A 55262-nucleotide genomic window follows, 5' to 3' on the forward strand; every position below is an offset into this window, starting at 1 on the left:
GTAGCGCTGCATGTTCATCACCGCCCACGAGGTCGAAAACGTGGGCACGTTGCCGGCGGCGTGCCATGTCGACCCGGCGGTCAGCTCGTTTTTTTCCAGCAGGACGCAATCGCGCCACCCGGCCTTGGCCAGATGATAGAGACAAGAGGCCCCGACAGCGCCCCCTCCGATGATGACCACGCGAGCGGTGGATGGAAATTTGGCCATGATGCCCTCCGTCAATGGTTGTGTCGCGGTGTGGTCGGAGTGCCGTGGTCGGTCATCCGCCATGGGCTGAAGATGGTTTGTCTGGGGGTGTTCAGGCCGGTGCAGGCCGACGCCGATAACTGGCCGCGCATGTGTCAGGCCTTTCCTGTCGGGGTGGCGGTTGTGCCAAGGATCAAACCGTAGACGATAAAACAGGCGGCCATGGCGCGGCGCAGCCAAATGTTGAACACAGCGCCAAGTGCTGCGCGCCCCAGCCCTGCGCCAAGGGCGGTAAACCCTGTGTAGCTGAGCGCGGTAATCGTCAGCGCGGTTGGAAAGATAACCCACATCTGGGTCCAGATCGGCACGTCGGGTTGAACGAATTGGCTGAAGGCCGCCAGATAGCCTGCGACGCTTTTGGGGTTGATCGTGGCAATTGCAAAAGCGCGCCAATAGATCGAGCCGGGCAGGCCGGGCTTGTCGGCCCGAACGGGCCGCCGCGCCATGATCCATCCGCGCAGGCCCAGCCAGATCAGAACGCCCGCCCCGATCAGTTTTGCAGCAGTAAATGCCATCGGCGAGGCTGCGATCAGTGCGGTAATCCCCGCCGCGGATAAGGTCAGGAACAAGGTGGCTTGGGTCAGGATCGCCGCAACGCCCCATAGTCCACTCCGGAATCCGTGGGTCATGCCGGTGCGGATGCAGTTGAGATGATTTGGCCCCGGTGTGGTGACGAACACCACCCAGAACAGTGCGAATATGATCCATGCGTCCCAGCTCATGGTGCTTTCCTTAATACACTGGCGGGGCGATCACCCAGATCGCCACGGCGGGCTGATCATAGGGGTTGATCCATTCGAAGGGTTCGGACCGGATGCGGAAACTGTCGCCGGGATGCAGGGTGAACGTGTGGCCATCAATGATCAGGTCAAGCTTGCCCGCGATAAGATAGCCCACTTCCTGCGTCGGGCGGGTGACGACCTCACCGATCCGACTGTGGGCTTCAAACGTGCAATGGACCATTTCAAAGTCATCGGTCAGATCGGGCGACAGGAGCTCTTCAATCAGGCCCGCCGCGCCCGAGCCGATCTTTCGCCGTGCGCCGTGCCGCACGACACGCCCGACTTCGGTGGCCGGGCCACTGGCTTGGCCGAACAAAAGCGAGACATGCACGTCCAGCACGGCGGCCATATGGCGCAAATCGGTGATTGACGGCTCAGACAGATCACGCTCGACCTGACTGAGCCAACCGACAGACCGATCAAGCTGCGCGGCCATGTCATGCAGGGTCAGCCCGCGTGACTTGCGCAAGGCGCGCAGGTCGGCCCCAAGCGTGTGCGGGCGGGCGATGTCCGACTGTTGCATGACATGGGTTCCGTGAAATTTGGATCAATAATTTCATGCTGGGGCGATTCCGTGAAAAAATCAAACAAAATTTCAGCCGTCTGTGCCGCGGCTCGCCTGCAGCGTTCAGAGTTGGCCAAACACCGAGCGCAGGATCAGGGCCAGCTGCTCTGCATCATGGCTGTCAAATGCGGCGGGCTGATCGCTGTCTATATCCAGCACACCGATCAAATTGCCGGAACCGTCCCAGATCGGCAGCACGACCTCGGAGCGGGTTGAACTTGAACAGGCGATATGGCCTGCGAATGCCTCGACATCATCCACGATCTGCACTTGACCGCTACGTGCCGCAGCGCCGCAAACACCGCGATCAAACGGGATAACAAGACAGCCATGCCCACCCTGATAGGGGCCGATTTTCAAAAGGCCGGGTGCCGTGACCCGATAACACCCGGTCCAGTCGAACCGATCATCGGCGTGGTGCAATTCGCAAACTACCGTGGCCATCAGGGCGATGGGATCGGTTTCGCCTTCGGTCAGGGCGGCGATGGTTTTGGCGGTGGTGTCATACTCAATGCGCATGGCCTGTGTTTGCCACAGAGCGACACCGCCGACCAGCCCAGTGGCGCGCCGCGCCCGCATGGTGTAGAGCGCCGCGCATGGATAGCGTTTACACCCCGCCGCAAGACCCTTTGGAGGTTCTGCACGAAGATCACGAGATTATCGTGGTGAACAAACCTGCCGGATTGCTGAGTGTGCCGGGCAAGGGCGCGCATCTGGCCGATTGCCTTTTGCGCCGGGTGCAGGAGGCATTTCCCACGGCGCTTTTGGTGCATCGTCTGGATCGCGATACGTCGGGCGTGATGATCTTTGCGCAGACCCCGCATGCGCAGCGCCATCTGGGCTTGCAATTTGAAAAGCGCCAGACCAAGAAGACCTATGTGGCGCGGGTCTGGGGCCGGTTGGAGCCGAAGACAGGCACGGTGGATTTGCCGCTGATCGTGGATTGGCCGAACCGCCCGCGGCAAATGGTGTGCCACGACACCGGTAAACAAGCTGTCACCGATTGGCGGGTGTTGCGGTATGGTGACACTGAAACCCGCGTACGGCTGAGCCCCAAAACCGGCCGCAGCCATCAGTTGCGGGTGCATATGCTGGCGTTGGGGCATCCCATTCTGGGGGATCCATTTTATGCCGAGGGTGCGGCGGCGGCCTATCCTCGGTTGATGTTGCATTCGGAAGAATTGCGCCTGCGTCACCCCGATGGCGGCGCGGGTCAGCGGTTTCGCGCCAAGGTGCCGTTTTAATCCTTTGGTGGCGATCCCGCGCGGGCCCGCCCAAAAGGATGCGCCTGCGCGGGTGCGGTACTGTGCCGTCGCGTGGACGGTGATGTGGCGCCGTTGAGTATTTTTGGAACAATGAAAAGCAGGGCTGTTCAGGCCCGCAGAACCCGGTCTGTGAGGTTGAGGCGATTGGCGATGATCGGCGCCAGCGCCGTGGCCAGATCGGGGTTGTCGGCTTGTAATTGGTTCAGTTCATCCAGCCGGTTGGTGGCGACCAGTTGCAGCGCATCCAGACGCGGGGCACCATCGGGGCCGCGGGGCAGGGCGGTGACGGGTTGGATCAGATCCGGGCCGTTGTCAGGTGTCAGTGTGGCGAGATCGGCAGCGGACAGATCTGTTTGCACAAAAGCGTATAACCCAACCCCCTTGGCGGGCCGGGCATAGGTGCATAATGCAATATCGCTGACCTGAGGGTGTCCAAGCAGCGCGGCGCGCAGGGCGGGGCCATCGCGTTCGATCCGGTCTTCGGTGCCTTCGCCATCGGACCAATTCATCAGGCGGCGGGTGATGAAATTGTAAAGACGTTTGCCGGTGGCCATCCAGATGCGGGCTGGCAGGGCCTTGTGGGTCAGCATCCGGTGTTCGGACGGTGTAAGCAGGTGCGGGGCATAGGCGCGTTTCTGTTTCAGCAGGTGGCGCAGGTCTTCGCGGGCCATGATGCGGAACAGTTTGCCTTGGCGGCGGTGCACGCTGGCCAGTTGGAAATCAATCACGGCGGCGCGGCCCTCGGGGGTCATCAGCCAGTTTTGCGGTTTGGCGATGTCGTTATGGGTGACACCGGCGCGGCGCATGTCGCGCAGAAGGCGCTTGGCATCGCGATACCATACAGGATCTGTGGGTTTGGCCAATTGCAACGGTGTGCCCTTGGTCCAGCTGCGCAGCAGACCGGTTTTGTCGACACGCACCAGCACCGGGCAGCCTTCGATGCCTTGCACGGCGCGCAGAGCCTTGATTTCGCGGCGAGCGAGTGCCCATGCGATGGGCTTGGCATATGTCGGCACCGTATCGAGTTTGCGCAGCACCACCGGGAAATCCGCCACGCCCGCAAGCTGCCCTGAAATGGTTTCAGAGAAGATATCGCGCTTGTGCACGGTTTCGGGCTGAAATTCAGCCCTTGAGAGATCGGCCGGTGTTTGCATCGCGCCACGTCTTAGTGGCTTTCGCCTGACGTGGAAAGAGGCGTGCTTAGCGGATCAGCCCGCCGGATGCGGGGGCTGTGCTGTTTTGCGAAAGGCGTGCCACGGCGCGCAGGTATTTGCGTTGCGCAAGGTCATAGCGAACGCGGGGCCACGCGCCGGATGGTTGGGGGATAGGGGAGCTATCTGGGCCATTGCCAAGGCCAGACGGGCAGATCGAGGCACAGCGCAGCCCGGTGTGCCAGTGGCTGTGCAGAAAGGTTTCCATGGGCCGGTCGATCCGATCGGAGAGGGCCAGCAGGTGGCGGGCGGCCTCCTGCGTGATCAGCAGGGCGGGCGCGCGCCCTTGGGTTTGTTGCGGGATCGTCAGCGTGGCCGCGCCAAGCGTGTCGATCAAGACCGCAGGGCCGGGGGCGGGATCGCTGCGCAATTCGATCAGGGTGAGGGCGGGCAGGTGTTCCAGCGCAAGGTCAAGGGCGTCGTCGAACGGGTCTGGCGCGATCGGTCCGGGGCAGTCGAGGATCAGTGCGGCGTTAAACCCACCGCGTTGCAGTTCGGCCCAGATTTGCCTGTGGGTCAGGAAATGGGCGATTTCGCCGGTGGACAGCGACAAGGGATAGGCCGGGTCAAAGAGCTGTGCACCGACCGTGTCGGCCAGATCGGAGGAAGAGAGGGCCGCGCCTTCGACCAATGGCCACAATTCGCCCTCGACCCCGCAGGCATCAAGGGCAGTGCGCGCTCGCGCCCGTGCCGCCCCGTTACGTTCGGGGTGCAGGGCGAAGGCGCGCAACTGCATCGTCTTAGGCGCCTTCGGTCCAGCCTGATACGGCTTTGACTTCAAGGAAATCCTCGATGCCCCATTTGCCGCCTTCGCGCCCGTTGCCGGACTGTTTCATGCCGCCAAAGGGTGAGCCCATGCCACGGCTTTGGCCGTTCATTTCCACCATGCCCGAGCGCAGTTCCAAAGCGCAGCGGTTGGCGCGGGCACCATCTTGGGTCTGGACATAATTGGTCAAGCCGTAGGGCGTATCGTTAGCGATCTTCAGCCCCTCCTCTTCGCTATCGAAAGGAATGATCGACAGGACCGGGCCAAAGATTTCCTCGCGCGCAATGGTCATGTCGTTGTTCACGTCGGCAAAGACCGTGGGTTTGACGAAAAAGCCCCGATTCAGCCCGTCGGGCCGCCCGGTACCACCCGCGACCAGCCGCGCGCCTTCGTCGATGCCCTGCTGGATCAGGTCTTGAATCTTGTTGAACTGCACCTCGTTCACGACGGGGCCGATGTGCTTGCCTTCCTCGCTGGCCGGGCCAACCTTGATCGAATTGGCCACCTCGGCGGCGGTTTCGACGGCGCTGTCATAGACCTCGCGCTGCACCAGCATCCGGGTGGGGGCATTGCAGGACTGGCCGGTGTTGTTCATGCAGTGCAAAACCCCGCGCTTGACCGCGTTGTCATCGGCATCGGCAAAGATCAGGTTTGCGCCTTTCCCGCCCAATTCAAGGCTGACCCGTTTCAGGGTATCTGCAGCGGTCTTGGAAATGAGTTTGCCCGCCCGCGAAGAGCCGGTGAAGCTGACCATGTCGACATCGGGATGCCCCGAAAGCTGGGTGCCTACCCCCGCGCCATCGCCGTTCACAAGGTTGAATACACCTTTTGGGAAACCCGCCTCGTCCATCATTTCGGCGAAGATCAGCGCAGAGAGCGGCGATTCCTCGGAGGGCTTCAGGACCATGGTGCAGCCCGCCACCAACCCGGCGATGACCTTGAGTGTGACCTGATTCATCGGCCAGTTCCAAGGCGTGATCATCGCCACGACGCCGATAGGATCATGAATGATACGGTCATTGGGGGCGTGATCGCCCAGTGGTTCGATGAATTGGAAATCGCGGGCGACCGTCAAGAAGGCTTTGATATGGCTCAGGCCCGCGCCGGTCTGGCTTTGACGGGACATGTCGATGGGCGCGCCCATCTCAAGGCTGATCGCCTGCGCCATGTCCTCGGCGCGCGATTTATATACGTCATAAAGTTTTTCGATCAGCGCCAGCCGGTCTTCCTTGGATGTCCGTTTCCATGCCGGAAAAGCGGCTTTGGCCGCGGCAACGGCGGCATCTGTATCGGTCTGCCCACCCAACGAGATGATGGCGCAGGGTTCTTCGGTGGACGGGTCGATCACGTTGTGATCTTGTCCGGCAGTAGGATTGACCCACGCGCCATTGATGTAAAATTGGCGTTTCTCGATCATGCTTGACCTCCGTGAATTTGCTGGCACCTTGGCAGGCGTAGAAACAGCCTGCAAGGCTGGGGATTCTCTGCGTTTCTGGGATTTGATCAAATTCCGGATCGGAGCAGACTTCAAGTTAAAAAGGACAATGACATGGCACTGCGCATTAATGATACGATCCCTGATCTGACGGTGGACACCGACACAGGCAGCTTTGGCCTGCACGAGTGGATCGGAGACAATTGGGCGATCATCTTTTCTCATCCCAAGGATTTCACACCCGTCTGCACAACCGAGTTCGGCGCGGTGGCGCAATTGGCCGAGGAATGGGACACGCGCGGATGCAAGGTTCTGGGCGTCTCGGTGGATGGTGTTGAGGACCACAAAAAGTGGAAAGGCGACATCGAAGGCATCAGCGGTGCCAAGGCCGGATTTCCGATCGTGGCCGATGCGGGGCTGGAGATGTCCAAGGCGTTCGACATGCTGCCCGCCGAGGCCTATTTGCCCGATGGCCGCACGCCGGCCGATAGTGCGACGGTGCGGTCGGTTTTCATTATCGGGCCGGACAAGAAACTGAAGCTGAGCATGACATATCCGATGAATGTGGGCCGCAACTTTGCCGAGGTGCTGCGCGCACTGGACGGCTTGCAAACCGCCGCGCGCGAGAACGTGGCCACGCCTGCCAACTGGACTGTCGGTGACGATGTGGTCATCCCAAGCGCCGTCAGCGACGAAGACGCCAAGGCCAAATACGGTGCATTCGAAACCAAACTGCCGTATCTGCGCATGACCAAACTGCCGGGGTGAACTCGGTGAATGCAAGGCCCCGCTGCTTGGCGGGGCCTATGTCGAAATGAATTTTAAATTTTGGCTATATTATGCGAGCATTCTCTTTAGAGCATTTTTTGCCCGGCGGCGACGACATCTCCAAGTTTTAAGGTATGAACTTATATAGCGTTCAAATATTGGGTCATATTTGCGTGCTTTATCAATAGACGGCATGTCATTCCGCTTGATAGAACGGTCAACAAAAAGCTCGATCCAGCTTTCGCATGTTGTTGGCAAAGGACGATCTGGAAAATACCTATTTTTCCAGTCGACCACTGTTTTAATCTGGTTCCAAGTGTTTTGGTGAAGATTGGTGTCATGCTTCCTGTAAGCCATTCCCGGCTGGTGTAAAAACGCAACTTCCATTTCAGGTCTCGTAAGCATGTGCTTAAATAATTTTGTGCGCAGAATAAGGTCGTCTCCGGATATATCCTCGTCCATCCCACCGACGGCACGAACCAAATCAGCGCTAACCAATGTTGCTTGCAGATAGACCGTTCCCAGGTTTTCATACTCAATTTCGAGTAAATCTGATGCGGAAGAAATGTTCTTATCGTAAAGGGGGGATTGGAAAGATTTTTTTAAAAAATTTCCGTCAACATCTATCTCATGATTGCAAGTGTTCGCAACAAACACAAGATTACTGTTTTGACGCACAAGTTCCATTTTGGATGAGATCGCGTGCGGCAAGAGAACATCATCTAGTGATAGGAAGGAAATGTAATCACCGCTGGCTGAAGCGACCCCTCTGTTAACATTCTTGGCTATGTTCGCGGTATTTTTCTGAGTAATCAGAGTGTGTGGGTACGGCGAACGCTTAAGCACATTTTTAATGACCTCTACATTGCCATCAGTTGAGCCATCATCCACAATCACGATCTCAATATTTTGATAGTCTTGGTCAAACACAGACTGTAGGGCTGCTTCTGCAAAACGAGAATGATTGTACGTGGTGCACGTTATAGTGCATTTCGGAAGAAGTTGGTCTGATTTCATAACTGATCCTGAAGCGATCTCTTTATCCAAGACTCGTAACGGTCGAGGGCTTGCTTTTCATAAGCTCTGAATCTGACTCGCGTGCTTGAGAAATATTAAGAGAACTATTCAAATTCCCACCTGAAGTGAGGGAATATTATACTGCGACCGCCAAACATTTCTTTCTGCCGCAATAATCCAGTATTCAATTCATTTCCTCTGTGCGTAGTCGATATTCCAAAGCTCAACCAATTATAGTCTGCAAATTCTTTTTCCAATAATTGGTCTATTATAATATCTAATGCACCTACTTGGCGGCCAGTTTCAGAAGTTGCTATATACTGCAGATGAGCTTTATCACACATGTCAAAGATCAAGGTTCCCGCTAGCATTCTCCCCTCTTGAAACGAGGCGAATAGACGGACTTGGTTTGGAAAGAGTTCTCTCAGTAACAAAATCTCTTCAAGTGAGTGGGTTGGTCGTACATTGTGTCGCTCTCCAAGACTTTCCGATAGTATGCCCCAGAACGAAGTGTAGTCTTGGGTTTCTTTTGTTATCAACCCGTTCTTTTTTGCTTTATTCACAGACCTCTTACGAAGTTTGTTGAATGGAATTCTACTTTGCACGGCAATTACCGACGCCAGATCGCAAAACTCAAGCTTCGCGCCTAACTTGGTAAGGGCAAAAATATCACTTTCTGCGGGTTGCTTGTGGAATATGTGAGGCGTCGGCTTGTAGACCAAAGCTGTTATCCCACTTTTCTTAAGGTGTGTTCTCAAAGCATCAAACGCAGAGAGAACTGCGGACGCTGATGTTTTTTCGTCTATAATAAGGCCCCCATAAGTGAGACCTTGGTGCGAATACAATGTAGTATCGGCACGATTGGCGGGCAGAAGCCCAAGTATTTTGTCTCCGTCCTCGATAATTAATGAGTGATCAACAAAGCGATCACTGTGGTATTCCATAAATGCTCTTTGATGTATGAATGTTCCGTTACAGGAATTTTGAATCCTTGTATCCCATGCTTTTCTGTCGCCAGGAGTATAGCGGCGAACTTCTATTTCTTTGGTCAATTGTCTATCCATTTTGCATATCCAAAACCAGTTTTGCCGCATCCGTTGCCATTAAAAAATAAGAATTCATCGCTGCCTACGGTCAAAGTGTGCGCATAGCTAGTGTTCTCATTTGCCCATCCAGCCTCACTTATTCCAACTATTTCAAGTTCATTTTTTTCGCGTTCCCAATTTAGACCGTCATTGGAAGTGGCTCTCGCAATGTAATATCCGCGTGAGTAAGTTCTTACTGACAGAAACATTTCATATCCGTCATTTGTCCTTCGAACAAAAGGCCGTCCAAAGCCGTGTTCATCATCCGATTCGAAAGTAATGCAAGGTTGCCCGACTTCGGGCTGCCACGTAATTCCGTCGGTGGAAGTGACATGGCGTACAGTATAAAGAGGAACTTTCTTTTGACCTTTTAGCGTCCAGCCTTCAGCAATTGATCCGACGTACCACATGCGCCAGAGATTTTTTTCCCGGATCACATGACAACCACATCGCGCAAAAAGTTCTTCATCGTTGCGTTCTAAGATTGGAACTTGTGTTACTCTGACGAAAGACTCGCCGTCGTCGGTACTTATGGCTAGGCCGCAAAACATGTAATACGGGACTCTGACGCCAAGTTGGAAACCGATGTAATATAAGTGCAGTTTATTATCTTGGTTGATAATCGAGATAGGCACCACTCCATTATCGTCAAACGTTCCGGGGCGCCCTATGTCAAGCAAAGGTCGGGTACTAATATCTTTGATCTTACTCGGATTAGATGGATCAACATCCACATACCCGACACGTCCGATCATATTTTTATCACAAAAACCTAAGAAAATGCGGACCTCGCCTTTGCTTCTGACGTAGGGCGTGGGCAGCATGGCAAATTGATGCCGCCAATTGCCATCGAGTAAAGGTGCCATAATCTGCGCTTGATAAACCCAACTCATACGTCTTGCTCCACCCTGTAATAACGGTAAGAAGAAACTCGAGCGGGTTCTGCCGGGTTGCCGTTAAGGATTAGCCCTGCTTTTTCGTGGGATTTGGTGACAACGGCGGCCATCCCAACCAATGCGTCTGCACCAACCGAAACATTATCCGCAAAAGACGCATTGACGCCGATAAAACTGCCAGCGCCAATCTTGCAGTAACCTGAGATTACGACATGAGACGCAAGAAAACAATAATCGTCTATCCGGGTCTGGTGCCCAACGTGGTTACCTGACCACAAAACGCAACCGTCACCAATCTCTACTTTATGCTGAACTACATTGTTCTCGAAGATGAAAACGTTGTCTCCAACCTTCGCTGTGCGCCACACCATAGCTTTCGGGCTGATAAAGTTGGCGAGCTTGTATCCTTTTTCCCGCGCGACCGATATCAACCGTTTTCTAACTCGATTCAGCTTGGTAGAAGTCACGGCGACATGTGCCTCAACCTCATGCGTGGGAAAAATTTCTTGGGCTTGCTCAAGCGCAACAACTGGGAGACCGAATTTTTCCTGCTCCTTCAAAAAACCTTGTTCAACGGCGAACCCTATGACGGTATAGGGACTGTCGACCGTAAAGTATTCGTATGCGATATCCGCAAATTCACCGTCTCCAATAATCAATAGTTTTTTGGTCATGATCAGCCTTAATGTTTGTTGGCTAAGAGTGTGTTGGACGTAAGATGATTGCTAGTATAAACAAAGCGAAGATTCAAAGTGGGATTTTAGAAAGTGGCTTTACAAGATTGTCATGTATTGGACCTGCCCAAGATCGAGGATGCGCGGGGCAACCTGACCTTTGTGGAAGGTGACAATCACATTCCGTTCGATATCAAGCGGGTTTATTACCTGTATGACGTGCCCGGCGGCTCGCATCGAGGCGCGCATGCGCATCGCAATCTGCATCAGTTCATGATCGCCATGTCCGGCAGTTTTGACGTGACCTTGACAGATGGGCACGAGGCAAAGACGTTTCACCTCAACCGGTCGTATTTCGGGCTTTATATCTGCCCGATGATGTGGCGCTATCTGGATAACTTTTCGTCGGGGGCGGTCTGTATGGTGATGGCCTCGGCCCGCTATGACGAGGCCGATTACATCCGCGATTACGATACGTTCCTGAAAGAGGTCGGTGTCTGAAATGCCGGTGCCGTTTCTGGATCTCAAGGCCGCGTATGACGAACTGGCCGATCGGGCCGAGCCTGAGATGCTGAAGTCTCTGCGGTCGGGCTGGTATATCCTTGGCCCCGATGTCGCGCGGTTCGAAGAGGCGTTTGCCACCTATTGCGAGGCCCGTTTTGCCATCGGGGTGGCCAACGGCCTTGATGCGCTGCGATTGGCCCTGATGGCGGTGGATGTCGGGCCGGGCGACAAGGTTCTGGTGCCGTCGAACACCTATATCGCGACATGGCTGGCTGTGTCGCAATGCGGCGCAACCCCTGTTCCGGTCGAGCCTGACGCCGCCACCCACAATATCACCGCCGACGGTATCCGCGCGGCCATGCAGCCGGGCGTCAAGGCGGTGATCCCGGTGCATCTTTACGGACAGCCCGCAGACATGGGCGCTATCATGCCCACAGCGCGGGCGTTGGGCCTGAAGGTGATCGAAGATGCCGCGCAGGCCCACGGATCAAGCTGGGACGGGCGGCGCATTGGTGGGCATGGCGATGCCGTCTGCTGGAGCTTTTACCCCGGTAAAAACCTTGGTGCGCTTGGCGATGGCGGTGCCTTGACGACGGATTGCCCAAAGATGGCCGACAAGCTGCGCATGCTGCGCAACTATGGCTCTCGCGAGAAATACAAGAACGAGATACCCGGGCTCAACAGCCGTCTGGACCCGGTGCAGGCGGCTTTTCTTTCGGTCAAGCTGGCAGTGCTGGATGACTGGAACGCGCGTCGTGCTGCAATTGCCTCGCGCTATCTGGAGGCGTTTCAATGGACTGATCTGATTTTACCGAAGGTCGCGGCGCAGGCTGATCCGGTTTGGCATCTGTTCGTTGTGCGCCACCCCGACCGCGACGGGTTTGCCGCACGTCTGGCCGAGCGCGGGGTTGCAACGCTGGTGCATTACCCGATCGCACCGCATGCGCAGGCCGCTTACGCCGATATGGGGCTGACCGATGCCGATCTTCCCGTGGCCGCGCAATTGGCGCAACAAGTGATCAGCCTGCCCATCGGCCCGCATCTCAGCGCCGATCAGTGCGAACAGGTGGTCGAAAGCGTGCTGGTGTCCGTTTAAGCATCGTTGCGCAGGGCAAATATGTTTTGGGCTTCTTCATAGGCGCGCCGCCCTTTTGGCCCGTCAAGCTGCGATAATATTTCAAGCTTAATCTCGGCCCCGCGGCGCGACAGGCGCAGCGGTGATTTTTTGACGAATTGGAAATTCCGGTGGGCCAAGGTGAAATAGGGCATGGCGTAGCCCATGGCCTGCCTTGCAACCGCTGTCAGGATAATCTGAATGCGATCCTTGCGGCCTTGTTCAGTGGCCGGATCGCTTTGCAGTGCGATGGCGTGCTGCTCGGTCAGGCGCGTATCTTCGGGGATGATAAGGTGGCGCGCCAGATCATCCAGTGCGGCGTTGTCCATGGCTTCGATGTCTTGATCCAGGTTGACGACATCGCAGGTGGCGCAATGGCTGTAGCTGTGGGTCAGAACCCATTTGGTTAGCCCGATTTCCCCACGCCGCACAGTGCGCTTTTTGTTATTGGACAGCCGAAAATCATGCCAATACTCCATGAAGCGCGGATCGCGCAGGATATTTGGGCCGACGGCAAGGGCGTAAGACGCGTAATGAAAATTCGCGTGATCCGGTGTGTAGTGCCACTCAAGACTGCGAAAATCCTCGGCATCCACGCGCGCAATGCCAAAATTCGACGTCGCCCCGACAAAATCGCAGCCGGTTGCCCGCACCTGTTGAAACCAACTTTGCGGGGCCTCAACCATCCAGACGGAATCGTTGAGAATGTAAAGCCTGTCCAACTTCGGCAGGTTCGGTGCCAGTTTCAGGACGGCATCGCGATAGCCGCCGAAATCATAGCCGACATTGGGCCGTTCAATGACCATTGCGGTTTGCGCCAACAAGACATCGCGGTCCTGTTGCGACAAGGGCAGGTTTGATACAACCACGGGCGTGATCCCGTCCGCGGCCAATTGCGCCAGCATGTCGTGATGCGAGCCCAGTAACCCTTCGGGTGCATAGACCAGATAAATCGCCATCTCGCCGGCAATCGGCTTGGCCCCGTCATGCACAACCTTCTGTCGCGAGAGTTTGCGATCATAGAGCGGGCGCAGAAACAGATATTCCCACGTCAGACCGGGCAAACCAATGATTTGCCGCGCTGCGCGTTTGGCCTCACGTTTCAGTTTCCACAGGGGCAGTTTTTTCATGACGCGGGCCTTTGTCTGAGTGTGGTCAGGACACCACGCAGGAATGCCATGTGCTTGGCGCGTTTGCGCTTGGACAGCAAGGTGAGCGGCGACGCCAATTGCAACAGCGCCGACAGCAGGGCCTTGCGGCCCGCGCCGGGCAGGTGATGCTTGCGCGTGGCGTAAACCCGTGACCGGCCCATATGAAATGCTTTGAACGCTGCGGACTTTGGCGACCGCACCGTGGAGTTGCCCGCGTCATGGATCACCCGCGCGCCACGCACGAACATCAGCGGCCCAGAGTCTGCGCGCAGGCGCAACGCCAGATCGTCATCCTCGTGATATAGGAAAATCTCTGGATCAAAGCCGCCTGTGGCCTCGAACGCCGTTCTGCGCACGAAAAAGGCGGCGCCCGTCAGCACCGGCACTTCGCGGTCGCGCTCGGGCCAGCCGGGGGGCAGTTTTTGTGCTTTGGGTAGCAAAACGCTGCCGCGCTTGAAATAGGGTTTTCCGTTGGCTTCGGAAATGGCGGGGTTGAACGCCACCGCAGCCGGATTTGCATCCGCGCAGGCCACAAGCGCCCCAATTGCCCCGTCTTGCAGCCGGGTGTCGGGGTTCAAGAACAATAGAAATTCGGTTTGTGCCTGTGCCGCGCCTATATTGCAGGCCGTGCCAAACCCGCGATTGTCGTCATTGCGGATCAGGTGCGCGCCGTGCGCGGCGGCCAGTTCGGCCAAGGCGGCGTGATCGTCGGACGCATTGTCAACGATGATGCAGGCCACCTCGTCGGGCACCGAGGCCAACATGCCCGGCAGCACCGCCAGACTGTTATATGCCACAGTCACGATGGTCACGCGGTGCTCTGGTGTGGGGGTGATTGACATCTTGACCTGAATTCAGCCTTTTGGCGCAGAACCTAAACCTGTGAAGATCCATAGCAATTGCCCCGCCCAAGGGGAAGCCCGACCAGATCGGACCGCAACAGAAGGACAGGACATGGCCAAGCGCAAACCGTTCGAGATTGCCGGCGTCACGGTGCCACCGGGCACCCGGCGGACAGTGGATGTGCCAGTCAGCTACCTGTCGGATCACACGCCGGTGCATTTGTCGGTGCATGTGGTGCATGGGCGCAAGCCGGGGCCGGTCATGTTTGTGTCGGCCGCCGTGCATGGGGACGAGGTGATTGGCGTCGAAATCGTGCGCCGTTTGCTGAATGCCCGGGCGCTGACGCCGATGGCGGGCACGTTGTTGGCGGTGCCGATTGTCAACACGTTCGGGTTTCTCAATCACTCGCGCTATTTGCCGGATCGGCGCGATTTGAACCGCTGCTTTCCCGGTCATGCGACCGGGTCAATGGCGTCGCAGCTGGCGCATATTTTCATGACCGAGATCGTCAACCGGTCTGATTTGGGGATTGATCTGCATTCGGCGGCGATCCGGCGCAACAACCTGCCGCAATTGCGCCTGACGGCAGGCAATGATCGTCTGCACGATCTGGCCGATGTGTTCGGCGCGCCGGTTGTCATGAATTCCAACCTGCGTGACGGGTCGCTGCGCATGGCCGCCGAAGACGCGGGTGTTGACGTTCTGTTGTATGAAGGGGGCGAAGGCCTGCGGTTTGACGAATTGCCTGCACAAGCCGGGGTTTCGGGCATCTTACGGGTGATGAACCATCTGGGGATGATCGGTAAGAAAGGGGTGCCGAAAAAACGCGCCGAGCCTTTGTATTGCAGCGATTCCACTTGGTATCGCGCCCCGGCAGGGGGGTTGTTTCGCGGCTATACGGGCATTGGTGAAATGGTTGAACCGGGCACCGTTCTGGGCGCGATTTCTGACCCCTTTGGCGAATTCGAGGCCGAAGTCACATCGGATCAGGCCGGGATTGTCATTGGACGCACCAATATGCCGGTGGTCTACGAGGGGGACGCGCTGTTTCACATTGCCGAGCCGGTGGCCACCAAGAAAGCCATGCCTGACATCGGATTGCATATGGAAACCGCGCCGATGTTCGACGAAGACGAGATCATTTAGCCTGTTTTGTCTGACCGTCGGCTGGCAGGGCGGAACCGATGGGCGTTACCGGGTGCCAAAAAGATCGACATGGTGATCAGGCTAAATATGAACTCATACGCCTCCCATTTGCGGGGGACATAGACCAGCCCACCGATGATCACACTGGCGGCAACTGCCGCCACAGCATGGCGCGTGCTGGGCAGGGGCAACATGATGGTGTCGATGATCTTGGCGATGATCTGAACGCGTTTGTAAAGCGGCGGCAGAACAACAAGGTAAATCAGAATCGCAATCGTCAGAAAACGGCCGAACAGGGTTTTCGCCAGTTGCTCTTCGCCAAAGGCCAGATTGTGCAGGTTCGTTTCCATTTGACGGTTATGTTCAAGGAAGAAGCCGGTAGTTTGCCAATCAAAGATCCGCTGTCCCCATGAAATTTCCTCGCCCGCGCCGAATAGAAAGGCCGCTGCGTAAAGCGTCAACCATGCGCCTGCGCCGATGCGCTTTTGACGGGCCATGCGAACAGCCTGCCACGCCAAAATCAGGCAGGACAGGAACAAGCCGATCGCGGTGCCGTATTCAATCGGGCCATCCTCGACCCCGAAGCCGAATTCGTACTGTTCACGGAAACCAAGGATGCTGTAGGCCAGCGTGAACAGAAGCGTTGCATTGATGAGACCAAAGAGAATTTGATCAGATGGGCTGAGCCGGAGCATGAGAGGCCTGTCAAAAAAGTGTTACTTGAGCGCGCCGGTTACCCCGCTGGCGCGACGGAGGCAAGACACAGAGATGTGAATGCGGTGATACGGCGCATAACCGCCCCCCTGAAATGACAAACCCCCGAAGCGGCTGCCCGGGGGTCGTCGTATTCAGCGTGTTGCGCCAAGCTGCGCGGCGGTCTTATAAAAGACCTTCGCGTTGGGCTTTTTTGCGCGCCAGTTTACGGGCGCGGCGAATCGCCTCGGCCTGTTGGCGTGCTTTCTTTTCGGACGGTTTTTCGAAATGCTGCCGAAGCTTCATTTCACGAAAAACGCCTTCGCGTTGCAGCTTTTTCTTCAGGGCGCGAAGCGCCTGATCGACATTGTTGTCGCGAACACTAACCTGCATGTGGTGTCACCACCTTTCCAAGTTGAAGTTGCATGAGATTGCAGGAACCCGGCGTATAGCAAAGCAGCTTTGTTTTGTCTAGGGTAAGGCCAAACAAACGGAGGCGAGCCATGACTGACCCCGATATCAAGATGCAGCTGTTGGATGCGGCTAAAATGCACGTGCCCTTCGATGGCTGGACCGAGGCCGCGTTTCAGGCGGCGATGGCCGATACCGGCGTTGACGAAGGCGTGGCGCGCGCCGTGTGTCCGCGCGGGGCCATCGATCTGGCGTTGGCCTATCACGAAGAAGGTGACCAGCTGATGCTGGAACGTCTGACAGCCACGGATTTGTCTGACATGCGGTTTCGCGACCGGATCGCGGCGGCGGTCCGCTTTCGGCTTGAGGCCGTGGACGACAAGGAATTGGTGCGCCGGGGAATGACATTGTTTGCTTTGCCCAGCCACGCACCTGACGGGGCCAAGGCCGTTTGGGGCACCTGTGATCAGATATGGACCGCCTTGGGGGATACATCGGACGATGTGAATTGGTATACCAAACGCGCGACACTGTCGGGCGTCTATAGTGCGACGTTGCTGTATTGGCTGGGCGATGACACCCCCGATCATCACGCCACTTGGGATTTTCTGGACCGGCGGATCGACGAGGTCATGCAGATCGAAAAATTCAAGGCGCAGGTGCGCGACAACAAGCTTTTGAGCGGCCTGATGGCCGGCCCGTTGAAAATTCTGGACGGCATCAAAGCTCCTGAGCACCGTGGCGCGCGCTCTGATATGCCCGGCCGTTGGACAGGACAGTTTTAAGGAGACAACAATGAGCCAGACAATGAACGCCGTGGAAATCACGCAACCCGGCGGCCCCGAGGTCTTGCGCCTGACAACCCGTCCCATGCCCGCGCCGCGGGCGGGCGAGGTGGTGATCAAAGTGGCCTATGCCGGAGTGAACCGCCCTGATGCCTTGCAACGGGCCGGCATGTACGCGCCGCCCCCCACGGCCAGTGACCTGCCGGGCTTGGAAGCGGCGGGTGAAATTGCCGCCGTGGGCGAGGGCGTCAGCGACTGGTCGGTCGGCGATGAGGTTTGCGCTTTGCTGCCCGGCGGTGGCTATGCCGAATACGTGGCCACACCAGCGGCCCATTGCCTGCCGGTGCCGAAAGGCATGGACCTGCGCGAAGCCGCCTGCCTGCCCGAAACCTTTTTCACGGTCTGGTCCAATGTCTTCCAGCGCGGCGGCCTGCAAGGCGGCGAGCGGTTCTTGGTACATGGCGGATCAAGCGGGATCGGCACCACGGCGATTCAGCTGGCGCATGCGTTCGGCGCGCGGGTGTTCACCACGGCCGGGTCGGACGATAAATGCGCCAAATGTCTTGAATTGGGGGCTGAACGGGCAATCAATTACCGCAACGAGGATTTCGTCGAGGTGGTCCGCGCCGAAGGCGGCGCCGACCTGATCCTTGACATGGTGGGCGGCGATTATCTGCCGCGCAACGTCAAATCCTTGGCGGATGACGGACGCTTGGTGCAGATCGCGTTCCTGCAAGGGCCGAAGGTCGAATTGAACTTCGCCCAAGTTATGATGCGGCGACTGACGATCACCGGCTCAACCCTGCGCCCGCAAAGCGATACGGCCAAGGCCGCGATTGCCGAGGCGTTGCGCGCCCATGTCTGGCCGTTGCTGGACGCGGGCAAGGTCGCCCCGGTGATGGATTCGGAATATGAACTGCCCAATGCCGCACTGGCCCATGCCCATATGGAGAAAAGCGCGCATATCGGGAAAATCGTGCTGAAAGTGGGCTGATCCCTTGGGCGCGGTGCACTTGGGGATTCTGGCACTGACCCTGCTGAGCCTAGGGCTCAGCGGATATGCGATCTGGCGCGACAAGGGGCTGGAGTGGTCCTTTGCCGTGTCAACGCCGCCTGCGCCGCAGGGCGCGCCACGGTTTGAAACGGTGTTCGATTACTCGGTGGATCAAGGCGTGGCGCATGCGCCGGCCATCGCCTTGCGTGAGGGTGGCGCGGATATCGTGTGGTTTCAGGGCTCGTCCGAGGCGCAGCCCGATGTCGAAATTTACCGCGCCCGGTTAACGCGCACACCGGACGGCACATGGCAGGCAGATGCGCCTGCCGCCATTATCAAAAGCCCGGCTTTGGGCGATGTTTTCACGCCGCAGCAATTGGTCGTGACAATGGGCAACACGATCGAGAATGAGGCCAAGCCCGACAGTTTATACGCAACCGTCGTGTCGGTCGGTGGATGGGCCATGGCGTCGGTCGCGGATGTGACGATGCGGGATGGCCACCCTGTTCACGCCCGTAAACTGAACCTGTCGCCGTTTCTGAACCGGTCTTTCTTGGTCAAATCCCCGATGGTGGCCTATGCCGATGGCAGCCACGGCCTGCCGGCCTATTTCGAGATGGGCAGCACCTATGGCGCGCTTGTGCGGTTTGACGAAAAAGGCAGGGTGCGTGATCAACGCCGGATGACGGGCGATGGCGTCAAGCCGATCCAGCCGATGGTTGTGCCTCTGGATGCGGATCGTGGCGTGGCTTTCTTGCGTGATTTCAACGACAGCGGGCGGCTATATGTCAGCCGCACAGCAGATGGCGGCCAAAGCTGGAGCCGCGCCGAGGCCACTGATATCGCGCATCCCAACGCGCCGGTGGCCGCGCTGCCTGTGTCGGGTGGGCGGTTGCTGATGGCGCTGAACGGTGGCGCCCAAAGTGCTGACCTGTTGCATCTGGCGGTGTCCGAGGATGACGGCGCGACATGGCGGGTGATCCAGACATTGGACCGCAAGCCGGGGGATGCGCGGTATCCGATGCTGCGCCGGTTGGATGATGGCGATATTCTGCTGGTCTATTCGCATGGCACGAAAACCGGCCTGCGGGCCGTGGTGATGAACGAAGCATGGGTGGCGGCACAATGAGCGGTGTTTTGGCGGCGGGTGGTCTGGCGGTGGTGCTGGCCTGGGTTGTCTTTGCCTTGACCGGCTGGGTCGTGGCGGCGCCTGTCTCGGTCTGGCTGGGGGGGCTTGTCGGTGCATTGGCGGTGCTGTTGCTGCGCGACATGCTGCCGCTGCGCGGGCTTGTGGCCCTGTTGGCCCCGTTCGGCGTGATGCTGCCGGCACTGGCGCTACGCCATATGGCGGCCAAGCTGGGCCTGCCGGTGGTGCCTTTCGGGGCTTTGGAATTGGCGGTGTTTCTGGTGGCGTATCTGGTGTTTCTGGCCGGCGCCATGGGTGCGCTGCCGCTGGAGGTCTACCGTCTGGGCTATGCGCCGTGGCCGGTGGCGGCGATGGTGCTGGCGATTTGTGCCTATGGGTTTGTCACGGGCAACTGGTTTTTGCCACTGATCGCGGTTCTGGGGCAGGCGCTGTGGCTGACCGGATGGGGCAGCAGCAACTGGTTTGATTACGTCACCCACGTCTTGCTGGTGCCTGTGGCTGCCGTGGTGCTGGTGCTGCGTTTGTTTTGAGGTGTAGCAGGTGCTGCGCCATTGAGTATTTTTGGAACAATGAAAGCGGGGGTGTTCCCTAGCGGATCGGGGCAAAGAGCGCATTTTTAAGCGTGCAATCGCGCACCGTATCGCGGCCACAGGGCACTGGGGCAAGGTCTTTGGACAGGCAGAGCCGGGCCTCTTGAATGCGCCCCTCGCGGCAGGTGATGGTCAGCATGTCGGGGGTCCAACCCGGGTTGGCCTTGAGAAAGGCCTGTTCCACAACCGAGGCCGGTAGCGTGATGGGCTTTTGCAGTTTGCGAAACACATCCGGGCGGTTCACGGTGTCATAGGCCTTGCGCGACAGGGTAAAATAGGCCGCAGCCGACAGGCCTGTGCAACTGCCGTGCTTTTTCCATTGATACCACGCGAGCCCGGATGTGCCCATGATATCGGCCATGGCCGCAGTCATGCCGCGCGAGGGCGGACGCTTGGTGGTTTGGCAATGCGATGGCCAGCCGCGATGATATTGCGGCCAAAGCCCGTGCAACACCCAGCCGTGATCCTTGGCCGCGTCGCATTGTGGTGAGTTGCGGGCGTCGCCTTCCAGCGCGCACCATGTAGGCGACCAACTGAGCGCCAAGACATAGTAATCGAAATCGCCCGCGCGCCCGCCTTCGGCTTGGGCCATCCCGGACAACAGAAACAACAGCACCAACACACGCATTCTTTGGTCTTTCAATTTACTGACGGACCCACTATATACGCGCCAAGTTCCCCGACAACGGAAACCTGCACCAATCACGGTGCCGCCGAATTCCGGCGATGGGGAAGATATGCGTGAAGGAGGCCTGAATCACATGGCAAAACCGCTTATGGCAAAAGCCACCGCCGTCTGGCTGGTGGACAATACAACGCTCAGCTTCAAGCAGATTGCCGATTTCTGCGGCTTTCATGAACTGGAAGTGCAGGGCATCGCGGATGGCGATGTGGCCGCTGGTGTCAAAGGGTTTGACCCGGTCGCCAACAGCCAATTGACGCAGGACGAAATCGAGCGGGCCGAAAAAGACCCGCTGCACAAGTTGACCCTGAAATACAATCCGGCAGCGCAAGGCGAGGAAAAACGCCGCGGCCCGCGGTATACGCCGTTGTCGAAACGGCAGGATCGTCCCAACGCCATTTTGTGGCTGGTCAAGTTCCATCCCGAATTGGCCGACAGCCAGATTGCCAAGCTGGTGGGCACCACCAAGCCGACGATCCAGACCATCCGCGAACGGACCCATTGGAACATCGGCAACATGCAGCCCATCGACCCGGTGGCGCTTGGCCTGTGCAAACAGTCTGAACTGGATATGGCCGTGCAAAAGGCCGCCGCCAAGCGGGCCAAGGACGGTGACGCGATGAGCGACGACGAGCGCCGCAAGCTGTTGAGCACCGAACAAAGCCTTGAGGCGGAAACCGAGCCGCGTATTCCAACGGCGATCGAGGGTCTGGAGACCTTCAGCCTTGGTGGGAACGAGCCTGAAAAAGAAACGGAATATGACGCCGAAAGTTTCTTTAACCTGCCCGATAGCGGCGAGGATGACGACGAGAGCGACGATAACCGCTAAAGCGCATCAGACAGATCAAGATTTGAACCCGGTCCCCTGCGCGGTGGCCGGGTTTTTTCATGGCCTGTCCAACGCGGCCTGTGTCAGGGGTCACAGCGTCTTGCGGGCATTCAGAGCGGCGCTGATCGTGCCGTCGTCGAGATAATCCAACTCGCCGCCGATTGGCACACCTTGGGCCAGCGAGGTCAGCGTCACCCGGCCTTCAAGTTGATCGGCGATGTAATGCGCGGTGGTCTGGCCATCGACGGTTGCATTCAGCGCGAGGACGATTTCGGAAATGCCCTCGGCCTCGACCCGATTAACCAGCTGTGGAATGCGCAATTGTTCCGGGCCGATCTGATCCAAGGCACTGAGCGTGCCGCCCAGAACATGGTAGCGGCCCTTGAACGCGCGGCCACGCTCCATCGCCCAAAGGTCGGCCACATCTTCGACCACGCAAAGCTGCCCGTTGGCGCGCTTTTCCGAGGCGCAGATATCACAGATATCCGTGGTGCCGATATTGCCGCAATTGAGGCATTCGCGGGCCGAGGCTGCGACGCGTTGCATGAGATCGGCCAGTGGGATCAACTGCAGCTCGCGCTTGGCGATCAGGTGCAAAACCGCGCGCCGCGCTGATCGTGGCCCGAGACCCGGTAATTTGGCCATCAGCTCGATCAGGGCGTCGATGTCACGATTCGAAGACATGGTGACCTGCCGTTGCAAAGGGTGACTGGGCCGGGGCGAGGGGCCAGCCCCTCGCGCTCCCCGGGATATTTTTAAACAGAAGAAGGGCCGCGGTGATCAGAACGGCAGGTCCATGTCCTTGGGCAGGCCCATGCCTTCGGTCAGTTTGCCCATTTCTTCCTTGGCTTTCTCGCTGGCCTTGGCCTGTGCATCCTTGATCGCGGCAAGGATCAGGTCTTCGACGACTTCTTTGTCGTCCGAGTTGAAGATCGACGGGTCGATATCCAGCCCCTTGAGTTCACCCTTGGCGGTGCAACTTGCCTTGACCAGGCCGGCGCCGGATTCGCCCTCGACGATGATCTGGTGCATTTCTTCCTGCAGGCTGGCCATCTTTTGCTGCATTTCCTGGGCGGCCTTCATCATCTTGGCCATATCGCCCATTTGGCCCAATCCTTTGAACATCTTGGCTATCTCCTTGGGTCACCCGACCTTTGAGGCCGGTTAAATCTTGCTATAATACATATCGGGGTCTGGTGAGCAGAAGGCAAGGCAGCGTCGCCCGTGGCGTCAATCTTCCTCGAACGGATCCCATTCATCTTCGACTTCGGGCAGGGCTTCGGCGCTGGCATTTGCGGCAATGTCGTCTTCGGTTCGGATCGAGGTGATCCGCGCCTTGGGAAAGGCGCTGAGCACGGCCTGAACCATCGGGTGCCCCTGCGCTTCGGCGCGCAGGGCGTTTTCCGCAGCGTCGCGCACATGCGCGATGGTGTCGGCCCCGCCTTCGTTGACAAGGGTGATACCCCAGCGGCTGCCGGTCCAGCGTTGCAAGGCAGCCGCAAGCCGCTGTGATAGATCCTGAGGTGCATCGGGGGTGGGTTGAAATTCGATGCGACCGGGCCGGTAGGAGGCCAGACGCACATGGCTTTCGACCTCGACCAGAAGTTTGACGTCACGCTGCGCGCGGATCAATTCGACCACATGATCGAAGGTCGGGTAATGCGCCAAGGCGTGGTCCTCGGCCACGGCAAGCGCCTGCGCGTTGCCCGAGGCACTGGGGCCTGACGGGCCGCGATGCGTGGGCGCGGGTGTTGTCTGAGAGCTTTGCGCCTGTGTCGTCTGACCTGATCCGTCGGGCGCATGTGCGCCATGTGATGCGCCGCTACTGCCCGGCCCGGGCGGCGTGGGGGCTGGCATGTCGCGCAGTTTGCGTACCAGTTCCTCGGGGCTGGGCAGATCGGCGACATGGGTCAGACGGATGATCGCCATTTCGGCGGCCATCATTGCATTGGGGGCTTCGGCCACCTCATCCAGCGCTTTCAGCAGCATTTGCCACAGGCGTGTCAATACCCGCATTGGCAGGGTGTCGGCCATCTGTTGACCGCGGGCGCGTTCGTCGGGGCCGATGGTGGGATCGTCCGCCGCCTCGGGGGTGATCTTGACCACGGAAATCCAATGCGTGATCTCGGCCAGGTCACGCAGCACCGCCATGGGATCGGCCCCTTCGGCATATTGGCCCGAGAGTTCGGTCAGCGCGCCCGCCGCATCGCCCTTCATAATCAGGTCGAAAAGATCCAGCACCCGGCCGCGATCGGCCAGCCCAAGCATTGCGCGGACCTGATCGGCACCGGTTTCGCCTGCGCCGTGGCTGATGGCCTGATCCAGAAGCGAGGTGGCATCGCGCGCCGAGCCTTCGGCGGCACGGGTGATTAGCGCCAGCGCGTCATCGGTGATCTGCGCGTTTTCGGCGTCGGCGATACGGCGCAAAAGGCCGATCATCACCTCGGGTTCGATGCGGCGCAGGTCAAAACGCTGGCAGCGCGACAGTACCGTCACCGGAACTTTGCGAATTTCCGTGGTGGCGAAGATGAATTTCACATGCTCGGGCGGTTCCTCAAGCGTCTTGAGCAGCGCATTGAACGCGCTGGTCGAGAGCATGTGCACCTCGTCGATGATGTAAATCTTGTAGCGGGCCGAGGCCGCGCGATAGTGGACCGAGTCGATGATTTCACGAATGTCGCCCACGCCGGTGCGGCTGGCGGCGTCCATCTCCATCACATCGACGTGGCGGCCTTCCATGATCGCCGTGCAATGTTCGCACACGCCGCAGGGATCGGTGGTGGGGCCGCCGGTGCCATCGGGGCCGATGCAGTTCATGCCCTTGGCGATGATCCGCGCGGTGGTGGTTTTGCCGGTGCCGCGAATGCCCGTCATGATAAAGGCCTGCGCGATCCGATCCGCCATGAAGGCGTTCTTGAGGGTGCGTACCATGGCGTCTTGGCCCACCAGATCGGCAAAGGTTTCGGGCCGGTATTTCCGGGCGAGAACCTGATAAGGCTTGGCGGGGGTGTCGTTCATTTCGGGCCTTGCTGGATTCGCGGGTCACCCGCCAACCTAAAGCCGAGGGCAGGGGGCGTCTACCTTGCTTTTGTGGGTCGATGGGGCAAGGATCAGCCATGTGCAAATGACCGGCGGGGATGAGTTATGCGGCTTAGGGGGATTCGGCGCGGTAAAAGTATCAAAGGCTGCCGTGGCATGGGGTGGCAGGCGTGGCCTGCAGCCTTTGACGTATAAAGCCTATGTCAGGGTTCATCATACATGCGTTGCCTGTCGCCGGTGGTATCTTGGCGGTCGCGCCGATGCCGGGGCGCGGTGGCCATTACACCGAGGATATGGCGCATCTGCACGATTGGCGCCCGGCTTTGGTGATCACCATGCTGTCATCGCCCGAACTGCGCGCGACCGGGCATCATGATATCGGGGCTCAGTTGCAGGATATGGGCACGCGCTGGATGCATGTGCCGGTTCTTGACATGGATGCACCGGGGCCCGCGGCCGAGGAGGCGTGGCATCAGGCCAGCCATGCAGCACTGTCGGCCTTGCAGGGCAAGGGGCGCGTTTTGATCCATTGCATGGGCGGGTGCGGGCGATCAGGCATGGCGGCGCTGCGGTTGATGGTTGAGGCTGGAGAGGCGCCGGACAAAGCGTTGGAGCGGCTGCGTGCGGTGCGCCCATGCGCAGTGGAGACCCCTGAACAGCTGGACTGGGCAACCAAAGCCTGACGTCTGCGCGTGATCGAAGATATCCCGGCCCTTTCGCATGGCGCTTTGACAAGATGCCATCCCGGCGCAAGGCTAGGTCCATCCATCGGCGTTATGCTGCCGCAGACCTGTCTTTCGCCACCGGAAAAAGGATGAAGGTGAGAGGTTGGACAACGACCCAAGCGGGGCTCGTTACGGCTGCTTCCTTCCGGACCTGACCGGGTTGGCGAGGCGCCTGCCCGCGCCAACCTCTCAATCCGCTATCTAGGGGTCTTGGCGCGGATTCGCAAGGGGGGCGGTGATCGGGCCAGTGTCCAGCGGCAACCGCAGGCGCATGAACCCTTCGGGAGTGTCGCCCAAATCCTCCGCTCCAAGATCGGCAATCGTTTGCGGATAGGCGCGCAGGCCGGGGCCGGTGAAATGAATCGCGCTTGTGCCGGGCCATGCGGTGAAGGTCCAGACCGGGGTGATGTGATCCGAAATCGGCCCATGGTCGCGGATGTAGCTGGCCAGAATATCACGCACCGGCGTCGCGCCTTTGACAACAATATCGTCGTCCGGCAAGGCCATATACGGCCCGCCGCCAAAGGCGCGGTAACTGTTGGTGGCGATCAAAAAACGATCCTCCTCCAACACGGGCCGCGCGTTGTGGCGTAGCTCTTGCACGCGGGTCGCATGGGGATTGGCAAGGCGTCCGTCGCCCGCATAGCGTGGCGGTTGAGACAGGTCGATCTGGTAGGTGATCCCGTCGATCATGTCGAAGGCATGACCGGGCTGGCGTGCGTCCCATAGCGGTTGGTCTTGCTGGCCGGGGACCAAAGTGTGAAAGCAGCTTGCCGCGCGTTCAAGCCAGTCGCGCAGGCGTGCCCCGGTGATGCGTGCGCCCACCAATGTATTGGGAAAGCCGTATAGATCAGCAGCGTTGCGCAGGCGCACCGGACCTTCGGGCATGTCCGTGTAGTGTTGCGGCCCGCCCCGCCCGCCGGTTTTGAACGGCGCGGTTGCGGACAGCAGTGGTAACTGCGCGTCCGGGGTTCCCTGCACCGCCTCGGCCAAGGCGCGTGCTTGTGCCCGGTTGACCAGTTGTAGTGTCGGGTCGGTGCGTATTGTCGCCAGATAACTGTGCAAGGGGGCGGTTGCCCTGTTCAACGGCGTTTCGATCAGCGCCAGCGTATGCTGGTGCGCCTTGTCCAACGCCTCCGTCAGCGCAGGATCGGGCGGCGCGCAGTGGCCGTCTTTGGTCTTGACCGGGCGGGCCTCGGCCCGGTGCGCCGTGACATGCCAGCCACTTGGGCCCTGCGATAACGTCAGATCAAGAACCCCAAGATGCGACCCGGCAAACCCGGCCATAATGGCCGGTGTGTCGTTCAATGTGCCCGCCTTGGCATCGACACCCGGCAAATCCGCATGCATGGGTGAGGGAAAGACCTGATGGCTATGACCCGCCAGCACCGCATCCAACCCCGGCACAGACGCCAGTGCCAATGCCGCGTTTTCCTGTTCGGGGCAGTCGGGACCGGAAGCGATGCCTGTATGGGCCAGCGCGATGACCAGATCGGCCCCGGCGGTGCGGGCCATAGGCACCACACGGCGGGCGGTTTCGGTAATCCCGTGAACGTCCACCAGATCGTGCAGTTGGGTCCGGTCCCATACTGCCACCTGTGGCGGAACAAGACCGATCACCGCGATCCGCAGGTCATGCGCGCATCCGGTTTCGTCTTGCATTTGCCGGGTCAACATTTGAAACGTCGCAAAGATCGGCGCGCCTGTCGTGCAGTCGATCACATTGGCGCAGGTCACTGGAAATTCGGCTTGATCGAGGGCGTCGTTCAGTGCGGGCAAGCCGAAATTGAATTCGTGATTGCCAATTCCGACACAGTCATAGCCGATCTGGTTCATTGCGCGGATCACCGGGTGCGGCCCTGTCCAGCCGTTGGTTTTCTGCATCGTCAGATCCGTCAACGGGGTGCCTTGCAGAAAATCGCCATTGTCGAACAGCAGGCAATTTTTCACTTCGCGTCGGGCCTGCCCGATCAGGGTGGCGACACGGGCCAACCCTGTGGGTTGGTCGCCTTTGTTCGTATAGTAGTTGAACGGCAAAAGATGGCCGTGAATGTCGGTTGTTTCCAGTAGCCGCAGCTTAAGCCGAGGGTATGACGCGGGCTTGCATTGAGGGCTTTTGTCCGGTCGTTCGGCACTGTGTACGGCCACTTTTGAGGGGTCTCCATCACGGTCTTGGCTGTGGCGTGGTTTTAACAAACGGTCGGCTTGCGCCGACGGAACACAATACACTCGAACACGTCGCAGTATGGGGGGTAATGATTCGGCGCGCAATCTCGTTTGGGTGGAAAATCGCGTATTTTTACCAATGCGTTGATCCGGAAATTGCAACGCCCAAGCGCTTCTTGTCGCTGTGATCGTATTGCCCGCTTGCCCGGAGGTGCCCGTCGTGCCACCTGTGATCGCAAAAAGGAGGCTGGTCATGCGGCATGCAGAAACGGTGACATTCGGAGGGTCGGCGCTGGATCGCGCCCATGCGTTGCGCGGCGATGATGCGGCCCTTAGCCAAGCGGTTGCAAACGGGCAGGCCGACACGCTGCTGCTGTGGCGGGGCAAGCCGCTGGTTCGGGCAGAAACACTGGATGGTCTGATTCGCCTGCCGATGGATCATCCGGTGCTGGCGCAGGCCGACGGGCCGCCGATTTTGCTGGGGCAGGACGAAAACAGCCGCTTGATCTTTGCGCATGATATCTCGGGCTGGCGGCCCGAGGGGGTGGACGAGTCTGGACTGAACCAGTTTCTGGATATGTCGGAACAGGCCCATCCCGATCTGCCGCAAGATACTGTTTTCGCCGAGTTGCGGCGGGTGATGACACGGCTTAGCGCGCGTGACGCCGAACTGGCGGCGACGGCGCGTGGCTTGCTGGGATGGCACGCCTCGCACGGGTTTTGCGCCCGCTGCGGGGCGCAAAGCACCATGCAGCGCCACGGATGGCAGCGGCAGTGCGCGTCTTGCGGGGCGGTGCATTTTCCGCGCACCGATCCTGTGGTCATCATGTTGATCACCCGTGGCAACAACGTGCTGATGGGCCGGTCGCCCGGATGGCCCGAGGGGATGTATTCACTGTTGGCGGGCTTTGTGGAACCCGGCGAAACCATCGAGGCCGCCGTGCGCCGCGAGGTGGATGAGGAAACCGGCATCAAGGTGGGCGACGTCAGTTATCTGGCCAGCCAGCCGTGGCCGTTTCCCGCGTCGCTGATGATCGGCTGTCGCGGCGAGGCGCTATCGGACGTGATCACCATCGACCCTGTGGAAATCGAGGATGCCCTTTGGATGACGCGCGAAGATGTCATGCAGGCTTTTGCCGGCGAGCATCCGTTTCTGGCCCCGGCGCGCAAGGGTGCAATTGCGCAGTTTTTACTGCGCAACTGGCTTGCGGACAGCTTGGATTAAGGCGAAACTGCACGAATGGTAGTAACGGGTCGAGTATATGAATTTCAGTAGTCACGAGGATATCGAAGCGCCGATTGATGCGGTATTCGCCGCAGTCACCGATTTTCAGGCGTTCGAACGTCAGGCCTTGCGGCGCGGGGCCGAGGTGCAGCGCAGCGACAGTCTGGCGCAACCGGGGCCCGGCATGACTTGGGACGCTGCGTTCATGCTGCGCGGCAAACGCCGTGAGATCAAGATTGAACTGGCGCGCATGGACCGACCCAACGGTGTGCTGGCCGATGCCCGCTCGCGCAATTTGAAAGCGCAGTTCGAGGTTGATCTGGTGGCGCTGTCCCGCAACCGCACGCGGCTGAGCGTGGCTCTTGTGCTTGAACCCAAAACACTGGCGGCGCGGTTGATGCTGCAATCGATTAAACTGGCACGCAAGAGGCTGACGCGCCGCTTTCGCAAGCGCGTGGCGGAATTTGCAACCGATGTGGAAAACCGCAACAAACCCGCAACCTCGGCCTAAGCCGGGACGGGTAAGGCGCGGGCCGCTGGCGCGAACGTTCAGTGGCGGCGCGGATCGGCGGGATAGACGCCCAGCATGGTGATGTCTGACGTGAAATATTCCAATTCGTCCAGCGCGCGCTGCACAGCCGGATCATCGGGATGCCCTTCAATATCGGCATAGAACTGCGTCGCGGTGAATGATCCGTCGACCATGTAGCTTTCCAGCTTGGTCATGTTCACGCCATTGGTCGCGAAACCGCCCATCGCTTTATACAGCGCGGCAGGAATATTGCGCACTTGAAACACAAAGCTGGTCATCATGCCGTCGTCACCCCGGCGCGACAAATCCGCCTTGGGCGCCATCACCAGAAACCGGGTGGTATTGTTGCCGTGATCCTCGATGTGGCGGGCCAGCACGTTCAGGCCATAGATGTCGCCCGCCAGCTCACTGGCAAGCGCCGCAAGGCCCGGTTCGGCCACTTCGGCCACATGTTTCGCCGACCCGGCGGTATCCGCGCCGGTGATCCGGCGAATTCCGTTTTTGGCCAGAAAGTTGCGGCATTGTCCCAACAGCATGGTGTGGCTCATGGCGCGGTCGACATCCTCTAGCCGCGTGCCGGGCAGCGCCAAAAGGTTGATGTGCACGCGCACAAACGCCTCGGACACGATATGCAGCCCGGATTTTGGCAACAGGTGGTGAATATCGGCCACCCGCCCGAAGGTCGAGTTTTCAACCGGCAGCATGGCCAGTGCGGCTTGTCCTTCGCGCACTGCTTCGATGGCGTCCTCGAAGGTGCGGCAGGGCATCGCCTCCATGTCGGGATAGGTTTCGTGGCAGGCCTGATGCGAATAGGCGCCGGGCTCACCTTGAAAGGCTATGCGCTGTGTCATTTTGGGCTGTTTCCTGTCAAAACTTAAGCGGTCGGGCGTTTGGTCGCGCAAACTACACCTTGCGCCGGACAAGGGGAAGCGGATAGATACCGCGCGACGGATACTAACGGGAAACGGGCTAATGTTCGATACAATGACATTTACGAAGGTCCTGGGCAGCTTCTGTGGCGCCCTGCTGATCTTTCTTTTGGGGCAGTGGGCGGCCGAGCTTCTGTATCACACCGGCGGTGGTTATGGGGATGATTACCAGCAAGGGTACGTGATCGAAACCGGCGCTGATGATGAGGCCGAAGAAGTGGTCGAAGAAGGCCCCAGCTTTGAAGAGCTTTACGCCTCGGCCGATCTGGGCAAAGGCGAACGCGTTTTCAACAAGTGCAAGGCCTGCCACAAGCTGGACGAAGGTGCCAATGGTACCGGGCCTTATTTGCATGGCGTGGTCGGGCGTGACGTTGCCGCCGCAGAGGGGTTTGGCTACTCAGGCAGCCTTGTCGCCGTGGCCGATGTTTGGACCCCCCAGGAATTGAGCGCATTTTTGGAAAACCCTGCGTCCTACGCACCGGGCACCACGATGGGATTTGCCGGCCTTGGCAAAATCGAAGATCGTGTGAATGTGATTGCCTATCTGGACCAGACCGATGGCGACATGACCACGCTTGAGGTGCCCGCCGCCGAGGAAGAGGCCGCAGCCGAGCCTGCCGCCGAGGAAGGTGCGGCGACCGAAATGGCGCAGGCCGATCCAGTGCCGGCGCAGGATGAAGAAACCGCTGCCGAGGAAGTGACCGCAGAAGAACCTGTGACCACCGAGGCTGAGGGCACGCCCGCAGCGGAAGCCGAAGCCGCTGCCGCAACCGACACAGCCGGCGGATCGGACTTTGCGGGACTGGTTGCCGCCGCTGATCCGGCGGATGGTGAAAAACTGTGGCGCGGGTGCCGGGCCTGTCACAAGTTGGACGATGGCGCCAATGGCGTTGGTCCGCATCTGTACGGTATCGTCGACCGTGATATCGCCAGTGTCGATGGCTTCCGCTATTCGAAATCGCTGGAAGAGTTGGAAGGGGCCTGGACCGTGGACGAGCTGAACGCTTGGCTTGAAGATCCCAAGGCCTATGCGCCCGGCAACAAGATGAGCTATCGCGGCATGAAAAAGGAAGATGACCGCGCGGCGTTGATCAAATACATGCAGACCGCCGCGGAATAATTCTGCGCCGTTCCCCGAAAGTCAGGGCCGCCCTTGGTGCATCCCATGGGCGGCCTTACGTTTTTGTGAGCACCGAAATGCGCCGATGCCCGTTTCGGTGCTTGAACATGGGCGCGCCCCTCCATTAGCTTGGCACGCGCAGCAAATGCACCAAATCCCATATTAGGGATGAAGGAGATTGCGATGATCAGACACCGCAACCGGGCCGTTGCCCGAACGAGGCCAGACAACCGTTCACGCCGCACGGTTCTGGCGTTGATGGCTTTGGCGATCGGGGCGATGATCACGCATGTGGCATTGGCGGACGAAAGTCAGGATCAGGTGATCCGCGCGCATGGCTATTCGTTTTACGGCGATCTTAGCTATCCCGCCGATTACACGCATTTCAACTACGTCAATCCGGACGCCCCCAAGGGCGGCGAAATCTCGATTTATGCACCGGGCACGTTTGATTCTATGAACCCTTATGCGCGCAAGGGGCGGGCTGGCACCTTGTCTTGGATGGTTTACGAAAGCCTACTGGGGGATATGCCCGCCGGTGGTGGGCCTGCGCCCGCGGATGCCTATGGCGAATCTTATGGTCTCTTGGCTGAAAGCCTTGAATACGATCCGGGCAAGACGTGGGTGATTTTCCACATGCGCCCCGAGGCGCGGTTTGCCGATGGCACGCCTGTCACAGCGCATGACGTTGTGTTTTCGCACAACCTATTTTTGGAACAGGGCCTGCCATCTTATGCGCAGGCCGTCAGCCGCCGCGTGACCGGGGCCGAGGCACTGGACGATCACACCGTCAAGTTCACCTTTGCCGAGGGTATCTCGCGCCGGTCGTTGATTGATCAGGTGGGCGGCACCCCGGTTTTCCCGCGCAAATGGTATGAAGAGACCGGCGCCCGGCTGGACGAGTCTCGGCTTGAGGCCGCGCCGGGATCGGCCCCGTATCAGGTGGCCAGCTATGACGTGAACCGCCGCATCGTCTATGAACGCAATCCCGATTATTGGGGCTGGGATTTGCCGATCAATCAGGGGCGGCACAATTTTGATACCATCCGGGTTGAATATTTTGCCGATGACAGCGCCGCATTCGAGGCGTTCAAGGCGGGTGAATATACGTTCCGCAACGAAACCAATTCCAAGAAATGGGCGACGGGGTATAATTTTCCGGCGGTCAATGCCGGGCATGTCAAACTTGAAGAACTACCCGACGGCACACCACCCACCCCGAACGGCATCGTGTTCAACCTTGGCCGCGACGCGCTGAAGGACAAACGTGTGCGTCAAGCCATTGCGCTGGCCTATAATTTCGAATGGACCAACGAGTCCCTGCAATACGGGCTGTTCAAGCAGCGCCAGTCATTTGTTCAGGACACGCCGCTGCAAGCCACCGGTGTCCCACAAGGGCCCGAACTTGAGCTGCTGCAAAGCCTTGGCGACGTGGTGCCGCCTGAACTCCTGAGCGACCCGGCGGTTACGGCGCATACGTCGAAACCCGACCGCCTGAACGACCGCCGCAATTTGCGCCGCGCCATGAAACTGCTGGACGATGCAGGCTGGACCGTGGACGACGACGGCAAGCGGCGCAACGCCGATGGACGGCTTTTGAGCATCGACTTTCCAATCCCGTCCTCGGGATCGGCGACGCTGGGTGCCGTGGTGGACAGTTTCGTCAGCAACCTGCAACTGATGGGCATCGACGCGCGGTTCGAAAAGGTCGATCCGTCGCAATACACGCTGCGCGAACGCGACCGCGACTATGATCTGGTGTTTGACAGTTACACCACCTTTCTGGGGGCGGGCACCGGGTTGATGCAGCGTTACGGCTCGACCGAGGCGGAATTTAGCCTGTTCAATCCCGCCGGGCTGGCCAGCCCGCTGGTTGACGCGATCATCGAGGCGGCACTGAACGCGGAAACCCGCGAAGAGGAAGACACAGCCCTAACCGCGCTGGACCGCGCCTTGCGCCATGAATTTTTCATGGTTCCGGTGTGGTATAACGACAGCAACTGGGTGGCCTATTGGGACATGTACGAACATCCCGAAACGCTGCCGCCCTATGCGCTGGGCGTGCTGGATTTCTGGTGGTTCAACGCCGATAAGGCCGAGGCGCTGAAAGCCTCGGGTGCGCTGAGGTAACCCGCCGATGGGCGCCTATATCCTGCGCAGGTTGCTGCTGATCATTCCCACGTTGCTGGGGATCATGGTGATCAATTTCGCCCTTGTGCAATTCGTGCCCGGCGGCCCGGTTGAACAGGTGATCGCCAATATGCAGGGCCAAGGCGACGTGTTTGACAGCTTCTCGGGGTCGGGCAGCGACGCAGGCCAAGATATGACCAGCGGCGGCGGTGGCAACGAGCAGTATCTGGGCGCACGCGGTCTGCCGCCCGAGTTGATCGAAGAGTTGGAGCGCCAATTCGGGCTGGACAAGCCCCCGCTTGAACGCTTCGTGAACATGCTATGGAATTATATGCGCTTTGATTTTGGCGAAAGTTATTTCCGCAAGATCGAGGTCACGGAACTGGTGCTCGAAAAGATGCCGGTCAGTATCAGCCTTGGGCTGTGGTCCACGCTGATCGCCTATATCATTTCGATCCCGCTGGGCATCCGCAAGGCGGTGTATGATGGATCGCGCTTTGATACTTGGACCAGTGGCATCATCATCGTGGCTTATGCAATCCCGGCGTTTCTGTTTGCGATCATGCTGTTGGTGTTGTTCGCGGGGGGCAGTTATTTCCAACTGTTCCCGTTGCGCGGCCTGACCTCGGACAACTGGGAGCAGCTTAGTTTGTTTGGCAAGATTGCCGATTACTTCTGGCACATCACGCTTCCGGTGCTGGCCTCGACCATTTCCGCCTTTGCCACGCTGACGCTGCTGACAAAGAACAGTTTTCTAGACGAGATAAAAAAGCATTACGTGATGACAGCCCGCGCCAAGGGGCTCAGTGAAAGCCGTGTGCTGTATGGGCATATCTTTCGAAACGCCATGCTGATCGTGATTGCAGGGTTTCCGACGGTATTTATCGGGGTGTTCTTTGGTGGCTCGGTCCTGATTGAAACGATCTTTTCGCTGGATGGTCTGGGGCGATTGGGGTTCGAGGCGGCGGTTGGCCGTGATTACCCGGTGATGTTTGGCACGCTGTTTTTGTTCGGATTGATCGGCCTGTTGGTCAATATCCTGTCGGACTTGATGTATGTGCTGGTCGATCCGCGGATCGACTTTGAAAAGCGCGAGGGCTAGGCGATGGCATTGTCCCCTCTCAATCAGCGCCGCTGGCGCAATTTCAAACGCAACAAGCGTGCCTTTTGGTCGTTGCTGATCTTCTCGGTGATCTTCGTGCTGACTTTGTTTGCCGAGTTTGTGGCCAATGACAAACCGATCCTCGTGCAATACCGGGGCGGCTATTACACGCCGATCTTGAATTTTTATCCTGAAACTGAATTTGGCGGCGATTTTCAGACCGAAGCGATTTATCGCGACATTGAGGTGCAATGCCTGATCACCTCGGGCGGGATGGATGCGTGTTTTGACGATCCCGAGGGCGTGATCGAAGATGCTGCCGACGGGGTCATCGACACCCAAGAGATCGCCAAAGGTTGGATGATCTGGCCGCCGATCCCCTATAGCTATGATACCACGGTGGACCGTCCCGGCGCGGCACCGCTGCCGCCCAACGGGCAGAACTGGCTGGGCACGGATGACACCAAGCGCGACGTGCTGGCGCGGGTGATTTATGGGTTCCGCCTGTCGGTAATGTTCACGCTGATCGTTACGGCGCTGTCTTCGCTGATCGGAATTTTTGCCGGTGCGATACAGGGGTTTTTCGGCGGTTGGTTGGATTTGATCTTTCAAAGGATCATCGAAATCTGGGCCTCGACCCCGCAAATATACGTAATCATCATCCTGTTCGCCATCTTGCCGCGCAGTTTCTGGTTGTTGGTGGCCATTACCGTTTTCTTTGGCTGGATGGCGCTGGTTGGGGTGGTCAGGGCCGAATTTCTGCGGGCGCGCAATCTGGAATATGTGCGCGCGGCGCGGGCGTTGGGTGTTGGTAACCTGACGATCATGTTCCGCCATATGCTGCCCAATGCCATGGTGGCCACGCTGACCATGTTACCCTTTGTCATCACCGGCACGATCTCTCTTTTGGCGGGCTTGGATTTTCTGGGCTTTGGCTTGCCGTCGTCCTCCCCCAGCCTTGGCGAACTGACGCTTCAGGCCAAGCAGAACCTTCAGGCGCCGTGGCTGGCCTTCACCGCGTTTTTCGCATTCGCCATCATGCTGTCGCTGCTGGTTTTCATCTTTGAAGGCGTGCGCGACGCGTTTGATCCAAGAAAGACTTTTGAATGAGTTTGCTGACGGTCAAAGACCTGACGGTCGGGTTCAAGCAGGACGGGCAGATTGTGCCTGCCGTGCATGGTGTGTCTTTCAGCGTCGACCAGGGCGAAACCGTGGCGCTGGTGGGCGAAAGCGGCTCGGGCAAATCGGTGACGGCGCTGAGCACCGTATCCTTGCTGGGCGGCTCGGCGCAGGTGGCGGGCAGCGTTACCTATGACGGGCAGGAAATGATCGGCGCGTCTGACAAGCGTTTGCGCAAGGTGCGCGGCAACGACATCAGCTTTATCTTTCAAGAGCCGATGACAAGCCTGAACCCGCTGCATACGCTGGAAAAGCAAATCACCGAGTCGCTGGAACTGCATCAGGGCCTGACCGGCGACGAGGCGCGCGCACGTATCGTCGAACTGCTGGAACGCGTGGGCATCCATGACGCGGCAAGCCGCCTGACGGCCTATCCGCACCAGTTGTCCGGTGGGCAACGTCAGCGGGTGATGATCGCCATGGCGTTGGCCAACAAGCCCGATATCCTGATCGCGGACGAACCGACAACTGCGCTGGATGTGACCATTCAGGCGCAAATTCTGGAATTGCTGAACGAGTTGAAGCGCGACGAGGGCATGGGCCTGTTGTTCATCACCCATGACCTGAACGTGGTGCAGCGCATTGCCGACAAAGTGTGCGTCATGAAGGAGGGCCGCATCGTCGAGGCCGGGCCGACGGCGCAGATTTTCGCTAACCCGCAACACGACTACACCCGCACATTGCTGGCGGCGCGGCCTTCGGGGCAGCCGCGGCCTGTGCCGAACAACCCGCGGGAATTGGTAAAAACCGATGGTCTGCGCGTTTGGTTTCCGATCCAGAAAGGGTTCTTGCGCCGGACGGTTGGCCACGTAAAGGCGGTCAACGATGCCAGCATCGGCGTAAGCGCCGGAGAGACATTGGGCATCGTCGGTGAAAGCGGATCGGGCAAGACCACGCTGGCTCTGGCGATCATGCGGTTGATCCAATCCGAGGGCGGGATCACCTTTGACGGTGAGGATGTGCATGGCTGGTCCACCCGCAAGTTGCGCAAACGGCGGCGGGATATGCAGATCGTGTTTCAGGATCCATTCGGCAGCCTGTCGCCCCGCATGACCTGTGAACAGATCATCGCCGAAGGCTTGGGCGTGCATGGCAACCCAGACGGCCGCAAAGAGCGTGATTTGGTGGCCGAGGTGATGGAAGAGGTCGATCTGAACCCGGCCACGATGGACCGCTACCCGCATGAATTTTCAGGCGGCCAGCGGCAACGGATTGCCATCGCCCGCGCCATGATATTGCGGCCCAAGATGGTGGTTCTGGACGAGCCGACATCGGCGCTGGACATGACGGTGCAGGTGCAAATCGTGGACCTTTTGCGCCGGTTGCAGGTGAAATATGGGCTGGCCTATCTGTTCATCAGTCACGATCTGGCCGTTGTCCGCGCCATGAGCCACCGCGTCGTGGTGATGAAACAGGGCGATATCGTGGAATATGGCAGTGCCGAGGATTTGTTCGAGCGTCCGCAGACCGAGTATGCCAAGACGCTGCTGCAGGCCGCGCTGGACTTGTCGGCTTAATCCGCAGCACGCACTGGCAGGTCAACCACTACGGCTGCATGGTCGCTGGAATGGGGCCGATGGTGCCCGGTTTGCGGCAAATGCGCGCCGCGATGACGGGCGGCCTCAAGCCCCAACCCCTGACGGTGAATGTCTGGCACAGCGTCGGGGCAGGCACGGGCCAAGGCCGGGCTGGCCAGCAGTTTGTCGGGCCGGCCATACTGGCCCGACCACGCATCGTGGTAGGACCAACGCGCACCGCGTGGCAAACGCTCCATCAGGTTGACGGAAAACGGCGGCAGGATGGGGGCCGTGGCCGGGGGCTGTGCGGGATGCCAAGGGTCATTCACATCGCCAAGGATCAACCACATGGCCTGCGCGGGATCGTCAAAGCGACGTTCGATCAGGCGGCGGGTTGCCCGCGCTTCCAGTTCGCGCACGGGAAAGGCCGTGCCGGCCTTGGGGTAGGGGGCTTTGAAATGCACCGCGAACAGGGTTAGGCCCGGCATCTCGATCCGCAGACAATCCCGACGGAATACGGGCGCATCCGGATCTTGGCCCGGCGGTGGGGACAGCCCCAGATCGGCGGGTGTGATGTCAGCATGACTGACCACCTCAAGCGGCGCGATCCGGCTGAGCAGCGCCAGATCCAGCCCGCGCCCGTCATTGCCGTGCAGGCAACTGCGATGCGGATAGGGGGCGGCCCCGGCGGGGATCAGGAACCGATCGTGAAAATGATCCAGCGTGGCGCTGTCAAACACCTCTTGCAGGATCAGCACGTCGGCATCCAGATCGCGGATAACTTGTGCGGTCAGCGCCCGGTCAGTTTGGTCCAGCGTAGGTTCTGACGTGTCAGGCGTGTCATCATCACGCGCACCGCTGAGACGTCCTGCGCGCAACCGCATGTTCTGGACGTTGAAGGTTGCGATGCGCATGGCGTAACGGCCCGCACCGGCCCTATATAGCCGAACTGTGGCCCGCGGTGCTAAGATCGTAGACATCGAAACTGCGGGCGATCATCCGGGTCAGTGCACGGGCCTCTTGCGGCACGAACATGCCGCCATCATCCACTTGCAAAAGCCCGGAAAACTGCGCGGCGCTGTCATCAAGGATGTTGCGAACGGTTTGCGGGCTGACCCCGAAACTTTCGCAAATCTCGGCGGTGTCGACACGGAATTCGCACATCAACTGTTCAATCATGCGCCCGCGCAGGCGGTCTTCGGCTGTAAACGCATGGCCGCGCGTGGTGGAAAACTGCCCTTCGCGAATCGCGGCGGTATGCGCACCGGTCGCGGGCGCATTTTGCGCATAGCCTTGCGGGAATTTCGAGATCGAAGAGGCTCCAACGCCAATCAGAACATCGGCAGTGTCGTCGGTATAGCCTTGGAAATTCCGGCGCAGACGACCCGCCTTTTGCGCGATGGTCAGGCCATCCGTTTGCGTGGCGAAATGGTCGATCCCGATCTCGGCATAATTGTCCCAAACGAACAGCCGGCGTGCGGTCTCGAACAGGTCCAGACGTTCTTCGGGCGTGGGCAACGCATCCGAGGGCAGTAATTGCTGGCGCTTGGCCATCCACGGCACATGCGCATATCCATAAAGCGCCACACGGTCCGGGTTCAGCGATAGCAGCTTTTGCACGCTTTCGGTGATCCGCGCCTTGGATTGGTGCGGCAGGCCAAACAGGATATCGGCATTCAGGCTGGCCACGCCACGGGCGCGAATCTCGTCCGCAGCCCATTTCGTGATGTCATAGCCTTGCAGCCGTCCAATCGAATGTTGAATTTCCTCGTTGAAATCCTGCACCCCGATCGAGGCGCGGTTCATCCCCGCCGCGGCCAGCGCATCCAGACGTGGGCCGTCAATTTCATTGGGGTCAATCTCGACTGAAAACTCGGTGTCCTCGGTAAAGGGCGCGATCTCTTTGATCGCGACTGCCAGTTCTTCCATCATAGCAGGTTGCAACAGTGTCGGCGTGCCGCCGCCCCAATGCAAACGCGACAGGCGCACACCTTCTGGCAGGTGCTGACCGAGCATCTTTAATTCAGCCTTCAGCGTTTCCAGATAGGCCGCCACGGGTGCGTCGCTTTGTGTGCCTTGGGTGCGGCAGGCGCAGAACCAGCACAACCGCCTGCAAAACGGCACATGCACGTACAGCGACACCTTGCCGCCCTGCGGGATCGCTTCGATCCAGTCTGCAAAGGTTTGGCCGCTGATATCGCGCCCGAAATGCGGGGCGGTTGGATAACTGGTGTAACGCGGTACCTTCGCGTCAAACAGACCCAGTGCGGCGAGTTGTGCTTTCGTAACCATGCTGATTGCGGTAAACTGATTTTTGACCGAAATCCTTGATTCAGATCAACACGCCAAAGTGATTAAGATATGCTCAAAGTAGACACGTTCGACATCTCTCGTGAATGCGGTGATTGCCCGATACGCCATCGGGCGGTTTGCGCGCGGTGCGAATCCGATGAGCTGGAGATGCTGGACCAGATCAAGTACTATCGCAACTTTGAGGCGGGCCAGACCGTTATCTGGGCCGGTGACAAGATGGATTTCGTCGGCTCGGTTGTGTCGGGCATCGCCACGTTGACCCAAACCATGGAAGACGGGCGCACCCAGATGGTGGGCCTGTTGCTGCCGAGTGATTTCGTTGGCCGTCCCGGACGCCGCACAGCGGCTTATGATGTGGTCGCAACCACAGATGTGGTGATGTGTTGTTTCCGCAAACAGCCGTTTGAAGACATGATGAACCGCACGCCGCATATCGCGCAGCGTCTGCTGGAAATGACCCTTGATGAATTGGATGCCGCGCGCGAATGGATGTTGGTGCTTGGCCGCAAAACCGCACGCGAGAAGATTGCCAGCCTGTTGTCGATCATCGCCCGGCGCGATGCCGCGTTGAATATGGGCGGGAAAGAGGGGCCTATGGTGTTTGATCTGCCGCTGACGCGCGAGGCGATGGCCGATTATCTGGGTCTGACGCTGGAAACCGTCAGCCGCCAGATTTCCGCCCTGAAAAAGGACGGGGTCATCGTTCTGGAAGGTAAGCGGCATGTGACCGTTCCCGATTTCAACCGCCTGCTGGACGAGGCGGGCGATGACAGCGACGGCGGTCTGCTGGCCTAAGGCCATGTTGGCTGCGTGACGCATGGCGCCGCAGGGCAGCATCGCCGTGGCACAAACCGATCTATGACCCGGCCGGTTAACCAGCCGGGCCGGGACCAGCGTTAATGCGCCATGAACACCGGTAGTTTCGCCTGTTCCAGCATGTAGCGTGTTGCGCCGCCGAACACCGCCTCGCGGAAGCGAGAATGCCCATAGGCCCCCATCACCACCATATCCGCGTCCATATCTGCGGCATGACGCATCATCACATCTGATACGCGTGGCAGGGTTTTCGACAGCACGTCAATCTCGACCCTGACATCGTGCCGCGCCAGATATTGCGACAACTGCCCGCCCGGGTCGGACCGGTTTGGGCCATGCGTGGGCGGGTCAATGACCACCACATGCGCAACATCTGCCTGTTTCAGCATTGGCAAGGCGGCACGGACTGCAATCAGCGCCTCGGGGCTTTCGTTCCAGCCGATCATGATCCGGCCCGGTGCCGGGTTGGGCTTGGCGCCGCCCGGCACGATAAGCGCGGGTATGTGTGCTTCGAACAGGGCTGATTCGGTTACCGGCTCCAATTCGGCACCGCGGCCTTCGCCGTAGGGCTGTGCCAGAATGACCATGTCGGAAAACCGGGCGCGGGCTGCGACATGACGGCCCAGATCGGCCAGTTGCGCCACCCCGGTTTCCGAGGCCCATCGAATCCCCGAGCCGTCCAGCAATTTGGTCGCGCGTTTTTCGATCGCTTCGGATTCATCGTGCGCGCGGGTGATGGTTTCCTGTAACACAACCGCACTTGCCCCGGCATAGTAATATCCCGTCTGGCTACGATCCACGCCCAAGCACAGCACATCCAGATGTGCATCATGGGCGCGGGCCATTTCCAACGCATGGCCCAGAACGTCATCTACCAACGCTTCGTCGGTGATAACGGTAAACAGACTGTTAAAAGTCATCGCAGAGCCCTCTTGTTTGCTTTGTCTGTTATTAGGTTACGCTGATGCGGGGGGCGTGCGCATTGATGTTCATCAAGGAATGCGACAATGGGTCTTGATGCAGATCAAAGCGGTTTTTGCTGTATATCAGCATTAAAGCGATAGTCTAAACGCGCTCGCGCGGTCGTGACGAATCGTGCGGATAAAGACGAAGGGACGCAAAATGACGAACTATTTCAAGCTGATCGTGCTTGGAGTGATCGCGCTTTTGGCGCTGATTGCTGCAAACTACGCGCGCGATCTGGCCTATCTGGTCAACGCGCTGACGGTCGCGCTGGCCGCGATGGGCCTATTTATCTGGACGCTGCGCCAAACGGACGAGCCTGTGCCGAATGTCGATTTGTCCGGCCAATACATGGATGGCGTCGTGCGCGCTGGTGTGATCGCCACCGCGCTGTGGGGCGTCGTGGGGTTCATCGCGGGGACGTTCATCGCGTTCCAGTTGGCCTTTCCGGTGCTTAATTTCGAATGGGCGCAGGGTTACCTGAACTTTGGTCGTCTGCGGCCCCTTCACACCTCGGCGGTGATTTTCGCCTTTGGTGGCAACGCCTTGATCGCCACATCGTTCTACGTCGTGCAGCGCACCAGCGCGGCGCGGCTTTGGGGCGGCAATCTGGCGTGGTTCGTGTTTTGGGGCTATCAGCTTGTGATCGTTCTGGCTGCCACCGGCTATCTGTTGGGTGCGACGCAGTCGAAAGAATACGCGGAACCGGAATGGTATACCGACTGGTGGCTGACCATCGTCTGGGTCGCTTACCTGGCTGTGTTCCTTGGCACCATCGTCAAGCGCAAAGAGCGTCACATTTACGTCGCCAACTGGTTCTATCTGTCCTTTATCATCACCGTTGCGATGCTGCATATCGTCAACAACCTGTCGATCCCGGTGTCGATCTTCGGCTCCAAGTCGGTTCAGGTGTTCTCGGGCGTGCAGGATGCCATGACGCAGTGGTGGTATGGTCATAACGCCGTGGGCTTCTTCCTGACCGCTGGCTTCCTTGGCATGATGTATTACTTCGTGCCCAAGCAGGCCGAACGTCCGGTTTATTCCTACAAGCTGTCGATCATCCACTTCTGGGCGCTGATCTTCATTTATATCTGGGCCGGTCCGCACCACCTGCACTACACGGCGCTGCCTGACTGGGCGTCGACGCTGGGTATGGTGTTCTCGATCGTGCTGTGGATGCCCTCTTGGGGTGGCATGATCAACGGCCTGATGACCCTGTCGGGCGCGTGGGACAAGCTGCGCACCGATCCGATCATTCGTATGATGGTGATCTCGATCGGGTTCTACGGCATGTCGACCTTTGAAGGCCCGATGATGTCGATCCGCGCGGTGAACTCGCTGTCGCACTACACCGACTGGACCATTGGTCACGTGCACTCGGGGGCCCTTGGCTGGAACGGCATGATCACCTTTGGCGCGCTTTACTTCCTTGTGCCGCGTCTTTGGAACCGCGAACGCCTGTATTCGCTCTCGATGGTCAGCTGGCACTTCTGGCTCGCCACTATCGGCATCATCCTCTACGCCGCCTCCATGTGGGTGACCGGCATCATGGAGGGCCTGATGTGGCGCGAAGTGGACGCCAACGGCTTCTTGGTGAACTCGTTCGCCGATACCGTGGACGCAAAGCTGCCGATGTATGTCGTGCGTGCCTTGGGCGGGGTTCTGTATATCACCGGCGCAGTCATCATGTGCTATAATCTTTACATGACCGTCAGACGGAGCCCGGCTGTCAAAGCCAGCAACTCCGTTGTCCCGGCCGAATAAGAAAGGGACTGACCCATGGGAATTCTCGACAAACACAAGATCCTTGAGAAGAACATCACGCTTCTTTCGATCTTTGCCTTCTTGGTCGTGACCATTGGCGGCATCGTTCAGATCGCACCGCTGTTCTGGCTGGAAAACACCATCGAGGATGTAGAGGGCATGCGCCCCTACACCCCGCTGGAACTGGCCGGGCGTGACATCTATGTGCGCGAGGGCTGCTATGTCTGCCACAGCCAGATGATCCGCCCGATGCGCGACGAGGTCGAACGCTATGGCCATTACAGCCTTGCGGCGGAATCGCAGTATGACCACCCGTTCCAGTGGGGCTCCAAGCGGACAGGGCCTGACCTTGCCCGCGTCGGGGGCCGATACTCGGACGAGTGGCATGTGGATCACCTGCGCGACCCGCAAAGCGTGGTGCCGGAATCGGTGATGCCGAAATACGGCTTCCTCGAAGATCGGTTGATCGACGGTGAATATATCGATGATCTGCTCAAGACGCATCGTCTGGTCGGTGTGCCTTACACGGAAGAGATGATCGAAAACGCGCAGGCCGATTTTCAGGTGCAAACCGATCCGTTCGGCGACATTGACGGTCTGTTGGAGCGGTATGGCGAAAACGTCAACGTGCGCAATTTCGACGGTCAGGCCGGTATCTCTGAGGCCGATGCACTGATCGCGTATCTGCAAATGCTGGGCACGCTGGTTGATTTTTCAACCTTCACGCCTGTGGCCAGCCGGTAAAGGAGCAGTCCAATGGAAACCTATTCCTTTCTCCGTGAATTCGCAGATAGCTGGATGCTGTTGTTCCTGTTCTTGTTCTTCATCGGTGTGGTGATCTGGGTCTTCCGGCCCGGATCCACCAAGACCTACGAAGATCCGTCAGGCATCCCCTTCCGGCACGAAGACAAGCCCGCCCGCGAGGGCGAGGCCGACGCCAAGGAGGCGTGAACGACATGGCTAAGAAACCGAACAAGAAACACGAGGTCGAGACGACTGGCCACCAGTGGGACGGCATCGAAGAGTATAACAACCCCTTGCCGCGGTGGTGGCTGTGGGTTTTCTACGCCACGATCGTTTGGGCCATCTGGTATAGCATTGCCTATCCGGCGTGGCCGATGATCTCGGGCGCGACCAAAGGCTACCTTGGCTGGTCAACACGTGAGAACGTGGCACAGGACATCGCCGCCGCAGAAGCCGCCAACGCCGAGATCAACTCACAGCTTGCCTCGGTCGAGCTGGCGTCGATCGCGGATGATCCTGAATTGTCGGGCTACGCCAGTTCGGCAGGCGCCGCCGTCTATAAAACATGGTGCGCTCAGTGCCACGGGTCGGGGGCTGCGGGGGCCAAAGGCTATCCGAACCTGCAGGACGATGCGTGGCTGTGGGGTGGTACGATCGACGATATCCACTACACGATCGCCCACGGCATCCGGAACGAGCAAGACCCGGACGCGCGGTATTCCGAAATGCCCGCCTTCGCCGATCTTCTTGCGGAAGAAGAGGTTGAACAGGTTGTGAACTATGTCATGTCCTTGTCGCCCGCTTACGATCCGCAAGATGCCTCGTTGGTCGAGGCTGGCGCCGAAGTGTTCGATATCAACTGCTCGGCCTGTCACGGCGCTGATGGCAAAGGGGATATTTACCAAGGTGCGCCCAATCTGACCGATGCGATTTGGCTGTATGGCGGTGACTACGAAACCGTCAAGGAAACGGTCATGAACTCGCGCTTTGGTGTCATGCCCCCGATGGGCGGTGCCCAGTTGTCTGAGGCTGAAATCCGCGCCGTTGCCACGTATGTGCACCAGCTGGGTGGCGGCGAATAACCCGCCCCCTTGCATAAAAGAATACCCGCGGGCGGCACGCCGCCTGCGGGTTCGGCACCGGCCCTTCCGTCCTGTTCGCGCGTTTCCTGGAAGGCCGGTGCCACTTTATCCGCGAAATAACGGCCTGCTGTCAACGCCGGCGTGCTTTTTCAAAATTATCCAAGGCAGGGCGGATGTCCTGCGGCGGCAGGCCGCGCTTGTATCTGGCTCTAAATAGATCAGTTTAAGACTCAGAATTTGATGCAGGTCAAGGCTGGACCGGCTGGCACCTGAAACAACACGCTGGAACAACAACGCGCATACCGGAGTGATTCCGTTGTCTGATACCCAACCCGAAGCCCCCAGTCTTTACGCCGCGCGGGAACCTATTTTCCCCAAGAAAGTGTATGGTAATTTCCGCAACCTGAAATGGGTGATCATGATCATCACCCTGGGGATTTATTATGTCACGCCGTGGATTCGCTGGGATCGTGGGCCAAACCTGCCCGATCAGGCCGTGCTTTTGGACTTGGGCAGCCGCCGGTTTTTCTTTTTCTGGATCGAGATTTGGCCGCATGAGTTTTATTTCGTTGCGGGCCTTCTTGTTATGGCCGGGTTGGGGCTGTTTTTGTTCACCTCGGCCCTTGGGCGCGTCTGGTGTGGCTATGCCTGTCCGCAAACCGTTTGGACCGATCTGTTCATTTTGGTCGAACGCTGGATCGAAGGCGACCGCAATGCGCGCCTGCGCCTGCACCGCCAGAAGAAAATGGATTTCCGCAAGGCGCGTCTGCGCCTCACGAAATGGGTGTCGTGGTTGCTGATTGCGGTCGCGACAGGCGGGGCGTGGGTGTTTTACTTTACCGATGCGCCGACCCTGTTGGTTGATCTGTTCACGCTCAATGCGCATCCGATTGCCTACACCACAATTGGCGTTCTGACGGCCACAACCTTTGTGTTTGGTGGCTTCGCGCGCGAACAGATTTGCATCTATGCCTGTCCTTGGCCGCGCATTCAGGCGGCCATGATGGACGAAGACACCCTGACCGTGGGCTACCGCGAATGGCGCGGCGAACCGCGGAAAAACTCGGACGAGGTGAAGGCCGGTGAAGAACAGGGCGATTGCATTGATTGCATGGCCTGCGTCAATGTCTGCCCTGTGGGCATCGACATTCGCGATGGTCAGCAAATGGAATGCATCACCTGTGCGCTGTGCATCGACGCCTGCGATGAGGTCATGGACAAAATTGGCAAACCGCGCGGCCTGATTGATTATATGGCGCTGACCGATGAACAAAATGAACGCGCGGGCCACGCGCCCAAGCCGATCATCAAACATGTCCTGCGCCCGCGCACGGTTCTTTATACTGCGCTATGGTCGCTTGTTGGCGTGTTGCTGGTGTTTGCCCTGTTTATCCGCTCGGATATTGATATGACGGTCGCGCCGGTGCGCAATCCGACCTTTGTTACCCTGTCCGATGGCACGATCCGCAATGTTTACGAGGTGCGTTTGCGCAACAAGCACGGCGATGACCGCCCATTCCGCATGACTGTCAGTGGCGACCCCGCGATCCGTATTCAGCTTGAAGGTACGCCTTACGGCACCGTCACGGTTCCGGCCGACTCGACCTATCTGCAACGGGTTTACCTGATGGCGCCGCCCGGTTCGGACGCGGCACGTGACGAACGCACCGACGTGCGCCTGTGGGTCGAAGACACGTCGAACGGTGAGCGCACCTATGAAGACACGTTCTTTAATGGAAGGGCCAACTGATGGCAGAACGCAAGATCACTGGTAAACATGTCCTGTTCATTTTCGTTGGGGCTTTCGGGATCATCATCTCGGTCAATCTTTTGCTGGCCTATTCCGCTGTGAAAACCTTTCCGGGGCTTGAGGTGCGTAACTCGTATATTGCCAGCCAGACTTTCGATGATCGCAAAGCCGCGCAAGAGGCGTTGGGCTGGACAATCGACGCGCGGCATCAGGATGGCCGTCTGACCCTGTCAATCACCGACGAGGCCGGGCAGCCCGTGGCCGTCAAGATGCTGGATGCCACCGTGGGCCGCGCCACTCATGTGGCGGATGATGTGACCCCCGATTTCCAGTTTGACGGATCGGCCTATGTGGCCGACGTGCCTTTGGGGGATGGGAATTGGAATATCCGGATGACGGCCCTTGCCTTTGACGGGACCGAGTTTCAACAGCGGGTCGTTTTGATCAAGGATTAAGGCCAATGACAGCCAATATGCGCCCTACGCCTTCGGCGTGCCCCGCTTGCGTTGCTGCCCCGGCGGCGGAACAATTGGCCAAGATGCAGCCCCACGATCCGGCGCAGATTGCGCTGTCCTTGCCGACGATCCACTGTTCGGCCTGTATCACCAAGATCGAAAAGGCGCTGGATGCGCATCCTCAGGTCAAATCGGCCCGTGTCAACCTGACCCTGAAACGCGCCAGCATAGAGGCCGAGCCCGAAGTTACCGCTCAGGACATGAAAGAACTGGTCGAGGGCTTGGGGTTTGAGGCGCACGAGCTGGACGCGGGCACCCTGAACGCCACCGCCAATGACCGTGCCGGGCGCGAATTGCTGATGCGGCTGGCCGTGGCGGGCTTTGCCAGCATGAACGTCATGCTTTTGTCGGTGTCGGTCTGGTCCGGCGCGGCGGATGCCACGCGCGATATGTTCCATTGGATTTCCGCGGCCATTGCCCTGCCGACGATCGCCTTTTCCGGTCAGCCTTTCTTTCGCAACGCCTGGGCAGCACTGTCGAACAAACAGCTGAACATGGACGTGCCGATCACGCTGGCGATCCTGCTGGCCATCGTCACCTCGCTTTGGGAAACGTCGCTGTCGGGGGAACATGCCTATTTTGATGCCGCACTTGCGCTGACATTCTTTCTGCTGGCAGGCCGCTACCTTGATCACCGGACCCGTGCAATCGCGCGATCTGCGGCCGAGGAACTGACCGCGCTGGAAGTGCCGCGCGCCACCCGCCTGACCGATACGGGCGACGAGGAAACCGTGAACGTGGCACAACTGGCCTTGGGCGACCTGATTTTGGTGCGCCCCGGTGGGCGGATGCCGGTGGACGGGGAAATCGCCCAAGGCACCTCGGAAATCGACCGCTCGTTGCTGACGGGTGAAACCCTGCCCGTCTTTGCCAGCGAAGGGCAGAGCGTTTCCGCGGGGGAGGTCAACCTGACAGGCCCGCTGACCATCCGCGCCACCGCTGTCGGCTCCGATACATCGTTGCACCAGATGGCGGATCTTGTGGCCATCGCCGAATCCGGGCGGTCGCGCTACACATCGCTGGCTGACAAGGCGGCGAAACTTTACGCGCCGGGGGTGCATATCCTGTCGGCCTTGGCCTTTGTCGGCTGGTATCTTTACACTTTTGATCTGCGCACTGCGCTGAACGTCGCCGCCGCTGTGCTGATCATCACCTGTCCTTGTGCGCTTGGTCTGGCTGTGCCCGCCGTGACCACGGCAGCCAGCGGGCGATTGTTCCGCAAGGGGATGCTGATCAAGCATGAAACCGCGCTGGAACGTCTGGCGCAGGTCGATACCGTTGTGTTCGATAAAACCGGCACGCTGACCGCCGGAACACCCGAATTGACCAACTTTGATCAATTGCCGCGTGGTGATGTCGAACTGGCCTTGGCGTTGGCGCAAGGCTCGTCGCACCCGCTGGCGCAGGCCATCACCCGCGCCGCGCGCGAGGCCGGGATCGCGCCCGCGCAAGTCACTGACGTGACCGAGGTGCCGGGCTACGGCACCAAAGCCCAATTGAACGGCCAAGAGGTCCGTCTTGGCCGCGCCAGTTGGACGGGTGCGCAGGGCCGCGCGGAAACCGCCACCTTCTTGCAAAAAGGCGATACCGCGCCCGTGGCCTTTGTCTTTGCTGACCGTCTGCGCGACGGTGCCGCCGAGGCGGTTCAGGCGCTGAAGGAGGCAGGCAAAACCGTTTACCTGATGTCGGGCGACACCACCCCGGCGGTCGAGGCGCTGGCCAACCGCCTTGGCATTACCCGCTGGCTGGCCGAGGCATTGCCCGCCGACAAATCCAGCCGCATTCAGGCGCTTACCGATGAGGGCGCCAAAGTGCTGATGGTCGGCGATGGCTTGAACGACACCGCCGCATTGGCTGCTGCGCATGTCTCGATTTCGCCGGCGACGGCGCTGGATGCGGCGCGCGTGGCCTCCGATATCGTGCTTTTGGGCGGTGATCTGTCGCCAATCGCATCGGCCTGCGCCACCGCTCGCTCGGCCACCCGGCGTATCCGGGAAAATTTCCGCATCGCCACGGTCTATAACGTGATTGCGGTGCCTTTGGCGGTGGCGGGGCTTTGCTCGCCTTTGATCGCGGCCTTGGCCATGTCGGCCAGTTCGATTACGGTGTCCCTGAATGCACTTCGCCTAAGGTGACCCCATGACCATCCTTGCCTACCTGATTCCCATTTCGCTGTTTTTGGGCGGTGTCGGTCTGGTGTTTTTTGTCTACACGGTGAAATCCAACCAATACGACGATCCCGAAGGCGATGCCCGCCGTATTCTGAGCGACGAATACGACGACCACCCCAAGCCATAAGGCGCGTGTCGCGGGTCATTCAAGTTTGGTGACAACCTCTGCGCTACGCTCTAGCGTGCGATGAACCGGGCATTTATCAGCGATCTCAAGAAGACGGGCGCACTGCTCTTCGTCCAGATCACCCTTGAGCCGGATCACCCTTGTAAAGCGGTCTGCCTTGGCATTTCCCTGCGCCGCGGCGTCTTGGGCATGGACCTTGTCGTGGCTGACATCCACGCTGACATGGGTCAGGGGCCAGCCCTTGCGCCGGGCATACATGCGGATGGTCATCGACGTACAGGCGCCTAAGCCCGCCGATAGAAAGCCATAGGGCGACATGCCACGGTCTGTGCCGCCATAGGCCTCGGGCTCGTCCGCCAGCACGTGATGCTTTTCGCCCGCGTTGATATCTTGCAAGAACCCGTCAGGGTCCGCTTCGCTGATCCGCACGATCCCTTCGGGCGCACCGGGTGGCGGGGCCGGGGGACGCAGATCAAGATAATGCGCGGCCCATGCGGCAATCACCCCGGCGACATATTCGGCGTCATCGGCGTTGCTGATCAGGTGGTCGGCGTTGTCCAATGTCACGAAGCTTTTGGGGTGTTTGGCCGCGCGGAAAATCTCGGACGCGTTATTGATCCCGACAATCGCATCTCGCGGTGCGTGCAGGATCAAAAGTGCGCGATGCAGCGCCTTGATCTCGTCGGTCAGGCTTTCGGCGTTGACGCTGCGCACGAAATCGCGCCCGATGGTCACGTTGCGCCCACCCAAATCAACCTCGGCCTTACCGTTTTGTTCAATGCGATCCAGCGCATCACCAAAATTATGCGTCACATGGCTGGGATCGTAGGGCGCGCCGATTGTCACCACCGCGCGTGCGCTGTCGATCTTGCGGGCTGCTGCCAATATAGCCGCCCCGCCCAAAGAATGCCCGATCAACAGCCCCGGTGCCATGCCGCGCGCTTTCAGCGCATCTGCCGCCAATTCGAGATCATCCACATTGGACACGAACGTGGTATTGGCAAATTCACCGTCGGAATGCCCAAGCCCGGTGAAATCGAACCGCAGCACCGCGATGCCAGCCCCCGCCAGCCGGGCCGCGATGCGCCGGGCCGCTGGAATGTCCTTGGAGCAGGTAAAGCAATGCGCGAACAGCGCCGTCGCCAGATGGGGGCCTTCGGGCAAATCCAGCCGCGCTGACAAATCGTCGCCAGCGTGACCCCGGAAGGTAAAGCGTTCAGTTGGCATAAGGCGTCCTTTCTGCACGGGTCTGTGACCAAGCGTAATCAGCCGGTACGTGGCTTTCCAGCCATGTGTCGGCCCCGTCACGCCAAGGTGATCGTTCTGAAATCATAGATTTTACCGCAAATTGCTTGTAGAATGGGTGCAGGTTCCAGAAGTTTTGTTAACAAACCGGCGTCATCCTGATCCGACAGGAGTGATGGAACACAGGTATGCAACTGCGCCTTTCGACCCGCAACGATGTCAGGCTTTTTACTGCGATTGTGGTCGTCGCGATCGTGTGTGGCTCGGTGCTGCTCAACTTCATGATCATGCCCCCCGATTTGATGCGCAAAACGATGATTTCAGGGGCGGTGATTGCCATGATATTATCGGCACCGGTGGCCTATTTCGTGGGCACCCGCCTGCGTGAAATCCATGATCTCAATCAGCGTCTGCGTCAGGCCATCAGCTTTGATCCGCTGACCGGGGCGCATACACGCACCAATTTCCATTCGCGGGTGGCGCAGTTGCGGCGCGGGCCAATGTCGCTGATCATCGCCGATATCGACCACTTCAAGGCCATCAATGACCGGTTCGGTCATCAGGCAGGCGATACTGCCCTGCAACAATTTGCCAATGCATTGATGGACAACTGCCGCGCAAGCGATATTGTCGCCCGCTTTGGCGGCGAAGAATTCGTGATTCTCATGCCCGCTACTGTGACACGGGATGGGCTGATCGCGGCCGAACGTCTTTGTCAAAGCGTGCGCGCCTGCCCGATCACCGTGGACGGCACTCTTATGAATGTGACCGCCAGTTTCGGCATTGCCGGTCTGACGGACCCCGCCCGGATCGAACAGGCGATCCGGGCTGCCGACCTTGCGCTATATCGGGCCAAGGCCGAAGGACGCAATCGCGTGTGCCTATACGATCCTCATATTGATAAAACCGTTGGCCCTGCCAGCGCCACTAGCGCGCTTTGAACTGATCACGCCCTTTCATCCGGTGCAGGCCGAACGGATGTCCGGTCGGCATCCCATGGTGGTGGTCAGACATTTGAACCTGACCTGCCAGCTTGAAAAATGTGCGCGCCCGTTGGGCGCGCGCTGTTTATTTTGGTTGGGGGCGCTGCCCCCAAACCCCCGGGATATTTATCAACAGAAGAAGGGCAGGGCCCTAGAACCCCGCCCACAGACCGACGTAACCGGCCTTCTCCTGTTACGGCCATCGGCGTCCCCGCCTGTGCCGCAGCGCGATGATAACGATCAAAACTTTCTCAAGTGTTATTCATTGTTCCAAAAAAATACTCCGGGGGAGTCGCCGCTTGCGGCGACGGGGGCAGCGCCCCCATATCCAGGCTGTATTTTTTGTAGAACCACTTCAGCCGCCACGTACCGTGTCGATCATCAGTTGCACATTGTCGGGGTCTGCATCGGGGGTGATCCCGTGGCCAAGATTGAAGATATGCGGCCCGCTTTTCAGTGCTTCCACGATGTGACGGGTTTCTCTGACCAGTGCGTCGCCGCCGGTAACCATATGTTTCGAGGCGAGGTTTCCCTGCACACACCCTGAGGGTTGCACATGTTTGGCCACCCAGTCCGGGTTGACTGAATCGTCGACGGCCACACAGTCTGCGCCGGTTATGTCATGGAACCCGATGTATTTGTCGCCCGCTTGACGCGGGAAGGCGATGATCGGAATGCCGGGATGGCGCGATTTGAGCTCGGAAATGATGCGTTTGGCGGGGGCGATAGCGTATTTATCGAAATCCTCACCTTTCAGTGAGCCCGCCCAACTGTCGAACAGCTTGACGCATTCTGCACCCGCCTCGATCTGGGCCGAGAGGTATTCGATCGTGGCCTCGGTAATGCGTTCAAGCAGAGCCTCGAACAGTGGTTTGTTTTCGGCTTTCAGCGCATGTGCCGGGCCTTGGTCGGGCGTGCCGCGACCAGCGATCATATACGTGGCGACGGTCCAGGGCGCACCGGCGAATCCGATAAGCGTTGTTTCTGCTGGCAGGGCCTGCGACAGATTGCGCAGGGTCTGGTAGATGGGATTGAGCGTTTCATGCACATCGCTGGCCGGTGTCAGGGCATCGAACCCGGCTTGATCGGTGATTGTCGACAGCCGCGGGCCTTCGCCGGTGACAAACCACAGGTCGGCCCCAAGTGCCTGCGGAACCAGCAGGATATCGGCAAACAGGATGGCCGCGTCAAACCCGTAGCGGCGGATCGGTTGTAGCGTGACTTCGGTGGCCAAGTCACTGTTATAACACAAGGAAAGGAAGTCACCGGCCTCGGCGCGGGTGGCTCGATATTCCGGAAGGTATCGCCCGGCTTGCCGCATCATCCAGATCGGTGGGGTCTCAAGGGTTTCCCCTGCAAGGGCTCTTAGAATGGTCTTTTGCGCGGCCATGGCATCCTCCGTTTCGGGTGTGGTCACCCCCCGGCGACACAATGTCAAGCACCCCGCGCTTGTCAGGGGCGGGCAGGGGGGCTAGACCACGGCCATGACACGCGATTTGCCAACCCCCGACACCCCGATGAAGCTGGGCACACGCGGCTCGCCGCTGGCTCTGGCACAGGCCCACGAGACACGTGACCGGCTGGCCGCCGCCTTTGATCTGCCCCATGACGCGTTCGAGGTGGTCGTTATCAAGACTACCGGCGACCGGATCGTTGACCGCCCGTTGAAAGAGATTGGCGGCAAGGGCCTGTTCACCCGCGAAATCGAACAAGCCATGCTGAGTGGTGAGATCGACATTGCGATCCACTCGATGAAAGACATGCCTGTCTTGCAGCCCGAGGGGCTGGTGCTGGACACGTACTTGCCGCGCGAGGATGTGCGTGATGCGTTTGTCGCGCCGCATGTGGCTGGGCTGGCCGAATTGCCCGCAGGGGCCAAGGTTGGCACCTCGTCGCTCAGGCGCAAGGCGCAGGTGCTGGTGGCCTATCCGCATCTGGAGGTCGTGGAATTTCGCGGCAATGTTCAGACCCGCTTGAAAAAACTGGATGATCAGGTTGCAGCTTGCACGTTCCTTGCCATGGCAGGTCTGAACCGTCTGGGGCGCGCGGATGTGGCCACTGCGGCCATCGCGCCCGAGGAAATGTTGCCGGCCGTGGCGCAGGGGGCGATCGGGATTGAACGCCGCGCCGATGATACCCGAGCGGCTGACATGCTGGCAGCGATCCACGATGGGCCAACAGCACAGCGGCTGGCGGCGGAACGCGCTTTTCTGGCCGCGCTGGACGGGTCGTGCGAAACGCCAATTGCCGGGCTGGCGGAATTGGATGGCGGCACCCTTCGCCTGCGTGGTGAGGTGTTACGCCCAAACGGCAGCGAGGCGATCAGCGACGATCAAAGTGCCCCGATCGAGGATGGCGCAGAGCTGGGGCGTGCCATGGCGGCCAAGCTGCTGGAGCAAGCCGGCGAGGGATTCTTCGACTGGCGGCAGTGATCGGCGCGGCGGGCGGTCAGGCCCGACAAGCGCTTATGCCGGTTATGGATCCGGCAAGACCTTGCCGGGGTTCATGATACCTTTGGGGTCCAGCGCCTCTTTGATGGCCCGCATGGCTTGGATTGCTGCGCTGTTCTTGTGGCGCTGCATGGCAGGCTTTTTGGTCAGGCCGACCCCATGCTCGGCCGAGAAACTGCCACCAAGCTCGATTGCCGTGTCGTCCACCGCCTGCTTGATTGCCTTGTGAACCGCTGGATCCTGCGATGAAGGCCAGCCTGCGAAATGCAGGTTTCCGTCGCCCAGATGAGCCACGCAAATTGGCACCAGGTCAGGATCCAACGCTTTGGTCCGGTCAGTGATCAGGTCCAAAAACTGCTGCATCCGGTCCACCGGCACACAGACATCGTTGTCGATCACATTCGGCCGCAGCCGTGCCACCTCGGCTGCGGCTTCGCGCCTTGCCCACATATCTTGCCGTTGGCTTTCGTTTTGCGCCACAACGGCATCCAGCACGCCACCGGTGTGAAACTGGGTTTCCAAGATTGTTTCCAGGTGCGCGGCCACCGGGATCGTCCCGTCCGTCTGCGGCGTGGCATCACGCGGGGAAACGGCGCCCACTTCGACCAGAATGTTTACCTCATGCCGGGTGTCAAACGGGGGGCGGGCGTCTGGAAACCGCTCCAGATATGCGTCCATGTAAACACCGGGCATGAATTCGAACGCCTCGACCGCGCCGCCGGTGTCTTGCTGCAATCGGTTCAGCAGCACCAGCGCCGCATCCAGCGAGGGTGTCGCGACCATCGCGGTGGCATAGGCCTGCGGCTTGGGGTGAAGTTTCAGAACAGCGGCGGTGATGATACCCAGTGTGCCTTCGGCCCCGATCAACAGGTCGCGCAGGTCATAGCCGGAATTGTCCTTGTGCAGCTCGCTCATCAGGTCGACGATTTCACCGGTGGGCAAAACCGCCTCGATCCCCAGACACAAATGCCGTGTGCTGCCATAGCGCAGCACATTCGACCCGCCGGCATTGGTGGACAAGGCCCCGCCGATCATCGCCGACCCGCGCGCTCCAAAATACAGCGGAAAAATCAGAT

Annotated in this window: 56 protein-coding genes and 1 other RNA gene (2 of these 57 running past the window's edge); 29 read left to right on the forward strand and 28 right to left on the reverse strand. The window is 59.2% G+C overall.

The window, feature by feature from the left end; genetic code table 11:
- From HAT86_RS05465 to HAT86_RS05480, 4 genes are all read right to left on the reverse strand, one after another.
- A protein-coding gene (locus HAT86_RS05465) for a GcvT family protein (protein ID WP_167194221.1) crosses the window boundary here: on the reverse strand, positions 1-207 show its start. Its footprint begins 2256 nt before the window's first position; the window shows 207 of its 2463 coding nt (coding positions 1-207); its start codon is at positions 205-207; the stop codon falls past the left edge of the window.
- A 134-nt stretch (positions 208-341) separates the two neighbouring features.
- Positions 342-968 carry a LysE family translocator gene (locus HAT86_RS05470; RefSeq protein ID WP_167194223.1) on the reverse strand — a complete coding sequence of 209 codons (627 nt, stop codon included), beginning with the start codon at positions 966-968 and terminating at the stop codon, positions 342-344.
- Positions 969-978: 10 nt separating this feature from the next.
- Positions 979-1551 (reverse strand): helix-turn-helix domain-containing protein, encoded by a 573-nt coding sequence (locus tag HAT86_RS05475; RefSeq protein ID WP_167194225.1) that lies wholly within the window; start codon positions 1549-1551, stop codon positions 979-981.
- Between the two features lie 105 nt (positions 1552-1656).
- Positions 1657-2112, reverse strand: a complete 456-nt coding sequence (locus HAT86_RS05480; protein ID WP_167194227.1) for a GAF domain-containing protein — start codon at positions 2110-2112, stop codon at positions 1657-1659.
- Between the two features lie 77 nt (positions 2113-2189).
- Between HAT86_RS05480 and HAT86_RS05485 the strand changes: the two genes are divergently transcribed.
- Positions 2190-2837 (forward strand): RluA family pseudouridine synthase, encoded by a 648-nt coding sequence (locus HAT86_RS05485; RefSeq protein ID WP_167194229.1) that lies wholly within the window; start codon positions 2190-2192, stop codon positions 2835-2837.
- Positions 2838-2965: 128 nt separating this feature from the next.
- Here the strand turns inward: HAT86_RS05485 and HAT86_RS05490 are convergent, their stop codons facing one another.
- The 3 genes from HAT86_RS05490 to HAT86_RS05500 are packed head-to-tail and all read right to left on the reverse strand — an operon-like array spanning position 2966 to position 6252.
- On the reverse strand, positions 2966-4012 hold the full coding sequence (locus HAT86_RS05490) for a serine/threonine protein kinase (RefSeq protein ID WP_167194231.1): 1047 nt from the start codon (positions 4010-4012) through the stop codon (positions 2966-2968).
- 46 nt (positions 4013-4058) lie between these two features.
- Positions 4059-4805 carry a glycosyltransferase family 25 protein gene (locus tag HAT86_RS05495; RefSeq protein WP_167194233.1) on the reverse strand — a complete coding sequence of 249 codons (747 nt, stop codon included), beginning with the start codon at positions 4803-4805 and terminating at the stop codon, positions 4059-4061.
- Positions 4806-4809: 4 nt separating this feature from the next.
- On the reverse strand, positions 4810-6252 hold the full coding sequence (locus HAT86_RS05500) for an aldehyde dehydrogenase family protein (protein ID WP_167194235.1): 1443 nt from the start codon (positions 6250-6252) through the stop codon (positions 4810-4812).
- A gap of 132 nt (positions 6253-6384) precedes the next feature.
- Here HAT86_RS05500 and HAT86_RS05505 point away from each other — a divergent pair, with 132 nt between their 5' ends.
- Entirely contained in the window at positions 6385-7038 is a 654-nt protein-coding gene (locus HAT86_RS05505) for a peroxiredoxin (protein ID WP_167194237.1), read from the forward strand.
- A gap of 69 nt (positions 7039-7107) precedes the next feature.
- On the opposite strand, the gene HAT86_RS05510 is transcribed toward HAT86_RS05505, so the two are convergent.
- The 4 genes from HAT86_RS05510 to HAT86_RS05525 all read right to left on the reverse strand — a co-directional run bounded on the left by HAT86_RS05510 (position 7108) and on the right by HAT86_RS05525 (position 10710).
- Entirely contained in the window at positions 7108-8085 is a 978-nt protein-coding gene (locus HAT86_RS05510; RefSeq protein ID WP_167194239.1) for a glycosyltransferase, read from the reverse strand.
- A 74-nt stretch (positions 8086-8159) separates the two neighbouring features.
- Positions 8160-9119, reverse strand: a complete 960-nt coding sequence (locus tag HAT86_RS05515) for a GNAT family N-acetyltransferase (RefSeq protein ID WP_167194241.1) — start codon at positions 9117-9119, stop codon at positions 8160-8162.
- On the reverse strand, positions 9104-10033 hold the full coding sequence (locus HAT86_RS05520) for a glycoside hydrolase family protein (RefSeq protein WP_167194243.1): 930 nt from the start codon (positions 10031-10033) through the stop codon (positions 9104-9106). The genes HAT86_RS05515 and HAT86_RS05520 overlap by 16 nt, the downstream gene beginning before the upstream one ends.
- Positions 10030-10710 carry an acetyltransferase gene (locus HAT86_RS05525; RefSeq protein ID WP_196780521.1) on the reverse strand — a complete coding sequence of 227 codons (681 nt, stop codon included), beginning with the start codon at positions 10708-10710 and terminating at the stop codon, positions 10030-10032. The genes HAT86_RS05520 and HAT86_RS05525 overlap by 4 nt, the downstream gene beginning before the upstream one ends.
- 93 nt (positions 10711-10803) lie before the next feature.
- Here HAT86_RS05525 and HAT86_RS05530 point away from each other — a divergent pair, with 93 nt between their 5' ends.
- Positions 10804-11211, forward strand: a complete 408-nt coding sequence (locus HAT86_RS05530; protein WP_167194245.1) for a sugar 3,4-ketoisomerase — start codon at positions 10804-10806, stop codon at positions 11209-11211.
- A gap of 1 nt (position 11212) precedes the next feature.
- Positions 11213-12310, forward strand: coding sequence for a DegT/DnrJ/EryC1/StrS family aminotransferase (locus tag HAT86_RS05535; protein ID WP_167194247.1), 1098 nt, complete (start codon positions 11213-11215; stop codon positions 12308-12310).
- On the opposite strand, the gene HAT86_RS05540 is transcribed toward HAT86_RS05535, so the two are convergent.
- On the reverse strand, positions 12307-13458 hold the full coding sequence (locus tag HAT86_RS05540; protein ID WP_167194249.1) for a rhamnan synthesis F family protein: 1152 nt from the start codon (positions 13456-13458) through the stop codon (positions 12307-12309). The two genes, HAT86_RS05535 and HAT86_RS05540, sit on opposite strands and share 4 nt — an antisense overlap.
- Positions 13455-14321, reverse strand: a complete 867-nt coding sequence (locus HAT86_RS05545; protein WP_167194251.1) for a glycosyltransferase family 2 protein — start codon at positions 14319-14321, stop codon at positions 13455-13457. Before HAT86_RS05545 ends, HAT86_RS05540 begins: the two co-directional genes overlap by 4 nt.
- Before the next feature lie 112 nt (positions 14322-14433).
- Here HAT86_RS05545 and HAT86_RS05550 point away from each other — a divergent pair, with 112 nt between their 5' ends.
- Positions 14434-15468, forward strand: a complete 1035-nt coding sequence (locus HAT86_RS05550; RefSeq protein WP_167194253.1) for a succinylglutamate desuccinylase/aspartoacylase family protein — start codon at positions 14434-14436, stop codon at positions 15466-15468.
- Here HAT86_RS05550 and HAT86_RS05555 read toward each other — a convergent pair.
- Positions 15465-16163, reverse strand: coding sequence for a hypothetical protein (locus HAT86_RS05555; protein WP_167194255.1), 699 nt, complete (start codon positions 16161-16163; stop codon positions 15465-15467). The genes HAT86_RS05550 and HAT86_RS05555 overlap by 4 nt on opposite strands.
- 184 nt (positions 16164-16347) lie before the next feature.
- The gene (gene rpsU, locus HAT86_RS05560; protein ID WP_167194257.1) at positions 16348-16554 is read right to left on the reverse strand and encodes a 30S ribosomal protein S21; all 207 of its coding nucleotides are present in this window, start codon (positions 16552-16554) and stop codon (positions 16348-16350) included.
- Between the two features lie 110 nt (positions 16555-16664).
- Here rpsU and HAT86_RS05565 point away from each other — a divergent pair, with 110 nt between their 5' ends.
- From HAT86_RS05565 to HAT86_RS05580, 4 genes are read left to right on the forward strand one after another with little or no spacing between them, the layout of a single operon-like run.
- Positions 16665-17357, forward strand: coding sequence for a COQ9 family protein (locus HAT86_RS05565; protein ID WP_167194259.1), 693 nt, complete (start codon positions 16665-16667; stop codon positions 17355-17357).
- Positions 17358-17367: 10 nt separating this feature from the next.
- Positions 17368-18351, forward strand: a complete 984-nt coding sequence (locus tag HAT86_RS05570; RefSeq protein WP_167194261.1) for an NAD(P)H-quinone oxidoreductase — start codon at positions 17368-17370, stop codon at positions 18349-18351.
- Between the two features lie 19 nt (positions 18352-18370).
- Complete coding sequence (locus HAT86_RS05575; protein ID WP_167194263.1) at positions 18371-19480, forward strand: exo-alpha-sialidase; 1110 nt, start codon at positions 18371-18373, stop codon at positions 19478-19480.
- Positions 19477-20028, forward strand: a complete 552-nt coding sequence (locus HAT86_RS05580; RefSeq protein WP_167194265.1) for a hypothetical protein — start codon at positions 19477-19479, stop codon at positions 20026-20028. The genes HAT86_RS05575 and HAT86_RS05580 overlap by 4 nt, the downstream gene beginning before the upstream one ends.
- Positions 20029-20086: 58 nt before the next feature.
- Here the strand turns inward: HAT86_RS05580 and HAT86_RS05585 are convergent, their stop codons facing one another.
- The gene (locus tag HAT86_RS05585; protein ID WP_167194267.1) at positions 20087-20716 is read right to left on the reverse strand and encodes a ribonuclease T2 family protein; all 630 of its coding nucleotides are present in this window, start codon (positions 20714-20716) and stop codon (positions 20087-20089) included.
- A 133-nt stretch (positions 20717-20849) separates the two neighbouring features.
- Here HAT86_RS05585 and HAT86_RS05590 point away from each other — a divergent pair, with 133 nt between their 5' ends.
- Positions 20850-21599: a DUF1013 domain-containing protein gene (locus HAT86_RS05590; RefSeq protein WP_167194269.1), complete on the forward strand. Its 750-nt coding sequence runs from the start codon at positions 20850-20852 to the stop codon at positions 21597-21599.
- Between the two features lie 90 nt (positions 21600-21689).
- On the opposite strand, the gene recR is transcribed toward HAT86_RS05590, so the two are convergent.
- From recR to HAT86_RS05605, 3 genes are all read right to left on the reverse strand, one after another.
- The gene (recR, locus tag HAT86_RS05595; RefSeq protein ID WP_167194271.1) at positions 21690-22283 is read right to left on the reverse strand and encodes a recombination mediator RecR; all 594 of its coding nucleotides are present in this window, start codon (positions 22281-22283) and stop codon (positions 21690-21692) included.
- Between the two features lie 96 nt (positions 22284-22379).
- Positions 22380-22724: a YbaB/EbfC family nucleoid-associated protein gene (locus tag HAT86_RS05600; protein WP_167194273.1), complete on the reverse strand. Its 345-nt coding sequence runs from the start codon at positions 22722-22724 to the stop codon at positions 22380-22382.
- 105 nt (positions 22725-22829) lie between these two features.
- A complete protein-coding gene (locus HAT86_RS05605) occupies positions 22830-24617 on the reverse strand; it encodes a DNA polymerase III subunit gamma/tau (protein WP_167194275.1) in 1788 nt (595 codons plus the stop codon).
- A 221-nt stretch (positions 24618-24838) separates the two neighbouring features.
- On the opposite strand from HAT86_RS05605, the gene HAT86_RS05610 reads away from it, so the two are divergent.
- A complete protein-coding gene (locus tag HAT86_RS05610) occupies positions 24839-25321 on the forward strand; it encodes a protein-tyrosine phosphatase family protein (protein ID WP_167194277.1) in 483 nt (160 codons plus the stop codon).
- Positions 25322-25456: 135 nt separating this feature from the next.
- Here the strand turns inward: HAT86_RS05610 and ffs are convergent.
- An RNA gene (gene ffs / locus HAT86_RS05615) (signal recognition particle sRNA small type) lies at positions 25457-25555 on the reverse strand.
- A gap of 9 nt (positions 25556-25564) precedes the next feature.
- Positions 25565-27511 carry a bifunctional 2',3'-cyclic-nucleotide 2'-phosphodiesterase/3'-nucleotidase gene (locus HAT86_RS05620; protein ID WP_167194279.1) on the reverse strand — a complete coding sequence of 649 codons (1947 nt, stop codon included), beginning with the start codon at positions 27509-27511 and terminating at the stop codon, positions 25565-25567.
- 271 nt (positions 27512-27782) lie between these two features.
- Between HAT86_RS05620 and nudC the strand changes: the two genes are divergently transcribed.
- Both nudC and HAT86_RS05630 read left to right on the forward strand, forming a co-directional pair.
- Entirely contained in the window at positions 27783-28754 is a 972-nt protein-coding gene (gene nudC / locus HAT86_RS05625) for an NAD(+) diphosphatase (RefSeq protein WP_167194281.1), read from the forward strand.
- Positions 28755-28791: 37 nt separating this feature from the next.
- Positions 28792-29265: an SRPBCC family protein gene (locus HAT86_RS05630; RefSeq protein ID WP_167194283.1), complete on the forward strand. Its 474-nt coding sequence runs from the start codon at positions 28792-28794 to the stop codon at positions 29263-29265.
- Between the two features lie 38 nt (positions 29266-29303).
- Here HAT86_RS05630 and HAT86_RS05635 read toward each other — a convergent pair whose 3' ends face one another.
- A complete protein-coding gene (locus HAT86_RS05635; RefSeq protein ID WP_167194285.1) occupies positions 29304-30137 on the reverse strand; it encodes a prephenate dehydratase in 834 nt (277 codons plus the stop codon).
- A 133-nt stretch (positions 30138-30270) separates the two neighbouring features.
- Here HAT86_RS05635 and HAT86_RS05640 point away from each other — a divergent pair, with 133 nt between their 5' ends.
- The 5 genes from HAT86_RS05640 to HAT86_RS05660 all read left to right on the forward strand — a co-directional run bounded on the left by HAT86_RS05640 (position 30271) and on the right by HAT86_RS05660 (position 37263).
- Positions 30271-31335, forward strand: a complete 1065-nt coding sequence (locus HAT86_RS05640; RefSeq protein WP_231125825.1) for a c-type cytochrome — start codon at positions 30271-30273, stop codon at positions 31333-31335.
- Positions 31336-31518: 183 nt separating this feature from the next.
- On the forward strand, positions 31519-33465 hold the full coding sequence (locus tag HAT86_RS05645) for an extracellular solute-binding protein (RefSeq protein ID WP_167194289.1): 1947 nt from the start codon (positions 31519-31521) through the stop codon (positions 33463-33465).
- 7 nt (positions 33466-33472) lie between these two features.
- Positions 33473-34567, forward strand: coding sequence for a microcin C ABC transporter permease YejB (locus HAT86_RS05650; protein ID WP_167194291.1), 1095 nt, complete (start codon positions 33473-33475; stop codon positions 34565-34567).
- 3 nt (positions 34568-34570) lie between these two features.
- Positions 34571-35677, forward strand: coding sequence for an ABC transporter permease (locus tag HAT86_RS05655; protein WP_167194293.1), 1107 nt, complete (start codon positions 34571-34573; stop codon positions 35675-35677).
- Positions 35674-37263, forward strand: a complete 1590-nt coding sequence (locus tag HAT86_RS05660) for an ABC transporter ATP-binding protein (RefSeq protein ID WP_167194295.1) — start codon at positions 35674-35676, stop codon at positions 37261-37263. Before HAT86_RS05655 ends, HAT86_RS05660 begins: the two co-directional genes overlap by 4 nt.
- Here the strand turns inward: HAT86_RS05660 and HAT86_RS05665 are convergent.
- Positions 37260-38177, reverse strand: coding sequence for an endonuclease/exonuclease/phosphatase family protein (locus tag HAT86_RS05665; RefSeq protein WP_167194297.1), 918 nt, complete (start codon positions 38175-38177; stop codon positions 37260-37262). The two genes, HAT86_RS05660 and HAT86_RS05665, sit on opposite strands and share 4 nt — an antisense overlap.
- A 22-nt stretch (positions 38178-38199) precedes the next feature.
- Positions 38200-39555 carry an oxygen-independent coproporphyrinogen III oxidase gene (hemN, locus tag HAT86_RS05670; RefSeq protein ID WP_167194299.1) on the reverse strand — a complete coding sequence of 452 codons (1356 nt, stop codon included), beginning with the start codon at positions 39553-39555 and terminating at the stop codon, positions 38200-38202.
- Positions 39556-39624: 69 nt separating this feature from the next.
- Here hemN and fnrL point away from each other — a divergent pair, with 69 nt between their 5' ends.
- Entirely contained in the window at positions 39625-40371 is a 747-nt protein-coding gene (gene fnrL / locus HAT86_RS05675) for a transcriptional regulator FnrL (protein ID WP_167194301.1), read from the forward strand.
- Positions 40372-40472: 101 nt separating this feature from the next.
- Here the strand turns inward: fnrL and HAT86_RS05680 are convergent, their stop codons facing one another.
- Entirely contained in the window at positions 40473-41312 is an 840-nt protein-coding gene (locus HAT86_RS05680; RefSeq protein WP_167194303.1) for a universal stress protein, read from the reverse strand.
- A gap of 202 nt (positions 41313-41514) precedes the next feature.
- Here HAT86_RS05680 and ccoN point away from each other — a divergent pair, with 202 nt between their 5' ends.
- The 8 genes from ccoN to ccoS all read left to right on the forward strand — a co-directional run bounded on the left by ccoN (position 41515) and on the right by ccoS (position 49508).
- Complete coding sequence (gene ccoN, locus HAT86_RS05685; protein ID WP_167194305.1) at positions 41515-43119, forward strand: cytochrome-c oxidase, cbb3-type subunit I; 1605 nt, start codon at positions 41515-41517, stop codon at positions 43117-43119.
- 15 nt (positions 43120-43134) lie between these two features.
- Positions 43135-43863 carry a cytochrome-c oxidase, cbb3-type subunit II gene (ccoO, locus tag HAT86_RS05690; RefSeq protein ID WP_167194307.1) on the forward strand — a complete coding sequence of 243 codons (729 nt, stop codon included), beginning with the start codon at positions 43135-43137 and terminating at the stop codon, positions 43861-43863.
- A 12-nt stretch (positions 43864-43875) separates the two neighbouring features.
- Positions 43876-44070 (forward strand): cbb3-type cytochrome c oxidase subunit 3, encoded by a 195-nt coding sequence (locus tag HAT86_RS05695; protein ID WP_167194309.1) that lies wholly within the window; start codon positions 43876-43878, stop codon positions 44068-44070.
- A gap of 5 nt (positions 44071-44075) precedes the next feature.
- Entirely contained in the window at positions 44076-44945 is an 870-nt protein-coding gene (ccoP, locus tag HAT86_RS05700) for a cytochrome-c oxidase, cbb3-type subunit III (protein ID WP_167194311.1), read from the forward strand.
- 316 nt (positions 44946-45261) lie between these two features.
- Positions 45262-46695, forward strand: coding sequence for a cytochrome c oxidase accessory protein CcoG (gene ccoG / locus HAT86_RS05705; protein WP_167194313.1), 1434 nt, complete (start codon positions 45262-45264; stop codon positions 46693-46695).
- Positions 46695-47150: a FixH family protein gene (locus HAT86_RS05710; protein WP_196780522.1), complete on the forward strand. Its 456-nt coding sequence runs from the start codon at positions 46695-46697 to the stop codon at positions 47148-47150. Before ccoG ends, HAT86_RS05710 begins: the two co-directional genes overlap by 1 nt.
- A 5-nt stretch (positions 47151-47155) precedes the next feature.
- Positions 47156-49345, forward strand: coding sequence for a heavy metal translocating P-type ATPase (locus HAT86_RS05715; RefSeq protein WP_167194315.1), 2190 nt, complete (start codon positions 47156-47158; stop codon positions 49343-49345).
- Between the two features lie 4 nt (positions 49346-49349).
- Positions 49350-49508, forward strand: coding sequence for a cbb3-type cytochrome oxidase assembly protein CcoS (gene ccoS, locus HAT86_RS05720; RefSeq protein WP_167194317.1), 159 nt, complete (start codon positions 49350-49352; stop codon positions 49506-49508).
- A 15-nt stretch (positions 49509-49523) separates the two neighbouring features.
- Here the strand turns inward: ccoS and HAT86_RS05725 are convergent, their stop codons facing one another.
- Entirely contained in the window at positions 49524-50735 is a 1212-nt protein-coding gene (locus tag HAT86_RS05725) for a bifunctional alpha/beta hydrolase/OsmC family protein (RefSeq protein ID WP_167194318.1), read from the reverse strand.
- 206 nt (positions 50736-50941) lie between these two features.
- Here HAT86_RS05725 and HAT86_RS05730 point away from each other — a divergent pair, with 206 nt between their 5' ends.
- A complete protein-coding gene (locus HAT86_RS05730; protein ID WP_167194319.1) occupies positions 50942-51694 on the forward strand; it encodes a GGDEF domain-containing protein in 753 nt (250 codons plus the stop codon).
- 397 nt (positions 51695-52091) lie between these two features.
- On the opposite strand, the gene hemE is transcribed toward HAT86_RS05730, so the two are convergent.
- Complete coding sequence (hemE, locus tag HAT86_RS05735) at positions 52092-53126, reverse strand: uroporphyrinogen decarboxylase (protein WP_167194349.1); 1035 nt, start codon at positions 53124-53126, stop codon at positions 52092-52094.
- Positions 53127-53220: 94 nt separating this feature from the next.
- Here hemE and hemC point away from each other — a divergent pair, with 94 nt between their 5' ends.
- Positions 53221-54168 (forward strand): hydroxymethylbilane synthase, encoded by a 948-nt coding sequence (hemC, locus tag HAT86_RS05740; RefSeq protein ID WP_167194321.1) that lies wholly within the window; start codon positions 53221-53223, stop codon positions 54166-54168.
- A gap of 42 nt (positions 54169-54210) precedes the next feature.
- On the opposite strand, the gene HAT86_RS05745 is transcribed toward hemC, so the two are convergent.
- Positions 54211-55262 carry the 3' portion of an FAD-binding oxidoreductase gene (locus HAT86_RS05745; protein WP_167194323.1) on the reverse strand. 379 nt of this gene lie beyond the right edge of the window, so 1052 of the gene's 1431 nt are visible here — the last part of the coding sequence; its start codon lies off the right edge, out of view — the gene reads right to left on this strand; its stop codon occupies positions 54211-54213.

It is taken from the genome of Roseovarius gahaiensis, assembly GCF_011601345.1.
Classification (GTDB): Bacteria; Pseudomonadota; Alphaproteobacteria; order Rhodobacterales; family Rhodobacteraceae; genus Roseovarius; species Roseovarius gahaiensis.

What these genes read in the sequence shown, in the direction of transcription:
- hemN (WP_167194299.1), bottom strand. Translation starts at nt 39,555, where the DNA reads ATGGTTACGAAAGCACAACTCGCCGCACTGGGTCTGTTTGACGCGAAG.
- HAT86_RS05545 (WP_167194251.1), bottom strand. Translation starts at nt 14,321, where the DNA reads ATGTCAATCACCCCCACACCAGAGCACCGCGTGACCATCGTGACTGTG.
- hemE (WP_167194349.1), bottom strand. Translation starts at nt 53,126, where the DNA reads ATGGCCGCGCAAAAGACCATTCTAAGAGCCCTTGCAGGGGAAACCCTT.
- HAT86_RS05710 (WP_196780522.1), top strand. Translation starts at nt 46,695, where the DNA reads ATGGCAGAACGCAAGATCACTGGTAAACATGTCCTGTTCATTTTCGTT.
- HAT86_RS05535 (WP_167194247.1), top strand. Translation starts at nt 11,213, where the DNA reads ATGCCGGTGCCGTTTCTGGATCTCAAGGCCGCGTATGACGAACTGGCC.
- HAT86_RS05470 (WP_167194223.1), bottom strand. Translation starts at nt 968, where the DNA reads ATGAGCTGGGACGCATGGATCATATTCGCACTGTTCTGGGTGGTGTTC.
- HAT86_RS05605 (WP_167194275.1), bottom strand. Translation starts at nt 24,617, where the DNA reads ATGAACGACACCCCCGCCAAGCCTTATCAGGTTCTCGCCCGGAAATAC.
- HAT86_RS05520 (WP_167194243.1), bottom strand. Translation starts at nt 10,033, where the DNA reads ATGAGTTGGGTTTATCAAGCGCAGATTATGGCACCTTTACTCGATGGC.
- HAT86_RS05630 (WP_167194283.1), top strand. Translation starts at nt 28,792, where the DNA reads ATGAATTTCAGTAGTCACGAGGATATCGAAGCGCCGATTGATGCGGTA.
- HAT86_RS05565 (WP_167194259.1), top strand. Translation starts at nt 16,665, where the DNA reads ATGACTGACCCCGATATCAAGATGCAGCTGTTGGATGCGGCTAAAATG.
- HAT86_RS05640 (WP_231125825.1), top strand. Translation starts at nt 30,271, where the DNA reads ATGACATTTACGAAGGTCCTGGGCAGCTTCTGTGGCGCCCTGCTGATC.
- hemC (WP_167194321.1), top strand. Translation starts at nt 53,221, where the DNA reads ATGACACGCGATTTGCCAACCCCCGACACCCCGATGAAGCTGGGCACA.
- HAT86_RS05610 (WP_167194277.1), top strand. Translation starts at nt 24,839, where the DNA reads ATGTCAGGGTTCATCATACATGCGTTGCCTGTCGCCGGTGGTATCTTG.
- ccoO (WP_167194307.1), top strand. Translation starts at nt 43,135, where the DNA reads ATGGGAATTCTCGACAAACACAAGATCCTTGAGAAGAACATCACGCTT.
- fnrL (WP_167194301.1), top strand. Translation starts at nt 39,625, where the DNA reads ATGCTCAAAGTAGACACGTTCGACATCTCTCGTGAATGCGGTGATTGC.
- HAT86_RS05590 (WP_167194269.1), top strand. Translation starts at nt 20,850, where the DNA reads ATGGCAAAACCGCTTATGGCAAAAGCCACCGCCGTCTGGCTGGTGGAC.
- HAT86_RS05580 (WP_167194265.1), top strand. Translation starts at nt 19,477, where the DNA reads ATGAGCGGTGTTTTGGCGGCGGGTGGTCTGGCGGTGGTGCTGGCCTGG.
- HAT86_RS05525 (WP_196780521.1), bottom strand. Translation starts at nt 10,710, where the DNA reads ATGACCAAAAAACTATTGATTATTGGAGACGGTGAATTTGCGGATATC.
- nudC (WP_167194281.1), top strand. Translation starts at nt 27,783, where the DNA reads ATGCGGCATGCAGAAACGGTGACATTCGGAGGGTCGGCGCTGGATCGC.
- HAT86_RS05495 (WP_167194233.1), bottom strand. Translation starts at nt 4,805, where the DNA reads ATGCAGTTGCGCGCCTTCGCCCTGCACCCCGAACGTAACGGGGCGGCA.
- HAT86_RS05555 (WP_167194255.1), bottom strand. Translation starts at nt 16,163, where the DNA reads ATGCTCCGGCTCAGCCCATCTGATCAAATTCTCTTTGGTCTCATCAAT.
- HAT86_RS05490 (WP_167194231.1), bottom strand. Translation starts at nt 4,012, where the DNA reads ATGCAAACACCGGCCGATCTCTCAAGGGCTGAATTTCAGCCCGAAACC.
- HAT86_RS05505 (WP_167194237.1), top strand. Translation starts at nt 6,385, where the DNA reads ATGGCACTGCGCATTAATGATACGATCCCTGATCTGACGGTGGACACC.
- HAT86_RS05660 (WP_167194295.1), top strand. Translation starts at nt 35,674, where the DNA reads ATGAGTTTGCTGACGGTCAAAGACCTGACGGTCGGGTTCAAGCAGGAC.
- rpsU (WP_167194257.1), bottom strand. Translation starts at nt 16,554, where the DNA reads ATGCAGGTTAGTGTTCGCGACAACAATGTCGATCAGGCGCTTCGCGCC.
- ccoN (WP_167194305.1), top strand. Translation starts at nt 41,515, where the DNA reads ATGACGAACTATTTCAAGCTGATCGTGCTTGGAGTGATCGCGCTTTTG.
- HAT86_RS05715 (WP_167194315.1), top strand. Translation starts at nt 47,156, where the DNA reads ATGACAGCCAATATGCGCCCTACGCCTTCGGCGTGCCCCGCTTGCGTT.
- HAT86_RS05645 (WP_167194289.1), top strand. Translation starts at nt 31,519, where the DNA reads ATGATCAGACACCGCAACCGGGCCGTTGCCCGAACGAGGCCAGACAAC.
- HAT86_RS05480 (WP_167194227.1), bottom strand. Translation starts at nt 2,112, where the DNA reads ATGCGCATTGAGTATGACACCACCGCCAAAACCATCGCCGCCCTGACC.
- ccoS (WP_167194317.1), top strand. Translation starts at nt 49,350, where the DNA reads ATGACCATCCTTGCCTACCTGATTCCCATTTCGCTGTTTTTGGGCGGT.
- HAT86_RS05550 (WP_167194253.1), top strand. Translation starts at nt 14,434, where the DNA reads ATGGCCAAGCGCAAACCGTTCGAGATTGCCGGCGTCACGGTGCCACCG.
- ccoP (WP_167194311.1), top strand. Translation starts at nt 44,076, where the DNA reads ATGGCTAAGAAACCGAACAAGAAACACGAGGTCGAGACGACTGGCCAC.
- HAT86_RS05680 (WP_167194303.1), bottom strand. Translation starts at nt 41,312, where the DNA reads ATGACTTTTAACAGTCTGTTTACCGTTATCACCGACGAAGCGTTGGTA.
- HAT86_RS05500 (WP_167194235.1), bottom strand. Translation starts at nt 6,252, where the DNA reads ATGATCGAGAAACGCCAATTTTACATCAATGGCGCGTGGGTCAATCCT.
- HAT86_RS05540 (WP_167194249.1), bottom strand. Translation starts at nt 13,458, where the DNA reads ATGAAAAAACTGCCCCTGTGGAAACTGAAACGTGAGGCCAAACGCGCA.
- recR (WP_167194271.1), bottom strand. Translation starts at nt 22,283, where the DNA reads ATGTCTTCGAATCGTGACATCGACGCCCTGATCGAGCTGATGGCCAAA.
- HAT86_RS05695 (WP_167194309.1), top strand. Translation starts at nt 43,876, where the DNA reads ATGGAAACCTATTCCTTTCTCCGTGAATTCGCAGATAGCTGGATGCTG.
- HAT86_RS05600 (WP_167194273.1), bottom strand. Translation starts at nt 22,724, where the DNA reads ATGTTCAAAGGATTGGGCCAAATGGGCGATATGGCCAAGATGATGAAG.
- HAT86_RS05730 (WP_167194319.1), top strand. Translation starts at nt 50,942, where the DNA reads ATGCAACTGCGCCTTTCGACCCGCAACGATGTCAGGCTTTTTACTGCG.
- HAT86_RS05585 (WP_167194267.1), bottom strand. Translation starts at nt 20,716, where the DNA reads ATGCGTGTGTTGGTGCTGTTGTTTCTGTTGTCCGGGATGGCCCAAGCC.
- HAT86_RS05650 (WP_167194291.1), top strand. Translation starts at nt 33,473, where the DNA reads ATGGGCGCCTATATCCTGCGCAGGTTGCTGCTGATCATTCCCACGTTG.
- HAT86_RS05475 (WP_167194225.1), bottom strand. Translation starts at nt 1,551, where the DNA reads ATGCAACAGTCGGACATCGCCCGCCCGCACACGCTTGGGGCCGACCTG.
- HAT86_RS05635 (WP_167194285.1), bottom strand. Translation starts at nt 30,137, where the DNA reads ATGACACAGCGCATAGCCTTTCAAGGTGAGCCCGGCGCCTATTCGCAT.
- HAT86_RS05570 (WP_167194261.1), top strand. Translation starts at nt 17,368, where the DNA reads ATGAGCCAGACAATGAACGCCGTGGAAATCACGCAACCCGGCGGCCCC.
- HAT86_RS05485 (WP_167194229.1), top strand. Translation starts at nt 2,190, where the DNA reads ATGGATAGCGTTTACACCCCGCCGCAAGACCCTTTGGAGGTTCTGCAC.
- HAT86_RS05725 (WP_167194318.1), bottom strand. Translation starts at nt 50,735, where the DNA reads ATGCCAACTGAACGCTTTACCTTCCGGGGTCACGCTGGCGACGATTTG.
- HAT86_RS05665 (WP_167194297.1), bottom strand. Translation starts at nt 38,177, where the DNA reads ATGCGCATCGCAACCTTCAACGTCCAGAACATGCGGTTGCGCGCAGGA.
- HAT86_RS05515 (WP_167194241.1), bottom strand. Translation starts at nt 9,119, where the DNA reads ATGGATAGACAATTGACCAAAGAAATAGAAGTTCGCCGCTATACTCCT.
- HAT86_RS05655 (WP_167194293.1), top strand. Translation starts at nt 34,571, where the DNA reads ATGGCATTGTCCCCTCTCAATCAGCGCCGCTGGCGCAATTTCAAACGC.